Here is a 57,671-nt window from a genome sequence, read left to right on the forward strand (position 1 = left end):
TAGCTGTAAGCTGTAAGCTGTAAGCTGTAAGCTGTAAGCTGTAAGCTGTAAGCTGTAAGCTGTAAGCTGTAAGCAAGAATGTTCCTAATTTATATTAAGCAATGCAACATTTTTTATTTAAGTGTTTTATTCACCACAGAAATTAAGAGAAGCAAGCAATAAAAGGCCCTAGGTTCTAGGGAAGTGACTAGCTGCTAGGTGTACTTTATTTTGTGGGAACAGGCTTTAGCCGTGATAGTGTTTGAGGTTATGTGTTAAAGCCAATCGGCGCTAAAGCGCTTTCCTACGGTTGTGAAAGTATATACAGTCGCGAGGTAAACTCGCTGCTACCAATGCGTAGGCGCGGGTTTACCCCGCGCAATTAGATTATAGTTCTTGCAGTGATTAATTCACAAAGAGGTTAAGAGGCGCTGCGCTTTAGAGAAGTAATAAAGGTTCTAGGGAAGTGACTAGGTGCTAGGTGTATTTATCCCACTGCTCGCAGCCCGTGGTTTTCTCATTTACTCTCATTCACTTCTCTTTGTAAAAATGGTTTTTAACTTAATTTTTTAGGTATGTAATGCACGAATTTTTTCTCGATGTAATCACAGTAATGCAAAGCCAACTGTGGTTTTATTTACTCACTGTTGGCTTAGTTAGCCTATGTGTTGGCAGCTTTTTGAATGTAGTGATTTATCGGCTGCCGCTGATGATGCAACGTGAGTGGCAAACAGAATGCCGTGTTTTACTGGCTGACGATTTACAGCCGTCTAAAACAGCTAATACAGAGGCTGAATTCAATCTAGTAAAGCCCAACTCGACCTGCCCTAAATGCAAAACGGCAATTAAGCCGTGGCAAAATATCCCTGTAATTAGCTGGTTATTATTAAAAGGCCGCTGCGCTAGTTGCAGTAATCCAATATCCGTACGTTACCCTATTGTTGAAATGCTCACTGCTATTTTAAGCTTAATAGTCGCCTACACCTTTGGCGCGACTGAGCAGGCACTACTGTATATTTTAATGACTTGGGTATTAGTCGCGCTGACCTTTATTGATATTGACCACATGCTGCTACCCGATCAACTCACTTTGCCACTCGTTTGGCTAGCACTGATTGCCGCAGTAATGGGTATTACAATTTCACCTACTGATGCGATTATTGGTGCAGCGTGTGGTTACTTAAGTTTGTGGAGCGTATTTTGGCTATTTAAACTGATCACTGGCAAAGAAGGCATGGGCTATGGTGATTTTAAACTATTAGCCGTATTTGGTGCCTTACTAGGTTGGCAGTCATTACTCACCATTATTCTATTATCGAGTGTAGTTGGCGCTGTTATTGGTATCGCACTTTTGAGTATTCAAGGCAAAGATAAAGCCACGCCTATTCCGTTTGGCCCTTACCTCGCCATTGCTGGCTGGGTTACCTTATTATGGGGCTCACAGCTGCAAGCATTCTATTTTAATTGGTTAGGTTATTAGATGGAGAATGTAGTTGATAAACCAATTAAAAATTGGGTTTTAGGACTGACTGGCGGTATTGGCTGCGGTAAAAGTGCGGTGAGTGCTATGTTTGAGGAGCTTGGCGTTACAGTCGTAGATGCTGATATTATCGCCCGCCAAGTTGTTGCGCCAAATAGCAATGGACTAGCAGCCATTAGCGAACATTTTGGTAATGAGATATTAAACCCCGATGGCAGTTTAAATCGCGCTAAGTTACGAGAGGTTATTTTTGCCGATAACGCACAAAAAACTTGGCTTAATAATTTACTGCACCCACTGATCCGTGAAAAAACCCTCTTAGACTTAAACCGTGCAAAAAGCGTGTATGTGGTGCTTGTTGCCCCCCTATTATTTGAAAATGGCCTTGAACAGTATTGTGATCGCACGTTAATAATTGATGTGCCTGTTGCGGTGCAGCTTGAACGGACTATTGCCCGCGATAATATTAACGAGCAACAAGCGCTCAGTATTATTGCCGCGCAAATGTCGCGCGAGGATAAACTCCACCGTGCTGACGATGTGGTTGATAATAATCAACCGTTGGCTTTAGTCGCCATTGTGATACAACAATTGCATGCGCAGTATTTAACACTGGCTGCGAAAAAATAAACTAAATACTTAGATAAACAAAAACTTTCCAGCTTTTTGTTGGCAAATTACCTTAAATCGATAAGACTAATGTTATACCATTCTTTTTTCTGATAAATTGCTGGCAATGAAAGGATCTAACCAAGGTGCGCAATGAATATTAATTCACCATTACTTAGAAAGTTTATTACGCTTGGCCGTATTGACGCAGAAACAGTCAAACTCAAACAACGTGAGTATGCCTCAACAGCAGAGCTGATCGCTAAATGCAGCGGTATTGATGGCCATGAACTTGCCGAGCAATGCATTGATTTATTCCGAGTTCCCTATTTTGACCTGCGTGATTTTAATGTAGAACTGATCCCAAAAGAGTTAGTTAAAGAAAAACTGATCAAAGAACATCACATTCTCCCTCTCGTTAAAAAAGGTCGTAAGCTTTATATTGCCGCCTCTGATCCGACTGATTACGGCGCCTTTGAGAATTTTGAATTTAGTACTGGGCTTTCGTGTGAAGTAGTGGTGGTTGATTATCGTCAGCTCGAAGCAAAAATTGAGCAACTACTTGATGCCTCAGGCAGCTTGCACTTAAGCGATGAAGAATTTAAAGAGTTTAGTGATCTAGATGCCGATGGCCCACGCGAGCAGCAAAACAACGGTGAAGATGAAAAAGACGATGCGCCAATTATTGTCTACATCAATAAAATTTTGATGGATGCGATAAAAAAAGGCGCCTCAGATTTACACTTTGAACCCTATGAACATAAATACCGCGTACGTTTTCGTATTGATGGTATTTTGCATGAAATGGCCAGCCCGCCAAACAGCTTAGCTACGCGTTTATCGGCACGTATAAAAGTTATGGCACGTTTAGATATCGCTGAAAAACGTAAACCACAAGATGGCCGTATCAAGTTAAAAATCACCGAACGTAAAAGCATTGATTTCCGGGTAAGTACCCTGCCGACCTTATGGGGCGAAAAAATCGTAATGCGTATCCTTGATTCATCAAGTGCAATGTTAGGCATTGATGTACTTGGTTATGAACCTGAGCAGAAAAAGCTCTACATGGATGCGCTGCAACAACCACAAGGCATGATCTTAGTTACCGGCCCTACTGGATCTGGTAAAACGGTTTCACTTTACACTGGATTGAATATTCTTAACCAGCCGGAACGCAATATCAGTACCGCGGAAGATCCGGTTGAAATAAACCTCGAAGGGATCAACCAAGTACAAATTAACCCGCGCGCCGAGATGACCTTTGCCAATGCGCTAAAAGCCTTCTTACGTCAAGATCCTGATGTGGTGATGGTGGGTGAGATCCGAGACCTTGAAACTGCAGAAATCTCAATAAAAGCGGCGCAAACGGGTCACTTGGTTATGTCTACCTTGCATACCAACTCAGCACCAGAAACCCTAACGCGTTTACTTAATATGGGCGTGCCTGCGTATAACGTGGCCAGCTCGATTAGCTTGATCATCGCACAGCGTTTAGCCCGTCGTTTATGCCCAAAATGTAAAGCACCTGAAACGTTGCCAAGTGAAGAGTTACAACGCCAAGGCTTTAGCCCAGAACAAATAAGCGAACTCACTTTATTTGCTCCCAAAGGCTGTGACAGCTGCACCGATGGCTATAAAGGCCGGGTAGGTATTTATGAAGTAATGCAAATTACCCCTGAAATTGCGCAAATTATTATGCGTGGTGGTAATTCATTAGAAATAGCCGAGGTGTCATTGAAGGCTGGTTTTAATAATTTACGCTTATCAGGCCTTCGTAAAGCCGCCGCCGGTATGACCTCGCTTGCAGAAATAAACCGCGTTACTAGTTTTTAAGAACTCAGGTTCCTAGGCTTTAGGTTCTAGGAATCGCAAACAATATATATGAGAAGATGTTATGCCAACAGTTGTAAGCTGCCCAACTTGTAAAGCCCAAGTAGAATGGTCAGAGAAAAGTCCGCACCGCCCTTTTTGCTCTAAACGCTGCCAGTTAATTGATCTAGGCGAATGGTCGTTTGAAAACAATAAAATCTCTGCACCAATTACCTCTGCGGATGATTTAAGCCAAGATATGATTGAAGATATTGAAGCTATGCTTGCTAAAAACGACGATGATTTTTTCAAATAGAACAAGCTTTATTCGTACAAAGAATTGATTCACAAAGAGGTTAAGAGGCGCTGCGCTTTAGAGAAGTAATTATAAAAGTAGGGGCTAGGTTCTAGAAACTGACTAAGTGCTAGGTGTATTTATCCCACAGCTCGAAGCCCCTGTTTTTTCTCATTTACTCTCATTCACTTCTCTTTGTGCAAAATTGTTTTAGTGATTAATTCACCACCGAGAACACCGAGTTCACAGAGAAGAAATAAGTAATTTTTTACTTTGGTTTCTCTGTGTAGCGCGCAGCGCCTTTGTGCCCTCGCTGGTAAAATAGGTTTATCATGTAAATGTATAAACAGTCGCGAGGTAAACTCGCTGCTACAAATACGTAGACGCGGGTTTACCCCGCGCACATTGCAGCTAGGCATCTTACCTTTTAAGTTAACCAAGCTGCCAAACTAAAAACACCAACGCAAAGCCAACTAAATAGATCAGCCCGAGCCAGCTCAAACCGCGTATCGTTTTAGAATGTTGAATGCTTGGCTCTGAGCGTACTAAACTAAAATTCAACCATGCAAAAATAGGTGTAGTCACAAATGCGAGTGTCATGGCAAAAGTGAGCATCGGGCCTAAAGCTGATTTAAAAAACAAGATCACCGCCATCCCCGCAAGTGATTGTAAAATTAGCCAAATATTTAAGCTTTGCTTGCTTTGCTTACAACCAAGCAGTTTGTGTGATTCATTTAATGTTCGCGCGTAGCCGTCAAGCACCGTAAGAGTAGTACCAAACATACATAAAAAAGCGATAACCGACACCAGCGGTCGTGCCCATTCGCCAATAGTTAGAGCGTACATATCAATCAGTTGTTTAGCAAACGCCACACCACCTAGCGCAATTTCGCTACTTTGCCCGTACTGTACTAATACACCCAAAGAGAAAAACACCAGCGCTAATACTGCGGTTAACCAGTAACCCAAATTGAAATCAAATAAACCCTGCGCTCTCGTTACCGTTTGCTGGCTTTGCTTTTCTTTTAGCCACAATGAACTTAACGCTGAAATTTCTATCGGTGCAGGCATCCACCCCATTAACGCAACCATAAACCCAAGCATGGCTAGTTCATAAGGAGATGGGCCAACGTAATCAACTGGCGCCATAGGGCCGTTACTAAACGCAATCGCAAGGGCAATAACGGTGGCAAGAGTTAATAACGCCATAATCGCTTTGGCAACGTTATCCAGCGCTTTAAAATGCCCGAGCAATAAAATCACTAAGCACACAGCTAATATTAACCAACATAATAAGGTCACTGAAATAGTGATCGGCAGCGCATAATGCAACAGACTTGCAGTAAGCAATAAAACACCAGCGGTATTCACTACCGCAGCAATAATATTTAAGCCGATAAAGCTGTAAAAAAACCACGGTCCTTTACTTTGATACCCTTCAACAAGACTTTTTTTAGTTGCTAATGTGTATTCAATGCCAAAGCGGAAAAACGGATACTTAAGTACGTTTACCACTACAATAAGCCAAAATAGTTGCCAGCCAAAAATGGCGCCGGCTTGCGTTGATGCGACTAGATGTGAACCGCCAATGGCTGCAGTGGCCATTAAAATACCAGGCCCTAATGCGTTTAAACGGGTTTGCCAAGTTGATACTGCTGCTTGCATATGTGTGCTTACTACTTATTTTTATTAATAAGTAAGTTACAGCGTTTTAGTGTGGATTGAAAGTGAGAAGATTAGTGGAAGATGAAACGGTTTGCTAGATCCTAGTTACCTAGAACCTAGCGCCTTTTATTTCTTAACGTAAATCCATTTCCTGAATAATTTCATGAGCAATCTCAGGTGTGGTGCTCACTGGTTTTTGGTGTAGATTGGCTTTAATTTGGCCTTTGCGATGCTTTAATGCCGCATCGAGTTTCTTAGCCGCGTTTGCTATTGCAGGGTAAAGAACTTCGTTCTCGCCTTTAACAGATAAACGCGCGCCTTCGTATATGGTGCTAATTTCTGCTTGGAGCTTGTGGTGCTCTTTTGAAAGAATGATATCGAGTGCGATCAGAGATGGAAAATGGCTCGCAATTTTTGAAAATTTTTCGTTGATGTGCTCTCTAATAGAGTCAGTAACGTCAACATGGTGACCAGAAAGATTAATTTTCATAGGGTATCCTTTTTTATGTTACCTCATAACTAGTATTGGGGGCTATTTAGATTAACACAAGGCAGAAAAGCATAAATATGAAATTTATTTGTTAGTAAAGCTGATTTAGATCATCCTCAGAGTATTAAATATGCAAAAGCCCGCGCATGGCGGGCTTTCAGCGTGCCACTTGAATTGTATATTAAGTATACGAACAGCAATAATCGGCAAAGTCAGCAACTTTTACTTGGAAAGTTACGTTAGCATCAACGTTAAATGACTCCCCCGCTGACATGGTTTGCCACTCGCTCTCGCCAGGTAACAATACTTGCCACTGGCCGCCGTTAAGCTCCATTAATTCTTTTTTACTGGTTGCGAATTCAAATTCACCCGGCTGCATAAAGCCTAATGTTTTGGTGCTGCCATCTGCAAAAATTACCGTACGGCTTGATACCTTACCGTCAAAATACACGTTCGCTGTTTTAACAACACTTACATTATCAAACTGAGACATCCTCACTCCTGTTTATATTTATAATTTAACTGCGTCCACATTGCCTTAAGCACGCATATCATGCAAGTGTAGTGATGTGAAAAATACTCATGGGCTTCGGGCTAACAGTGTAGGTTGTGCTTTAGCGCGTCAAGTCGCTTACGCTTAACTATTCTAAAACTGACAGCTGAAAGCTTATGACTGACGGCTGACGGCTCAAATTCCCTTCGTTGGGTTTCGCTGCGCTCTACCCAATACCCAACCTACCGGCCAAACACAAAAAGCCCGCGCTGTGTAACCACAGTGCGGGCTTTTAAATTTCAATCGTAAAGATTAAAACAATTCGTTGGCTTTGTTTACGATGTTTTCTACCGTGAAGCCAAAGTGCTCAAACAGCTCATTTGCAGGGGCTGACTCACCAAAGGTGGTCATACCTACTACTGCGCCGTTTAGGCCTACGTATTTATACCAGTAGTCTGCAATGCCTGCCTCTACTGCTACGCGGCGTGAAACTGCAGCTGGTAATACGCTTTCTTTGTATGCAGCGTCTTGCGCATCGAATGCATCTGTTGATGGCATTGATACAACGCGTACTTTTTTACCTTGCTTACGAAGTTCTGCCGCTGAATCTTGCGCTAATTGCACCTCAGAGCCGGTTGCAATTAAGATAAGCTCTGGCTCGCCATCACAGCTAAGTACATAACCGCCTTTTTTCACATCGCTTAATTGCTGCGCTGAGCGAGTTTGTTGCTCAAGGCCTTGGCGCGTAAAGATAAGTGATGTTGGACCGTCTTTACGTTCAATGGCTTGTTGCCACGCAATCGCAGACTCAACTTGGTCACACGGACGCCAGTTAACTAAATTAGGTGTTAAACGCATGCTCGCAATTTGCTCTACTGGTTGGTGAGTTGGGCCATCTTCACCTAAGCCAATTGAATCGTGCGTGTATACAAAAATGCTCGGCACTTTCATTAATGCTGCCATGCGTACTGCGTTGCGTGCATATTCCATAAACATTAAGAAAGTCGCGCCGTAAGGAATAAACCCTTTATGCAGTGCAATACCGTTCATGATGGCTGACATACCAAACTCACGTACACCGTAATAGATGTAGTTACCGCTTGCGTCATTCGCTTCAAGGCCTTTAGAACCCTTCCAAATTGTTAGGTTAGAACCCGCTAAATCCGCAGAGCCGCCCATAAACTCAGGTAACAGTGGACCAAATGCATTTAATGCATCTTGCGACGCTTTACGCGATGCAGGATTGGCTGGGTTTGCATCAAGTTGCTCAATATACGCTTGAGATTTTTCAGCCCAATCAGCTGGTAGCTCTGAGCTTGTGCGGCGTTTAAATTCGGCGGCTAATTCTGGGTGTGCAGCGGCGTATGCGGCAAATTTCTCATCCCAGCTTGCTTCTAGTTGCTTACCTTTTTCTTTGCCATCCCACTGACTGTAAATATCAGCTGGGATTTCAAATGCTTCACCAGTCCAACCTAGGAACTCGCGCGCTGCTTTGATTTCGTCTTCACCTAGTGGTGCACCGTGACAATCGTGGCTACCTGATTTATTCGGTGAGCCATAACCAATCACTGTTTTACAGCAAATCAGGGTTGGTTTATCAGTGATGCTGCGTGCTTCTTCAATAGCTGCGCGAATTGCGTCTGAATCATGGCCATCGACGCCACTTACTACATGCCAGCCGTAGGCTTTAAAGCGTGCTGGAGTATCATCGCTAAACCAGCCTTCCACTTCACCATCGATTGAAATACCGTTGTCATCCCAAAACGCCACTAACTTACCAAGGCCTAATGTACCAGCAAGCGAACACGCTTCGTGAGAAATACCTTCCATTAAGCAGCCATCACCTAAGAACGTATAAGTGTGGTGATCAACAATGTCGTGGCCTTCGCGGTTAAATTGTGCCGCTAATGCTTTTTCAGCAATCGCCATACCGACTGCATTTGTGATCCCTTGACCAAGTGGACCCGTAGTGGTCTCAATCCCAGGTGCATAACCATATTCTGGGTGACCTGGTGTTTTTGAATGCATTTGGCGGAAGTTTTTAATTTCCTCAATTGGCAAATCATAACCACTTAAGTGCAATAGAGAATAAATAAGCATTGAACCGTGGCCGTTTGAGAGTATAAATCGATCTCTGTCTACCCACTCTGGATTTGTTGGATTATGGTTTAGATAATCGCGCCATAGCACTTCTGCGATATCTGCCATGCCCATAGGGGCTCCAGGGTGGCCTGATTTGGCCTGTTGTACTGCGTCCATTGATAAGACGCGAATAGCATTTGCAAGTTCTTTGCGAGACGGCATGAATTCTCCTACCTTTAACTGTATTTGCGCTGGTTGTTGTGTGTTTTTCAAGAACACCCATTCTTACTTATTGTAGGGGCTGTGTGCAATTAAAAACCCTGATTAAATTAGCTATTATGAAAATTTTTTAAGAACAAAAAGTTATTAGTAATTTTATTTAGACGTCTAGGCGTAAAAACACTATGCAACTATGGTTGTTTTAGATAAAATACGCCCCTTAATTTTTTAGCGCTCTTACCGACGTTTGTGAAGCGCAATATTTGTGAGCAGAAAGACAATGGCAAAACATTTATTTACTTCTGAATCTGTTTCTGAAGGTCATCCGGATAAAATTGCGGATCAAATCTCTGACGCGGTACTTGATGCCATCTTAGAGCAAGATTCTCATGCACGTGTTGCGTGTGAAACTTACGTAAAGACGGGTATGGTTATGGTTGGTGGTGAAATCACTACCAGTGCTTGGGTTGATATTGAAGAGATCACTCGTAAAACTGTACGTGAAATTGGCTACACTCATTCTGATATGGGTTTTGATGCTGATTCTTGTGCAATTTTAAACACTATCGGTAAGCAATCACCTGATATCAACCAAGGTGTTGACCGTACTAGCCCTGAAGAACAAGGCGCTGGCGACCAAGGTCTAATGTTTGGTTACGCATGTAACGAAACAGAAGTACTTATGCCTGCACCAATCACTTACTCACACCGTTTAGTACAGCGCCAAGCGCAAGTACGTAAAAGCGGCGAGCTAAACTGGTTACGTCCTGATGCAAAATCACAAGTTACTTTTGCATACGAAAATGGCAAGCCAGTAAGCATTGACGCAGTAGTACTTTCTACTCAACACAGTGAAGACATTTCACAGAAAGATTTAGTAGAAGCTGTGATGGAAACAATCATCAAGCCAGTATTGCCTGCAGAGCTTATCTCTAAAGCAACTAAGTTCTTTATCAACCCAACTGGCCGTTTTGTTATCGGTGGCCCTATGGGTGACTGTGGTCTTACTGGTCGTAAAATCATCGTTGATACTTACGGCGGCATGGCTCGTCACGGTGGCGGTGCATTCTCTGGTAAAGATCCATCAAAAGTTGACCGTAGTGCTGCTTACGCTGCTCGTTACGTTGCTAAAAACGTGGTTGCTGCTGGCCTTGCTGATAAGTGTGAGCTACAAGTATCTTACGCAATTGGTGTTGCAGAGCCTACGTCAATCAGTGTTGAAACCTTTGGTACAAGTAAATTAGAAGAAGCTCGTTTAATCGAACTTATTCGTGAACACTTTGATTTACGCCCATACGGCCTAATCCAAATGCTTGATCTTGAGCGCCCAATTTATCAACCAACAGCGGCTTACGGCCACTTTGGTCGCGATGAATTCCCTTGGGAACGTACAGATAAAGCAGACGCACTTCGCGCAGCCGCTGGCCTTTAATTCCAGCCTTTGTGTGAATGCAGAAAAAGCGCCAATTGGCGCTTTTTTTATGCCTGCTGATTATGTGCTTTAAGTAATTTATTCACAAAGAGATTATGAGGCGCTACGCTTTAGAGAAGTAATTGAAAAAATAGCGGCTAGGTTTTAGGAAGTGGCTAGCTACTAGAAGGTATTCGAAACCAGTGGCGTTTTTTCTCATTTGCTCTCACTCACTTCTCTTTGTGCAAAAAGGTTTTTGACGGTGAGCATTACTTGTAGGCAAGCGACTTACCACCGCGGAGGGTAAAGTTTTTGTCGCGAGGTAAACTCGCTGCTACCTGCCGTAGGCGCGGGTTTAGCCCGCGCAATTAAATAAAGTTGTTAATATCTTCTCTTCTCGGTGTAGCGCGCAGCGCCTCCTGCACTCAGTGGTAAATCGCTTGTCGCCATAAATGGCGACCTACAGGAGTCCTGTGGGTGTTACTTGTAGGCGAGTGGCTTGCCACCGCGAAGGATAAAATGTTTGTCGCGAGGTAAACTCGCTGCTACCTGGCGTAGGCGCGAGTTTAGCCTAAGCAATTTAAACTAGGGGCTAGGGTGTATTCGGAACCCGTCTCACTTAACCCGTAACGCTTTGCCTCACACTAACCTATCAATGTAAGCACTTTCTCATACCCTGCAACGCCCCACACTATCAACAAAACTAATAATGCTAAACTAACTGCTGCTGAGGCAATATCTTTAGCACGCCCAGAAAGCACATGGTATTCAACGCCAACGCGATCTGTTAGTGCTTCAATAGCCGAGTTAAGTAATTCAACAATCAATAAAAATAAAAAGCTAACAACCAGCATCACCCAATGTTGCAATGATTGTGCAAGCCAAAATGATAACGGCAGCAACACAACCCCGAGTGCCAGTTCAGTACGAAAAGCCGACTCTTCCTTATAAGCTGCGTTAAATCCTTTGATAGAGCATTGCGTTGCTTTAAAAATACGGCCAAAGCCGATACCGTTTGGTTTATTAACTAAGTTAATGTTTGGTTTGTTCATGTTTAATATCTTAACTAACAGCTCGTTAGAGCGATTGAATTATTTTGTGCCTTGAGTTAACAAATGCCACGCTTGCGCCATGTATTGATTATACGCTTGCTCTGTTGCAACATCGATTTCTTTAAATGATTGTGTTTGTGTTGGCATTAGCCGTATTTTATCAAGCGGGTTTACGCCATAGTACTCATATAATGCGCTTAAATCACCTCGCCATAACTGCTTGTTATTACGAACAGTTTGAAAGCCAAACACAGTACGCTCAGCTGTCGCTGTTAACAGTGACTGCCCTACACTATAAAATTCCGTATTCGTGGGTGCGATTAGATTCAACAATGTTGGCGCTATATCCATATGACTAGCTACTTGTTGAGAGTTCAGCATGTTCGGTTTAATTCCATTACCATAAATAACTAAAGGAACATGAGTCAACTCATATAAATTAGGGCGTGGATGTAAATAGCGCCGACTGTAGTGGTCACCAGTAATAATAAATAACGCATCCGGGTAGCGCTGCTGCATTTTACGTACAAATGCGCCTAACATTTTATCGCTATACCATAAATGCCCAAGCACATAAGGATCAAGTACTTGTGTTTCTAACTCTTGAATTTCTGCAGGGTAATCAGCAGCAGTTTTAAACGGGTAATCATACTGATTTAGATCTAAATTAAAGGGTCCATGATAACTGCCGCTCATGACCACATTAAAACTTTTTGGCTGTGTTTTCGCTGCAACTAAATCAAATAACTGAGCATCATCAATCCCCCAAACCCCGGCACTACCCTTACCACCAGCATCTGTGGCAGAGTAAACCTTATCAGCGCCTTGAGAGAGGACATATTGGCCAACATTTTGCCAAGACAATAAACCGCCATAAAAAAACTGGCTGGTATAGCCAAGCTGCTCCAACTGATTGAATAATGACAATTTACTAGCTGGTTGTTGTGGCCCTATAAGGCTCATATTGACCCCTGCATAAGGGATCCCAGATAAAATACTCGATAACGAGTTCATAGTGCTACTGGCTGCTGGTAACACGTTATCTAAGTAAACACCTTTATTGGCTAGATTTTTTAGTTCATTGGTTAAGTTTAGTGACGCGTATTTGTGCTGTAAAGGCCATGAATCGTAACTTTCCATCACAATAAAAAATATTTGTGACGGTGGTGCCAACAGCGGCTCACTGCAGCGTTGCTTTAACCCTGACAATCCGTTTGGGTCAATTGTTAGATCATCTTTTAAGTAAGGATTCACGCCGTCTAAACCATGACTTTGTAGCTCGTTATAGTCTTTAATGGCATATACAAAGCTGCGAAATGGATTGATAACTAAATTATTCACAAATGGGTCAAGGGTAACAGCAGACCATTTTCGCGAAGCTGGACGTGATTCAAACGAGCCACGAATAGCGCAGACAAATAACACTACGATCAAAGCAATTAAAAAGGTACGTTTCCACTTACAATCAGTAAAAATACGCTCTAAGAAACCATTGGATTGCTGATCAATTAAATGGCATAACTTAAATGCAACCACTAACAATACTAATAAACTCAGGACACTGCCCCATGGCTGATATTGTTTTATTGCAGTTAAAGCAATTGCTTGCTGATCGTCATGTAGCCCTTCAAACATAAAATAATTAAATTGGCTGCCGTATTCTGTAATGTAGGTAATGCTGGTTATGCAGAGTAAAATTGCAACCGCAAAAAAGAGTTTCGCTGTCAATATACGCACGGCTCTGACCCAGTATCCTAGCCGCAGCGGTTGTAAAATACAATTGAGTAAAAAAGGAATACTAAAACAGACGCCACTGGCGGCGGAGTCAAATGCAAACCCTGTTTTTAACGCATTTAAAACAGTGTCTATATCTAATGAGGCAGTGATCCGGTTATGAAAATAAACCAAAAAGAACACCCGAAAGCTCATAAACAGCAAAACACCTGCAAACCACAGTGTCGCAATACGCCAACTTTCGTTAATAAATAAAAACCATCTGCTTGATTTAAATACCGAGGATGCCAACACCTTTGCTGTCCTTAAAATAGTATGTTCCCAAAAGGGATTGTTACCTATTTCAGTTACGCAAACAATATTGACTTTGTAATATTTTGTAATAAAACTCTTTAATTACAATGTATTAACAGTAGCATCCTATTTTTAAGCACTATCGAGTTATTCATGGTTGTTGACTACAATCTCCCAGCTCAGCTATTTGCTCATTTGGATGATAGCTTTTATTAAGCAGGCGTTGCTTTAACGCAAGCAAAGTATGCATTGCACTTTTGAGTCCAATTTTGTTACTGAGCCAATGCACAATAGCGCCACCTGGGTCCGCGTATACAACATGGCGAATCGTTAATTGTGAGTGCTCTTCATTATCGAGCTCAGTTAACAGCCAGCTGGCTTTAAGCTCTGTGATACGGATCACTCCCTCGCGCTTATCAAGGAAGCCTGGAAAAGCAGCAATCGTTAACTCAGTTTGTGTATCACTAACACGTCGGTAGCATGAGTAGCTGACCATATCCCGGTCTGCAACCGGCCATGGCGAATCAAATTGGGTATAAACGATATTTTCTGAGGGGCTTAAACGTTTTAATACTTGCACATGCGTAACATTTTCAACCCATAATGGAGCGCTCTCAGTATCACTTAGCAAAGCCATAAAATCGTTTGCTGTGACACCTGAGACAGTGATCTCTGCCTGCACTTCAAAAATGCCATTTTCATGTTTTTTGTAGTGTACGCTCGCACCATCGCGTTGCTTCCATAACTGCCAGTGCGCAGTATCACTGAGCACACTGGCACTAAATAGCAACGCTAACCATATTATTAACCGTCTCATACACTCTCCCTATGTCGCAATCGCTGGGTACTGAGCCCGGTTAGGTCACTATTGCCAGTAAGGAGATATTTTATATGACGCTAAACGGCTTTGTTCCATTGCACTAACCAAGAATTCTGATTTTTTTTCTAGCCAGCTTTGAATTTTTGCCAGTTCTTCATCATCTTGTCCTGCGCATAACTGTTTTAAATACTCAAGCGTGCTGAGCTCATACATACCGTGTGAAATATCTAACCACGGAATACGAAACTCACTGCGTTCATCTTTTTCAAATAACGCACCTAAACAATTACCACTGAGTAAACTATTTTCAAGCCGAGTGCGTAAATCTAAATAATCTTTAAATGTCAGTGTTTTTTGCTCTGGCAGTAATTGATGAAGATCTTGCCAGTCTTTTTCAAATAATCGATTAGCAATTTCTGCAACAGGTTGCTCAGCGGCTTGAAATTGCACTTGCCCCCAGCTTTTACGCCATTGTTTATCCACAAGCCATGTTGTCAACGACAATAATAAACGGTTATAACGGGCACTATGAAATAGTCGATTAATATCATCAATACTCGGCTGTAGTTCTTTTAAGTCGTTGATGACTTGAGTCAACTCTGGCGCACTGTTAATTTTTTTATAGTAGGCATGGCGCTTCGAGGTATAGGTTTTAAGTTGGATAGCGTTTTCAACCCAAGCTAATTCACTGAGTAACCATTTGAGTTCTGTACGCAATGTTTCGGTGGTACTTTTGTCAACAATATCATCAAATAACCAAAACGTATGACGAATTAAACTAATACCATCGGTGACACGCTTAAGTGTTTTTAAACTTGGTTTGTCAAAATAACATTGCTCATGCTTTTGTACAAAACGGATACCAAAGCCAATAGCCGCTATAAGTGCTTGCTCTTGGGTAGCATTGTGAGGGAGTGATACAAAACCTATTGATTTACTTGGCTTGAGCGGTTTGTTGTCTGCTAAACGATAACCTCGCGCGGCTTTAGAGTAGAGCCCTAAACGAATATTATTTTGACTAACCAGTTTATCCGCCAAAGTGAATAATTCGTCGCGACTACCTTCAATAAGCTCTATTTCTAGCTCACAAATAGGTTCCATTAACCCAGAAGCTGAGACTTCCCCTTTATCTTGCACCACTTCGATTTTGGCACCGCTTTGGGTTTCAATCAACCAAGTCCGGCGAATAAAGTTAGTACTAAAGATAGGATAAAGATTGGCGGCAATTGCGCTCACTTGCATACCATGCGGCCAAATACTGGCATCGAATGCGGCTATATTGGGCCGACTGCTTTCAAGCGGTAAATTATATTCAGGTCGCTGATGTAACCCTCCAATAACTTCTCCAGCAAGCTTAATTGTTTGCTCGCATTGATTATCCGCGCAACGGGTTCGAAAACCGATATCAAGCGCTCTTAATTCACGGCTTGGCGTATCAAAATAAGCATTTTGCAAACTACGAGAAGGCTTATTTGTAACGGTTTTTGCAAATTGAGTTATTAACGCGGGGATCAGTGGAATAACGGCGTCTGACACCAAAAACTTCAGTTCTATCTCAGTATCCATTAGGCTTGAGGATTACCTTTAAAATAAATAAGAGCTCAAAATAAACAAAGCGGCTCGACATTGCAAATTTTTTAGCTTATTTGAATCAGTAAACCGTAGCAGTGATTACAATATCAACCTTGCTATTAGCGCGCTAAATCCATACTATCTCAAGACTTAACTATGAATAATACGATTGCTGTCCCACAGACAGTTACATTAACAGGGTAGATTGATGTTAAAACATTCTTTATTAGCTTTACTACTAAGTGCGGTTGCGTTTATGAGCCACGCTGAAGAAGCCAATTCAGCTAGCGACGCAAACACCGCTTATATAGTCGATAATCTTTATACATTTATGCATTCAGGCGCGAGTAAAAATTACCGTATTATTGGCTCTGTTGATGCAGGCACTAAATTGACGCAATTATCTGCTGAAGAAAATGACTTTATTAAAGTTGTTGATGATAAAGGCCGTGAAGGCTGGGTAGAAGCTAAGTTTGTTTCTAAAACGGCCGGAATCCACCAGCAATATCGTACTCTTAGTGCTGAGATGGCATCAATGCAAGAGCAACTACGCCAAGCACAAATTGAATTACCGCAGCTACAAGAGCAACGCCAAACATTAACGGATCAAAACAGCGCGTTGTCTGAGCAAATTGCTAAATTAAAAAGTACCTTAGACGCAGAACGTACACAAAAACAACAAGCGGGTGCAAAAGAAAAACGTCAATTATTAACCTATGGTGGCGCGATTGCATTTATTGGCTTGTTTTTAGGTATCATTTTGACCATCGTATTATCACGTCGTAAGCGCTACGACGGCTGGGCATAAACGATAACCAGATATATTTGATACTAAAAAGCACCCTCGGGTGCTTTTTTAGTATGCGGGGTAAACCCGCGCCTACGCATTGGTAGCAGCGAGTTTACCTCGCGACTGTTTATACATTTACACCGATAAACCTATTTTACCACCGAAAGCACAAAGACGCTTCGCGCTACACAGATAAATCTAACTAAAAGCAATCCACTGTCACTAATTTATTCTCGGAGAACTCGCTGCTCTCGTGGTGAATTAATCATTAAAAGTTTTTTGCACAAAGAGAAATGAATGAGAGCAAATGAGAAGAGAAAAATGCCACAAGCTCCGAATACACCCTAGCACCTAGTCACTTCCTAGAACCTAGTCCCTATTTAATTACGCGGGTAAACCCGCGCCTACTTCTGGTTGCTGCGAGGTTAAGTATCTAACCTTAGCCCTGTGTCTTGCTTAATTTTTTCGATCACCATATAGGTGTGGTGCGTACCAACCCCTGGTATATCAACTAAATCCCCTAACACTTGGCGATATTCATCCATGTCGCAAACACGAATTTTTAATAAATAATCGTATCCTCCTGCCACCATGTCACATTCAACCACTTGTTTAATTCTTAAAATATGCTCTCGGAACACTTTAAACACCGCAGTATTTGAAGTCACTAACGACACTTGCACATGCGCGACTAAGCTTTGATTAAGCTTGGCTTCGCTAAGCTTAGCAAAGTAGCCTTCTATATAACCTTCTTGTTCAAGTCGTTTAACCCGATCAAGACAAGGGCTGGGGCTTAAATTAACCTGCTTTGCGAGGTTAACATTAGAAATTCTGCCGTTTTTTTGCAGAACGTCTAAAATTGCTAAATCGATGCGATCTAGCATACGTAATCTATTCGAACTTGTCATAACAGAATTTTATGCGGATAAGTTTAAGGTATGCCCTGTAAATTATCGTAAAACGCTAAATTTAACCAGCATATTCTGCTGGAATTTAATTAGAATGCACGCATTACACAGATGAAAATCAGGCAGTAAAATTTTTTGCTGCAAGACTCCACACACCAGAGGGTTGCTTATGTTATTCGACGGCGATTTGACAACAACGTGTCCAATTCGACAAAAAATCCGTGACTTTTACCGCATCGATGAAAATGCCGTAATTGATCATATTTTACCGCTTGCTGAGGTAGGCGTAAAAGCCCGCAGCCGTGCTTGGGAACGTGCTCGTCAAATAGTTCACAATATTCGTCGTGACCAAGATGGTCAAAGCGGTGTTGATGCACTTTTAAATGAGTTCTCGCTTTCAAGTGAAGAAGGTGTGGTACTTATGTGTTTAGCCGAAGCCCTGCTTCGTGTGCCAGATAAAGCAACTCAAGATACCCTAATTCGCGATAAGTTAGCCAAAGGCGACTGGAGCTCTCACTTAGGTAGCAGTGACTCATTATTTGTTAATGCGTCTTCTTGGGGCTTATTAGTAACCGGTAAAATGGTTAACTACACAGATAAAACCAAAGAGCAGCAATTTGGCGTATTGAAAAAAACCATTGGTCGCTTAGGCGAACCGGTTATTCGTAAGTCAGTAAACTTTGCCATGAAGATCATGGGTAAGCAGTTTGTAATGGGTCGCACCATTGACGAAGCAATCGAACGCGCTGCTGAAAAAGAACAAAAAGGCTATGTATATTCATATGATATGCTAGGCGAAGGCGCTCGCACCATGAAAGATGCTGAGCGTTACTTCAATAGCTACATGAATGCCATTCATGCGATTGGTAAAGCGGCAAATGGCCGTGGCCCAATTAAGAGCCCAGGTATTTCAGTTAAGCTGTCTGCTATTCATCCTCGTTATGAGTTCACGCATAAAGAACGTGTAATGAGCGAAATTGTGCCTAAGCTAAAAGAGCTGGCACTCGCTGCAAAAAGTTATGATATCGGTTTTACTGTTGATGCTGAAGAAGCTGACCGTTTAGATATTTCACTTGATGTAATCGAAGCGGTATTTAGTGATGATGACCTTGCTGGTTGGCATGGTTTTGGTTTAGCGGTTCAAGCGTATCAAAAACGTGCTATTTTCGTCATTGAATGGTTAACAGAGCTTGCTGGGCGTGTTGGCCGTAAAATGATGGTGCGTTTAGTTAAAGGCGCGTACTGGGATACCGAAATCAAAACCACACAACAAGATGGTTTAGAGCACTTCCCGGTATTTACCCGTAAGGCAACCACCGACGTATCTTACAAAGCATGTGCTATCAAAATGCTCGAAGCACGTGATGTACTTTATCCACAGTTTGCAACCCACAATGCCTACACTGCGGCAACAATTTTAGAAGTCGCTAAAGGTGATAACCAAGGTTTTGAATTCCAACGCCTGCACGGTATGGGTGAGTCATTATTTGACCAAATCGTCACTGAAGAAAAAATTCAGTGTCGTGTATATGCCCCAGTTGGTCAACACGAAGATTTATTGGCTTATTTAGTGCGTCGTTTACTTGAAAACGGTGCTAACTCATCGTTTGTTAACGCCATTGTAGATACTACTAAGCCGGTAGAATCATTATTACCTGATCCGGTAGAGACACTGCAAGGATTACGTAATAAGTACAACACGCAAATTAAGATGCCAATTGATTTATACGGCGCAGAGCGTGCTAATTCAAAAGGCATGGATTTAACTGATATCAATGCCATCACTCCATTCAAAGAAAACCTTGATAGCTGGTTTGCAGAGCACCGTATTAGTGAAAGTGATATTCCTGAAGGTTCAATTGCAGTTAAAAACCCTGCAAACCATAAAGAAATCATCGGCCATGTGAAGCTACAAAACAGCGATGAAATGCTTACCTTGCTTGCTAACGCAGAAACCGCGTTTGAATCTTGGTCGCAAACGCCAGTTAAAGAACGTGCTAACTTACTTCGCCGTATTGCTGACATTTTAGAGCGTCATCACGATGAGCTTGTGGCTATCTGTATCAAAGAAGCCGGTAAAGTAGCCCAAGATGGTATTGACGAAGTACGTGAAGCGGTTGATTTTTGTCGTTACTACGCAGCCCGCGCCGAAGAGCTGAGTGAAGATGAGCGTTTTGAAGCCCGTGGTGTGATCTTATGTATCAGCCCATGGAACTTCCCGCTAGCAATCTTCTTAGGCCAAGTTGCTGCGGCAATCGTAACCGGTAATACAGTTATTGCCAAACCAGCTGAACAAACAAGCTACATCGCGCTACGTACGATTGAGCTTATGTTATCAGTTGGCTTACCAGAGCACGTGGTACAGCCGGTTATCGCTCGCGGTAGTGAAGTAGGTAAAACCATTGTTCCTGATGAACGTATTCAAGCGGTTATGTTCACCGGTTCAACAGAAACGGGCACACTAATTTCACAAACATTAGCGGCTCGTAACGATATTCAAGTGCCATTAATCGCCGAAACAGGTGGTCAAAACTGTATGATCGTCGATTCAACTGCGCTACCTGAGCAAGTTGTTGATGATGTGATCAGCTCTGGCTTTCAAAGTGCTGGTCAACGCTGTTCAGCGCTTCGCGTATTATTCTTACAAGAAGACATCGCTGATGGCGTGATTAATATGATTAAAGGCGCATTGCAAGAATTGCACGTTGGCGATCCATCATTGCTATCAACCGATATTGGTCCGGTAATCGATGAAAAAGCACTGAAAAACTTAAACGATCACGTTGAGTACTTAAAAGGCAACGCAACACTGCATTATGAGTGTAAAATTCCTGATAACAGTGAAAATGGTGCTTATTTCTTTGCGCCACGCTTATATGAAATCAGCGATTTATCAGTACTTAAACGCGAAGTATTTGGCCCATGTGTGCACGTTATTCGCTTTAAAGGCTCAGAGCTTGATAACGTGATTGACCAAATCAATAACACTGGCTTTGGTTTAACTATGGGCATTCACTCTCGTATTGAAGAGCGTTGTGAATACCTAGCTAAAATGTCGCGTGCGGGTAACGTCTACGTTAACCGTAACATGATTGGTGCGATTGTTGGTGTGCAACCGTTTGGTGGCCGTGGTTTATCTGGTACTGGCCCTAAAGCCGGTGGCCCTAACTACTTAGCGCGTTTAGTTAAAGAAAAAGCATCGCCAGAAAACGTACAAATGACTAACTTAACGCCTGATGAGCTTGATACTCACCACTACTCTGGTGCTGCTGAGCAAGTTGAAAAGTTAATGGCTAACTCAATGCGCGATGAGAAAATCTGGCGTGCGACACCACTGAACGACCGTGTTTCTGCGGTACGTCAGTTACTGGCTAAAGTGGCAACGGTCGATATTATCGATGAGCTGGCAGACGATTTAGCACTAACGCTTGCCGATGCACGTGCGCAGCTTAATCGCCTAGAAAAACACATGCGTAAGTTTACTACATTGCCAGGGCCTACAGGTGAATCAAATACCCTGCACCTTGAAGCACGCGGTTGTGTAGTATGTTACGCCGATAAGAGCACCTCGTTTAACTTCTGGGCTATTTCGATCATCACCGCACTTGCTGCGGGTAATACCGTGATCACCGTAGCGTCAGAGTTGTTCTATGAAGAAGCTGTCGCGTTTAAAGATAAGTTTATCTCAACGGGCATTGCTGAAGGTGTATTTCAAGTAGCTAAACCAAATCAGTTACAAGCTATTTTGGCACATCCTCATTTAGCAGGTGCGGTAGTTGCGGCACGTTCTTCTCGCTTAGGTTATTTCAGCCAACAGCTAGCACAACGTAAAGGCGCAATTTTGCCAGTGATCAGTGCTGAGTACTACGATACGCTAATCAAGCGTTTATTAACCGAAAAGACCATTAGTATTGATACTACCGCATCAGGTGGTAATACATCACTAATGACTTTAGTTGAAGACGACGAGTAACGTTTAAGTAGATCTAAAAAGGGCGCTAATTAGCGCCCTTTTTGCTACTTATATGGTAAAAAGTTTGCTAGCTTTAAAGGACAGTTATTTAGTATGAAGTAAGTATATTGAAAATAATCCCAATTGCTCAACTTATCCCAGGTATGTTTGTACAAAGCGTTACCAAACAAACGGGTAAAATAAAAATCAAAAACCAAGGTTGGGTCAAAACACAAGCTGGCGTACAGCAGCTTATAAAAGCGGGCATCTTAGAAATTGAGATTGATCCTGATAAAACGATTGTTGCACAAAGCCCGGCCACCACGACAGACGACGTAAAAATTGTGCCGCCGAAACAACGTGATCCATGGCAAACCACACACAGTGTTGAGCAAGAAATGGACAAGGCATTAAAGCTCTACACCGAAGCAAAACAATTACAAACTAAGGCATTCACCGACATAAAAGCCGGAAACAGCATAGATATTACGCCATTTAAAGAGCTTGCCAGTGGTTTTATTGATTCGGTATTTCGCAATCAAGATGCGCTAGCGTGTATCACCCGCATGCGTGAGAAAGACGCCTACCTTCTAGAACACTCGATCAACGTCTCAATCTTAATCAGTATTTTTGCCAAACACTTAGGTTTTGAACGTGCACTTATTGAAGAGCTTGCCACCGGTGCGCTGTTACACGATATTGGTAAAATTCAGATCCCTGACAACATTCTAAATAAGCCAGGCAAACTAACCGATGATGAATATAAAGTCATTCAGGATCATGCGCGTTTTAGTAAAGAGATTTTAGAAAAGTCAGGCCTTAAAGGTATTGCTGTAGATATTGCAGGCTTTCACCATGAACGGCTAGATGGCACAGGTTACCCGTTTGGTAAAAACGCCACTGAAATTAGCCAATATGTGCGTATGGCATCCATTGTTGATGTATACGATGCCCTTACCGCTGAACGTGTCTATAAAGCGGGCATGGAGCCAATAAAAGCCTTTAAAATACTCAAAGACGGTTGCCCTGACAGCTTTGATGGCGAGCTGTTAACTAAGTTTATTCAGTGTATTGGTGTTCATCCGGTGGGGACTTTAGTTAAACTATCCAGTCAAAAAGTAGGCTTAGTCACCAAAAGTAATCCTAGCAGCCCGCTAAAGCCGGTGGTAAAGACCTTTTATAATGCAAAACATGCGCATTACACTGAAGTTAGCGATATTGATTTGGCACATAACCGCACCCAAGATAGTCTCGAAGCGGCTGTGAAGCCTACCGACTTTAACATTGATTTAATTAGATTTTTTAAAAATTCAATCTTACCGTAAAGAGTTTTTATAAAAAACTATTCCCAAATATCACCCTTCGTTCGTTTATAGATTTACAAAGCCAATAATCCGTCAGCTTTGTATATAACAACAACGAAGGGAATACGATGAACAACAACAGAACTTATAATAAACACCTCATTGCGTTGGCAGTAAGCAGTGCATTATTCAGTATTAATACCGTTGCAGCAGAGCAAAGTGCTGAGCAAAACTCTCAACAGAGCGCTGAACAAAATGCTAAACAGAAAAAACTACTCGATCTTGAGCGCATAGTCGTTACAGGCAGTGGTGGCCGCGGACAAACAAAATTAGAATCATCAGTCTCAATCACCACCTTAGATGCAGAACAACTCGCTCGTGAAGCCCCGCTTGGTACTGCTGATTTACTTGAAGCCGTGCCGGGTTTTTGGGTTGAAGACTCAGGTGGTGAAACCAATAACAATGTAGCGCCGCGCGGCCTTAGAGGCGGCGAAGGATTTCGTTATATTGGCGTTGAAGAAGACGGCTTACCTGTGGTGTACGATGGCGTTTGGGTAGATTTTTATCAACGCCAAGATATTACTATCGAACATATGGAAGCCGTACGCGGTGGCACATCCGGTTTACTGACCACTAACGGCCCTGCGGCACTGGTTAACTTTATTACTCGCAAACCTGATGACGTTGAAGAAGCCACTATAAAACTCACAACTGCCGATTATGGTATGTACCGCAGCGAATTTTTTTACGGCACGCCTATCAGTGATAATTGGAAAATGTCGGTAGGTGGTTTTTACCGCCGTTCAGACGGAGTAAGAGATACCGAATTTACAGCCGATCACGGTGGTCAGCTTAGGCTCAATCTTGTGCGCGAGTTTGATAAAGGTCAACTTACCCTCTCTGCTAAACATTTAAATGATCACACCACTTTCTTTGTGCCAATTCCGCTGCAAGATCAAAACAATCCAAAAGGCATTCAGGGGGTTGATCCGCAACACGGCACGTTAATTGGTAATGGTCAGCGCTTACTTAACTATTTGCAAAAAGATGGCAGCTACCTCACTCGCGATCTTAAAGACGGTCAGCACACTAAGTTTAGTACCTTAGGCTACAACCTTGATTGGGAACTCAATGATCGCTGGTTACTTAACACCGCGGGCCGTTACTCAAAGTTTGAAAACGACATGTATATCTTGCTTAACTTTGACAACTCAACCTTAGTCAATGCCAATGACCGACTTGGCCAACAAGATGTACTGGCAATGCTTGATCAGTTTGCTGATGATGGCGCTGTAGCAGCGCAGTATCGTTATGTTGATAGCGGCGAAATGCTTAATGATGTGAGTAATTTAAATGGCAACGGCTTAGTTACGACTAGCTACCCGCTGTATTCTCGCTACGATGCAGAGCAGTTTGTTAATAAGCTTAACTTTACCTACGAAGGCGATAAACATACTTTCACTATGGGTTGGTTATTTGCTTATGTAGATGCCGATTCACTGCCTGTTGATAAATGGGAATCGCAATTTTTAACCGAAGTTAAAGACAATGCCCGATTACTTGATATTGTTGCCGTAGATGATAACCAGCAAGTGGTTGGTCAGCTCACCGATAACGGCTCAACTGGCTATGCACCAGGCTGGGGGCAAGCGACAGCATTTGGTACTAGTACCTCAAACTCATTATTTATTAATGAGCAATATCAAGCCACTGACAACCTTCGCCTAGATGGCGGTATTCGCGTTGAATGGCTAGAGCTTGATAGCACAGCATCTGGCACTGAGTTTGCAAAACCTGTTGATGGCGCTTTTGATGCAAGTGGCAATGATGTAGATAACAACCTAGCTAATAACTACGTTGATACCACCTCAACAAAATATTTATCAAAACAACGTGATGAAACAGAAACCGCATGGACTGTGGGTTTTAATTACACCTTCAGTGACGATGTTTCCATGTTTGGCCGCTACGCTGATGCCTTTGAAATGCCACGCTTAATGAGTTATGGGCAAAACATTCATGCCGGTATTGATGCCGATTTTAATGACAGTGTAAACCTCACCTTTAGCGAACTTGGCGCTCGTTATTCAGGCGACACCTTAGGCACCTCAGTCACTTTATTTCGAACTAAATTTAATGACTTAGTAGAGCGTAACTTTACTGGCAGTAACGGTGAAGTCGCTAACCAAACCATTGACACCATCACCGATGGGGTCGAATTTGAGGCTGTTTGGCAAGCACTTGATTCATTGCAACTGGAATTAACCGGCGTGGTACAAGACCCGAAAATGGAAGGTTTTACTGGTGTGTTCTCACACTGGAATGGCAAGCAAGTTAAACGCACGCCAAAAGTGCAATTACGCCTAACGCCTACTTATTATTTTGACGATGGCGATGTGTATTTAACTGTGCACCATTTAGGTGAACGTTACTCCGATGGTGAAAACAAATTTGAACTACCCGCTTACACCACCGTTGATATGGGTATCAATTATCGCTTCAATGACAGCGTTGCTTTACATGTTAAAGCCACTAACCTCAGTGATGAACTTGGCTTAACCGAGGGTAACCCACGAGCAATTAACGATGTGCAGGCAGGCTACGACTATTACTACGCCAGACCCATTTTAGGGCGCACTATCAGCGCATCTTTAACCCTTAATTTTTAAAGTCCCCTTGCTAATTTGCGCTATGCCCAGTGCTGATTAGTTTAACCAAGCCCGCTATTGCGGGCTTTTCTCAGGAAGTTACAATGCCTCAACGCTATTTTGGTATATACCTACAAAGCAGCCTACTCTCACTGCTATTACTTATTACCCCCTACTTTGCTGTTGCACAGATCACCCCAAAGCCAACCAGCAGCCACTATAGCCAAGGCCATTTTGCTTTGTCTTACGATACTGAAATCCACTATAACCACAATGAAGCCAAAGCGGTCGCGCAGCAGTTTGCTGATTTTCTGCGCCCACCAACAGGCTACCAATTACCCGTAACGCAAGCGAATAACACCGTTAAAAATAGCGTGTTCTTTAAACTTGTTGAGCGCCCTATTAGCGCCGAAGGCTATCAATTAATTGTTGAAAAAGAATTTATAGAAGTTAAAGCAAGTACTGCACAAGGACTCTTTTGGGCGATGCAGTCTCTGCGCCAGTTATTGCCCGAAGCAATAGAATCTCGGATGCCAATCAACCGCCAAAGCTGGCTTATTCCACAAGTTAAAATTCAAGATCAGCCACGCTTTAGTTATCGCGGCATGCATTTAGATGTGAGCCGACACTTCTTCGATGTGGCCTTTATTAAACGTTACATTGACTGGCTCGCTATGCATAAATTTAATGTTTTTCAATGGCATTTAACCGACGACCAAGGCTGGCGTATTGCGATAGATGCTTATCCAAAACTTACCTCCATTGGTGGCACTCGCCCACATACAGTAGTAGGTCATACTTACGATTATAAACCACTGTTTGATAACCAACCGGTATCGGGTTTTTACACTAAAGCCCAAATCAAAGAAGTGCTTGAGTATGCCAAAGCGCGCCATATTGAAGTCATTCCAGAGATTGATATTCCAGGTCACAGCACTGCTATTCTTGCCGCTTACCCTGAACTTTCATGCCACCAACAACCCGTTAGTGTACAAGCCCAATTTGGCATTTTTGAAGATGTGCTATGCCCGCGTGAAGATGTCTTTGAGTTTCTCGCCGTAATTTACCAGGAAGTGGCGGCGCTATTCCCGAGCCAATATATTCATATCGGCGGCGATGAAGTAATAAAAAAACAGTGGCTGGCAAGTGCAGAAGTCAAAAAGTTAATGCAACAGCATAACCTTAAAACCCCCGAGCAAGTACAAAGCTACTTTATTAAACGCGTCGCAAAAATAGTACAAGCGCTTGATAAAAAAGTAATCGGATGGGATGAAATTCTTGAGGGAGGTGTTGCAGATGATGCCTTGATCATGTCATGGCGTGGTACCGAAGGTGGCATTCAAGCGGCGAAAATGGGCCATCAAGTGATCATGAGTCCCTATCAATATATTTATTTTGATGCCTATCAATCACGTAATCTAGACGAACCTAAAGCAATTCATGGCTTAACGGGATTAAAAGACGTCTATCACTATGACCCTCAGCCGAATGATTTAAACGCCGAGCAACAAGCTTACATTATTGGCGCACAAGGCGCTTTATGGACTGAGTACATTAAAACCCCTCGTCACGCCGAGTATATGCTGTTTCCTCGTTTGAGTGCGTTGGCCGAAACCCTCTGGTCTAGTAAAGACAATAAATCTTGGCCTGACTATAGCCAAAACCGCTTACCAGCATTATTTAAACGTTATCAACAAATGCATATCAACACTGCGAATAGCGCCTATAAACCAGCTATTAGTAGCACCATTGATGATACTGGTTTACAAGCAGCAATCACCACAGAGATTGCCGATATCCCCATTTATTACACCTTAGATGGCACAGAGCCGACTCTCGCATCAATACGCTATAACAAGCCAATATTGATAACAAAAGAGACGCAACTACGCGCTAAAAGCTATGCAGCTGCAATTGGTCAATTAGTTGGCGATGCGCGCCTCACTCTTAGCCCGCACTTAGCGCTAACTAAAAAAATCACTCTCAGCCACCCGGCGGCTGAAAGCTCTGCCGCAAAATTACAAGATGGCCAGTTTGCCTATGATCAATTTTACAGCAGTGACGATTATGCGATTTTTTACGACACTGACTTAGAGGCGATAATCGACTTGGCAGAGCCCACGTTGGTGACGCAAGTTAAACTGGGTTACAACAGTGGACGCCATCGCCAGCTCCACCCACCTGTAAAAATTCAGGTTCTAGGCTCAAACGATCAACACACTTGGCAGAGCTTAGCCGAAGACACTAACCCGCAAGGGCCTTTATCCACCATGTCCTTTACTAAATTGAAAGTGCGTTACTTAAAAGTCATTGCGATTAATAGTAAGCAATCTGATGACCCACAAATCCCTAAACTCCCGCTTTACATTGATGAAATTGCCGTAAACTAAAACCGCCCAAAGCCCTCATACTAATTGCGTATTTAGGGCTTTTTTTAGTTTTTCGTTCCCAAACAGCTTCCTAAAAGCGTTTATAACCTTAGAGTCAACTTGCAGTAAGCGCTCTACCGATAATAACAATGCTCAGGAGCCATTATGTTTGTGAAAAAACAAAAACTAACCACCGCACTTTCAGTATTAGCATTACTCACTGCGAGTCAATTTAGTAACGCCCAACCAAATCCAGATAACTTAGCATTAAATTGGCAAGTTATTGATCATGGCATTGGTGAAAATATATTTATGGGTAGCTTAACCATTACTAACAATGGCTTAGAGCCACTCGGTGAAACTGGCTGGGCGTTATACTTTAGCTCAGTGCGGCCACCAGCCAGTGTATTACCAAGTTCAGACTCGAATGGTGAATTGGCTCGCCAACATATTGCGGCACAAAATTTAAGTCTCGACAATGCAGATACAGCAAAAAGCGGGGATTATTTTGTCTTAAAACCCATAGCAGGGTTTACGCCTATTCAACCAGGTGAGTCCCGTGAAATAGAGATCATCGCCCAGTATTGGCAAATGCTAAAAAATGACTCTCCTTCAGGGTTTCATATTAGCTATGATAACCAAACACCTCAGGCGGTATTAGTCGATGTGTATATGGATCCAACTGATCCAAAACAAACCACACAAACAGCAAACGATAATATGCCAGTGCAAAACAGTGCATTGCGATTTAGCGAAAACAGTGCGCCGCTTGCCAGTTTATCGTTACAAAACCAACTTGTCCCTCAGCCGCATTCAGTCGTAACCACTGACAATGAATTTTTAACCTTAATGAGCCAGTTAACCACAATTACTGCGCCAACAGCGCTTACAAAAGAAGCTGCTTACTTGCAAACGGCATTAAGCGATTTACTCAGTGGCAGCTTTGCAATTAATGCCAGCCAACAAAATGGCCCCAACCAAATCACCCTACTGATTGATAGCAACCTCGACACAAATCAAGACGGCCAAGCCGACGGCAGTGGTTATAAACTCGAGATTGATGCTTTTACTGGTATTAAAATTACTGGCAGTGATGCACAAGGGGTGTTTTATGGCATTCAAACATTACGCCAAATGATCCCCACTTCTGTGTATAAAAATGCACAAAACTCTACAACCTTGGCCGACAATGCCGTATTACCCGCAAGCGTTATTCTCGATGCACCACGCTTTGCCTATCGCGGGATGATGCTGGATGTAGCACGCAATTTTCAATCCAAAGAAACGGTATTCAAACTACTCGATTTAATGGCCTTTTATAAATTAAACAAGTTCGAAATTAACCTTGCCAATGATGAAGGCTGGCGACTTGAGATCCCTGGTATTCCTGAACTCACCGACTTTGGTGCCAAGCGTGGTTATGATCTTAATGAAGAAAACATGTTGCATACGTTTATGGGCGCAGCCAATGAATTTGCAGCCGGTGATGGTATAGAAAATAAACCCACAAATCGCACTGAGGCTAACTTAGGCGTTGCGCCGAGTTTTCAAGGTTTTGAAGTTGCTCAGCAAAACTATTTGGGTAAAGGTTGGGGATATTATACCGTTAATGACTTCAAAGAGATTTTACAATATGCCGCCGACCGACATATTGATGTGATCATCGAATATGACTTCCCTGCTCATGCTAGAGCCGCTATTAAAGCAATGGAGTATCGTTATAATAAATATAAAGACAGCAACTTAGCAGAAGCCAATAAATATCGCCTGATCGATCCGCTTGATCAATCCAAATACTATACACCACAATTTTATACTGATAACTTTGTTAATCCGGCGCTTGAGAGCACCTTTACATTTTTAAACCATATTATCAGTGAAACTCGCGCAATTTACGACGCAGTCCCTGATGCAACACTCACTCGTTTACATGGCGGTGGTGATGAACTGCCGCATTTAGGACCAAATGAATGGTGGGCACAATCTCCTGCCGTACAACAAAATCCAAACACAGCGGGCAAAACCGATGCTGAATTGTTTGATTACTTTTTCTTACGCTGGAAACAAATCGTCAATCAACATGGTTTTGATATGGCAACTTGGGGCGATGTGTTATCACATAATGGCACGGGTAACGTAGATTATGGTGCCATCTACCCTATTTTTTGGAACAATGTATGGGGCTGGGGCAATGAACATCAAGCTTATAAGTTTGCTAATCAGGGTTATCAAGTCGTGCTCTCTCATGCCACAAACTTGTATTTGGATTTAGCTTACAATAAACACCCTGATGAAATTGGCTATCATTGGGCGGGCTACACTGACACGAAAAAAACCTTTGAATATCGTCCATTTAATATTTACGCCAATGCCGAAACTGACAAGCTAGGTAATCCTGTGCCTTGGAACCCAAATTGGGTAGTGCTTAATGAAACCGGTAAACAAAATATCCAAGGGATTCAGGCACAGTTATTTGGTGAAAATCAAAAGTCCCCCGAAATTTTAGATTACATGACCTTCCCTAAGTTACTAGGGGCTGCAGAGCGTGCGTGGGTGCAGAGCATGCCAGCCGAAGGAGCCGCTATGGAACAAGCTTGGCAAACCTTCACCAATACCTTAGGGCAATACGCTCTACCACTATTGGACTATTACCAAGTGGTCGATATTAATGCTCAAATGCCAGAACAAATTGGCGTTAATTACCGGATACCACTACCAGGTGGCAATATTGAAAACGGCCAGCTCATAGTGAATACACGCTTTGTTGGCATGAAAACAGAGTATTCAACAGATCAAGGCGCAACGTGGCAAAGTTATCAAGGTCCGGTATCGCTAACAACAACAGCAAGTGTACAACTGAGAACGGTAAGTGATTCTGGCAAAGTAAGCCGCGTCGCAACAGTTAACTAGCTAAGCAAACTACACGTGGGTTGTACTTTTGGTGCAACTCACGTTGCACTATAAATGGAAGAATAGGATGCGTAGCCATGCCACCTTTATTGTCATTTAAACGAAAGAAAGCCGCAAACGAGGCTCCGGTGGCGGTACATGCCGATGCCAAGCGCCGTCAGCAGGTTGAGCAGTTATTTTTACAACAACAGCAAAAGTTGGTGCGCCATATTATGGCGAAAGGCCTTGATCAGCGTGAAGCTGAAGACATAGCGCAAGAGGCATTCGTAAAGCTATTGGGTTTAGAAGATACTCAAGTGAGTAATTATATTGCGGCTTATTTATATAAAATAGCGACCAACTTAACTATTGATAAACTACGTAGAAAAGCCCGCAGTCCGTTTGCGGAGCACACTGACGAAAGTGAACAAATGCCGCAACCTGGCAACAGTGCCAACCCAGAAAAAAATCACCACAACCAAGAGTTACTTAAAGAAATGGAAAAGTCCCTCGCCAGCTTACCAGACAAATGTAGACTGGCCTTTTTATTGTATAAAATCCGTGGTCAAAGTTATGAAGAAATCGCTTTGACCTTACAAATATCTCCCAGTATGGTACGAAAATATGTATTACGTGCAGTTCGTCATTGCTATCAACAGTTACAACATGAGCTTTGATCATGAGTTTTAAGGATATTAGCATGAACCCATCACCTGACGATTTAGCGATTATTGAAGAGCAAGCCGCTGATTGGCTACTGTTATTAGAAGAACAACAGCTGTCTGTTAGTAACAACCAGCACTACCCAGTCGAACTGCAAGATTGGTTGACGCAAAGCGAATTGCACCGTGATATTTTTCAAAAAATGCAGCAACTATGGCAAGTATCCACCCAGCTAGATACTGATTATGTAGAGCAACAACTTGCGCAAATACCACCGGTAAACGATATCAGTAAACGTGCTGAGAAACGCTCTCGGATAGGCTACTTTGCTCTTGCTGCGGCGTTTTTCTTATTAAGCTTTACTGTATTTCTTAATGTTGAACAACCCAGTAATAAGACGGTAACGGTTGCAAATAACAGTGCCGCCATGACCAATGTACAGAATCAGTTTTTTCGCACCACAATTAATGAGTACCGTACTATCACCTTAGCCGATAACAGCCGGGTAGATTTAGGGGCTAATAGTCAATTAGCGGTGCGTTATAGTAACAGCTCGCGAGAGTTAACTTTATACCAAGGTGAAGCGCTCTTTTCGGTCGCTAAAGACAAACAGCGACCCTTTATTGTGCGCCACCAGCAAAGCCAAGTAGAAGCGCTAGGCACTGTGTTTAATGTGCGTGCAAACCCTGATTCTATTCGTGTTGATGTACTTGAAGGCACAGTATCAGTAGCCCAGCAACAAGTTATAAAATTAAGCCAAGGACAAGCCGCACTGGTAACTCAGTCTGGCACTATTACGCGTAGCAGAGCACAAGGAGAAAACCTTACTATGGATTGGCAACAGGGTCGTTTAGTGTATCAAAATGCCCGCTTAGGTGATGTACTCAATGATGTTGCCCGTTACAGTGAGCTGAAAATAACCCTTGGCAGTCAGCAGCTTAGCCAATTTACCTACAATGGTAGTTTGTTAACCTCTGAAATCGACACATGGCTACACAGCCTTGATAAAATTTACCCAATTACTGTGACTCAACAAGGTAAAGAATATACGTTAACAATTAACTAAATTGTAAGTTAGCTAAAAGTGGCATGGCATATGTGAGCTAAAAATGGTACAAAGTTTGGACAATAATAAAAATATTGAATCAAACCATGTTATTAAGCTTATTAACCAAGCAATTACCTTGGTTAATATTATTTAGTAGCTGTGTACATGCTACCGACAACTATCAATTTAATTTACCTGAGGCCACTTTGCAGCAGCGTATCCTCGATGTTGCCGCGCAAAGTGGCTGGCAACTTAGCGCCGCAGATTTAGCAGAGCCTACTCTTCTTTCCCCTTTACAAGGGCGTTTTACGCTTGAACAATTACTGGTTAAAATCTTTGCCAATAGCCAATATCAATTTACCTTAGACTCAACTCAACAGCGTATTTTTGTAACTCCAACAGCAGCAGATAAACAGGGCGAATTTGAGCGCATTATAGTCACTGGCGTCAGTGGTAAAACGCGTAATATTTTAAATTCCTCTATTTCAATCACCCAACTTTCAACACACCAACTAGAGCAACACACCCCGTATTCCAGCGCCGAAATCCTTAAAAACGTTACAGGCTTTTGGGTAGAGGATTCCGGTGGTGAAACCAATAACAATGTTGCACCGCGCGGCCTGCGCGGTGGTGAAGGGTTTCGTTTTATTAGTTTAATGGAAGATGGGCTGCCAATAACCTACGACGGTATTTGGAGTGACTTTTTTTTACGCCCTGATTTAACTCACCAAACCATTGAAGCGGTAAGAGGTGGTAGTAGCGGTATTTTCACCGTCAACGGTCCAGCTGCTATGATTAACTATATTGGTCGTCGCGGCTCAGAGATACCATTTAACTTAGTCAAACTTAGCCAAGCGCTAAATTATGACTATACACGTCTTGATGGCGTATTTAGTGGCCCCATTAATGATCAGCTATTTTATACTTTAGGTGGTTTTTACAGGAGCTCAAATGGCATTCGAGAACCGGGTTTTAACAGTGACTTAGGCGGTCAATTTAGCGCTCGACTAAGCTGGCTAACTGATGATGTAGAACTGGATTTTAGCTACAAACATTTAAACGATAAAACCAACTTTTATGCCCCATTAGTCATGCAAAATCATGGCACTATAAAACAACTACAAAGTCTACCCTATGACTACGGCACACTGCTTAGCGATGATCTAAAATTATTGAATTTTTATACCCCTGAAGGCATGCGCCAACACGATTTAGAAGATGCGCAGCAGAGCTTAATGAACAGCTACACAGTACAATTTAAAGGGCTACTGTCAGAGCAATTGCAACTTAATAATATTACCCGTTACGCAGATTTAAGTAATCGCTTTTATACATTAATGAACTTAGGCAACGAGAGCATCATTGATGCCAGTAGCCGCTTACAATTTGATGACGTAAGCCAGTTCAAAAATAATTTTTCAGATGCCAATTTACAAGAAGAATTACAAGCTAAGTACCAGCGCAGTACAGATAAAACGTTAATTCAAGATCCCAGCCAACTTAATGGCAATGGGCTGATCACATCAAGCTACCCAATGTACTCTGACTATAAGCAACAGCAGTTTATAAATCATTTTAGTGTTAATTACCTAAAAGAGCATTGGTCAATCAGCTTAGGGCATATATACGCCCACAGCGATTTTAGCTCTCTGCCTTTAGATCAATGGCTTGGGCAATTACTTACCGACGTTAAACACCAGCCTGAACGGCTTGATATTGTGCTGGTAGATCAGAAGGATAATGTTGTCGCTAATTTTACCGAGCAAGGCTTTTTATCTTATGCGGGGCCTGTGTATTTAAAAGGCCAAGGGCAGTCACAGTCGCATTCTCTTTATGCAAGCTTAGACTGGCAAATAACCGACAAACTCAGGGTTGATTTTGCTCTACGTAATGAGCAGCTCAAGCTAAGTAGTCGCAGCCAACAAGGGCTGCTATCAACCTCGAGTAATTCAAAAAACTATTACTCACATTACACGCCTGCAAGTTCAATAACTGATTCATTTAGTGAAAATGCACTCAGTATTGGCGCCAACTACCAACTTAGTGAGCAACTAGCGGTGTTTACCCGTTATGCTGACGCCTTTGAAATGCCGCGACTAATAAATTATGGTAATGCTCGCGGTTGGGCTAAAAACGATGAACAACGCGCGCAGCAAAATTTTGGCCAGCCAATAAGCTTAACCTTGACTGAAATAGGTTTGCGTTATCAAGCACCAGATTGGCAGTTTAGTGGGACTGTATTTGATACCAACTTTGATCCCCTGCCCTTTACCGTATATCGCGGTGCAGCGAGCACCCAACAAGCGGTGTTAATTAATACACAAACTCAAGGATTAGAGTTCGAATATAACTACTTCTTTGATAAGGCTTGGCAGTTTGCTGCGATAGGCGTGTGGCAGGATGCTGGGTTTTATGGCATTCCTGCGCAATTACCACAAAGTGAGTTTAATGGTAATCAAATAACTCGTACCCCAGAGTTACAACTGCGGCTAACTCCTGAATATAACGCTGGGCCACTAACGGTTGCCGTCACTTGGTCTTATGTAGGAGAGCGTTATTCTGATATTGCCAATCAGTTTGCTTTACCGGCTTATCAAACCTGGGATTTATTTGCAGAATATGTGTTGACTGAGCAACTCAGTACGCAACTCGAAGTGAAAAACCTCACCAATACATTAGGCTTAACGGAAGGCAATCCAAGGGATGACTTAAGTCATCAAGAACCGTTATTTTATGGACGACCAATTTTTGGCCGTACCATAAAAGTGGCGCTTAGTTATCAGTTTTAATTAGGCCAATCTTGAAGCGCTTTTAAACTAAATTCGTAATCATCAAAACTAAGTACCGTTTGCTCTGGGGTGATCTCCAACACTCTTAAATCACCAATGCTATCACCTTCATATAATTCACGGTTATTGAGTTTCACCCAGCGTTTATCAGGCGATGATGAATAAATATGCGCTTGGTATTTAATGTCTGGGATTATCGCAAGCAAGGCATCTGGCAATAACTCAATAGGCTCGGCATAAGATGAATTTTTGGTACCTTGAGTGATTTGGTGCGGCTTTGTATCTTGCGTGTCTTCAATAGCACGGGCAAACGCATCTTTTAATGCTGTTGGTACTGTTTCCAGTTCTTCATCACTTACTGTTGCAGCTGGTTTTGTCTGCTCGCGAGCAGGCTCCCCCATAGGCTTGCCTAATACCTTGTATTTACTCATATCAATATTGCTAGCACTATTATTAATAGTCGGCTGCATTTGCATGGTATTCGGATTGTATTGCGGCGGCGCTGCATACACTTGCTGATAGCCATTAGGCGTTTGCACTAGCGTAGGCTGACCTTGAGGATACGCAGGCATATTATTTACTGGTACTTGCACCCACTGGTATTGCCCTGCCCCTTGTTGGTATTGCTGAGGTTGGTATTGCTGAGGCTGGGAAAATTGTGGCTGTGATATCGGCTGCGTGCTGGCAACTTGTGCAGGATTCGTTTGTGCTGGGCTCGTTTGCACAGCTGCTGGTTGCTCAGGCTCCAAAGTAACAGCCGCAGCTGTTTTTTCATCCGTAGGCTGTGGCTCAACAGTGCTTGCTAATTGCTCTGGCGAATTTAAATAATTTGTTTGCAACCATTTACCAATTGAAAACCCCGCCATCAAGGTCAGTAAAAAAGCAACCAACAAGCCAAGCGAAATTGCAATAAAACGATAGCGTTGCAGCTCTTGTTGCTGTTTTAGTTGTTCAGCGTTTCTGTCATGAGCAGACGCTTCGTCATGTTGTTCTGATTGTTTTAAGGCATCTAATAAATACGACATATATGACCATTAATTAAAGAATAAACGACAAACCAATACCCATACCGAACACAGTTAAAAATGCCAATGGATAGAGCCAATTAAACGACGATTGCTGCGCAACACTAACAGCACTTAATGCACTGGGCGGTAACGCCTCTTGTGCAGAGCGCATTACTATATCACTATCAATCATGGTTAGCTGCTTAGAAAAAGCGCCCATTAAACAGCGTTCACATAATAAATTTACTAAACGCGGAATACCTGCCGTCACTAAGTGAATTGTTTTTAACGCATCGTTAGAAAACAGCCCGCGATCGCAGCCTGCCACATATAAACGGTGTTTAACGTAGGCAAAGGTTTGCCCCTCTGTTAACGGCAATAAATGATAGCGTGCGGTGATCCGCTGCGCTAACTGGCGTAACTCATTACGTTTCAGTAAGGCTTGTAATTCAGGTTGCCCTACTAACACGATTTGCAATAATTTTTTATGATTGGTTTCGATATTAGTAAGTAATCGCAACTGCTCAAGTACATCAGGCGCAAGTAACTGGGCTTCATCTATAATTAAAATAGTGTGTCCACCGGCGTGATGATTCGCTTCAAGGTGCTTTTTAATTGCATCCGTTAACGTTTTTAACGTGGCATTTTGCTCATCATAAGCAATGCTGAATTCATCGCAAATACTCGCCAATAGTTCTAGCTGCGATAAAGCGGGGTTATGGATCAAAGCAACTTGCGTATTCTCAGGCAATTGCTCTTGCAAGCTACGGGTAAGGGTGGTTTTTCCTGTGCCCACTTCGCCAGTCAGTAATACAAAACCTCCCGCTTCACCTAAACCATAGGTTAGATGAGCCAAAGCCTCTTTATGACGTTCACTTAAAAACAAATACTGTGGGTTTGGCGCGATTGAAAATGGTTTTTCTGACAAGCCAAAGTAGCTTAAATACACCCTGAATTTCCTTGCTGAGTAAATCAGCGCCTATAATGGCAAAAAAATGCGCTAAGTGAAAACCTTGTTAGCGTTTTATTAGTGAAATAACGTAAAATAGTTTGCACAGTTAATATTCAGGGTGAGTTATGCAAGTTTATTTGGTAGGTGGCGCAGTTAGAGACGAACTACTTGGGCGAGTTGTTAAAGAGCGCGACTACGTAGTTGTTGGAGCAACACCAGAACAATTACTCAAACAAGGCTATCAACAAGTCGGAAAAGACTTTCCGGTATTTCTGCACCCTAAAAGCAAAGAAGAATATGCCCTCGCCCGCACCGAACGTAAACAAGGCCAAGGATATACCGGGTTTGTGTGTGAGTTCTCGCCCGATGTCACTTTAGAAGATGACTTACGTCGCCGCGATTTAACGGTTAACGCCATCGCTAAAGCGGATGATGGCAGCTTAATTGACCCTTACGGTGGCAAGCAAGATTTAGATAATCGTATTTTGCGCCATGTATCCGAAGCATTTAGTGAAGATCCACTGCGTATCTTACGCGTTGCCCGATTTGGGGCTCGCTACCATTATTTAGGCTTTACCATTGCCGATGAAACTCAAGCATTATTAACCCAGATGATCGACCGTGGCGAACTAAACACACTCACCGCAGAACGTATTTGGTTAGAGTGTGAAAAGTCCCTAGCGGATGGGGCTTTTGCTGAGTTTTTAAATATTTTAGCGCAATTAGGTGCACTAAGTGTGATCAGCCCTGCTTTAGCTAGTAACTGGAGCAAGGAATTATATCAGCAACTAAAAACCCGTTACGCGTATGCAAAAAGCCAAAATATAACCGATCAAGCATTACTGTTTGCGCAAGCCACCAGCTCGTTAACCGCTGATGACATTAAAGCCATTAGCGAAAGGATTCGCTTACCCAATGATGTACGCGATCTCGCATTACAACTCAATGCCCACCTTGCAACTTTAACGAGTAAAGCAATCAAGGCTGAACAGTTACTTGCCTGTTGTAACCAACTTGATTTGTGGCGTCGGCCAGAGCGATTTGAAGCAGTACTTAAGGCCATTGAGATTAATCAAGCCGCCCCACTTGGCAATCAACAAAAATTATTAACGGCAACCAGCACGGCAAGAGCAATCAACCCGCAGCAATTTATTGCCCAAGGGATAAAAGGCGCGCAAATAAAAACCGCGCTAGAGCAAGCGCGGTTAGAAGTATTCCAGCAATATTTTACTTAAAATACCGTACTTAACTTAAACGACCGTGTTATTTTTCATATCGAACTAAGCGTAAATAAATGAACGACTTTTTATCGTGTAGGCTGTTAAGACCTCTATCAAAGGTATATACCCAAGCTGCGGTTTTATCAGCAATACCGGATGTATTAGTCCAATAGTTTTCACTTGTATTACCCAAAAACACTGTCTCATTAATACTGGGTGTTACACAGCTGTGCTCTAAAATACTGGCAAGCTCTTTATTATTAGGTATTTGCCAATCCTTATAAGAACCAGTGCGGTCGTTTACCGCGGCTCTTAATGCTTCTTGCCAGTTAACTTTGACAATGCTGTTTAAACAGCTATTGGTTGTTAGATCATAGCTTTGTCCATAACTGCAGGTTTGCCACATAAGTCCCGTTACACTGTCGCTCACAGTGCCATCTGTGTGCATTGTAAAACGCGCAGTAGGCGTTGTTTGCGTTACGCCTTCATAACAACTTTGCACAGCCATTACGCTAGGGCTAGCTAGCAATAAGCCAATTAATAATGGTTTCATTGTGATGCTCCTGCGGTTCTGACTAATCGAACAAACGCGGTGTTACTTTTTGGATAAGCCAAATCATTCCCATCGCTCATATCAAAAATATACGCTTGCGATAAACTAGTGCCATCTACTGCAGTTTGTGAGGTCCAATAAATCAGTCCATCTGCGAGTAAGTTACTATTAGGCGTATTAGGAAAGTAATTCTCATCAAGTAATATTGATTGCCCATGCTTGCCATAATTAAGTAGTGTTAATAACTCTGTGTAGCTAGGCACTCGCCAGTTAGTACCGCCACAATAATCAAGAGCATTGACCGCATTAACGTATACTTGCAAATTACAGTTACTATTACTTGGACAAGTACTGTTTGTAGTGCCAAGGCTACTTCCCGTTTGCACACCATCTTCATTGGTTAAATACCAAGTATAATGATTTTGTCCTTCTCGAAGTTGCGTGTTAGGTAAAGTGCCAGTGTTAGGGCTTTTTACTTCCCAAATCAAACCGGTAACATTATCGCGAATACAGCTAAAATTAGCAGCGCTATCTAGTAACTCATCGGCAAACTGGTTAAGTTTTGTAAAATCAAACGCCTGCTCACCTTGGCCGACTTTTTCGATGTGTGAGCCAACACCGCTATCACGCCCTACAGACGCATCTTGACGAGGAAAATCAGGGCTTGTACAAGCTATCTCTTGGGTATTGTTATAACACTTGCTCATACCGGTATCATTGAGCAAACCCAGTGGCTTGGATTTAACCACTATATCAACAGTGTCAGTATCAGTACGGCCTTTACTATCGGTCACGGTTACTTCAAAGGTGTGTGTATTTACAGCCTCTGTAGCAGGTGCTGTGAAAGAAGTAATGCATTGCTGTTGGTTATCAAGCACCGCGGTGCCTGCTGTTTGCTGCCAAAAACATTTAAATGTTTCGGTCACGGTTTCAGATGCTGTGGCATCTAAAGTCACTTTTTCCAGCTCAATGACACTCTGATCATTACCTGCATTAGCAATAATAACTTCACTGGTTTTATTTAAGGTATGAGAATACTCGGTGCTTGCCTCTCCCCCTTCATCGTCTACCACTGTGATTAACCAAGTGATCAAGGTATTTGTATCAAGCAACGGATGCGAAAAACTAATGGTCGCGTTACTGTTACTATCCACGGCAAGAGTTGGGCCTGCAATTTGTTGCCAGTTATAACTATTAATTTGACCATTTTCATCAGGATCTATCGACCCTGCCGCGCTAAGCGTGATTCTATCTTTATAATCAGAAGGGAGCGTTGCAGGGGCAGTTTGAGTAACAATAACTTGCGGAAGCTGATTATTTGATTCTATTGCAATCAGTAAGTCATCACTAACTAATTGACCATCAGTGGTCTGGTAGCTAACACGCAGTAATAATTCACTGTCTGCTTTTATATCAGGGGCCGTTACGGTTTGTAGTGCGCCATCAAGCGGAAAGCCGTCAATAATCGGGCCACTGACTCGCTGCCAAGTAAACGTACCATCGGCAGGAGACCCTTTGGCTTCGATGGTAAATTCACTTTTTTCAATAATTTGCTGATCATTTCCCGCAAATACAGAGGCGGCTACAACTGGGTTATCATTTCCCCCGCCACCGCCACCACATGCGGCTAGTAAAGTTAAAATTGGGGCAATTATCAAGGCTGATTTCATGCACTGCTTCCTCATTAAAATCGAAATTGCATAACGGAAAACGTTATGCCAATAAATTTATGAAGCAATTACAGTGCCAGTACAGTGGAGGAATATTATAAATAGCTGTCTTGATGGATACGGACAAACAGCTTTGTCCCTATTTTACTGTAATCAACCTTATATTCACGACCATCCAGCGCTTGAATAAACAGTAAGCGTTTTTCTTCGCCAAACACATCAACACTACCAATATAGACCATTTCCAAATAACGTTCTTTGGCTTCGCGGCGGTTTTTTGGCAACTCTTCTTTAAATGGCTCCAAACCGTGTTGGGTTACTTTGATTTTTGGGTGTATTTCAGAGTTCACGATCACTAAATCGAGTTTTTTATCTTTGTGGATAATGGTGTTTCTGCCACTTTTAATAAAAGATCTTTCTTGGCTCATCGCTTCATCCTACTAACTAACGCCTATCATCAAGCGTCTTTCTCTCTAATTGAGATTCTATAAATACTACTGGGTTACTGCGCCACGCATTTAAGTTACGGCTAAAGTCCCAAATACTGCTATCTAATACACTTGCAGGTAACAACAAATCGTATCCGGTTAATTGTTGTAAGTGCCGCATCCGGTTAGCAAACATGGCAATCAAACCATTAAAGCTACGCCCATGCGCTGAAGTGTAATGATTATCTTCAATTAGCCATTCTGATGGGCAATTACCATTTTTGCAATGTTTTTGAACTACTTGCATAAATAAATGCCGTTGCTCTATCAATAATTTACCCGCAATTCTCGGCGCCAACTGTGATAAAAATTCATCTGTATTATTGAGTTTAATACCTACGGCATTTAACTCAAGCTGTTCAAGCTGTTGTTCTACTTTAGGAATCCCGCTGTGATGGAAATTTTCTTGCCTAACGCACCAATAACCATATTTATGCTGGTAAGTAAGTTCATGTTCTGTAATAACTAAACTATAAAATGGCTCTTGAGTTTTTAAAAAACCAACAAAAATAGCAGCCAAACATAAACTCACTAAAAAGATTTCTAAAATACTAATTTCACCAGGGCGCAGTAAATTGAATAGCATTATAAATATAAGCCCTATTGCACCCACACTGAGAATTTCTATGCCATTGCGCGCGCCTTGCGCACGTAATTTCAACACGGCGTGCTTACATTTAACCATAACGATAAAAAACTATATAAAAAACGTACATAATTATAGCCCAAATAATCAATTTACGTATTTTCAAACAATGTGAACATTTGCTCGTTAACTTCATAACTTCCTCATTTCTAATTACAAAATAGGAACAAATTGATAAATACTTTAACTTTTACGCCTAACCGACAGATTTATGAGATACGCGACAGCTATTCCACGCTGTTATTTTGTACACTAGAGGCAATTAATTTTCCGGTATTTTAAAAATGTATTCAAAGCAATCTGGCAAAGCGCTATTTCCATTTATTATTACTCTACTTCTTGGGCTGTGTGTTTACCTTTACTTGCCAAGTAGTCAAGGTGAGCAATCCGACTTTACTGCAAGTGCAACCCAAGTTACAGCACATACTGTAGCGAGTGAAGAAAATGCAGTGCTCATTGAGGCTATCGGCAGCGCGCGTGCGAATCAAGCAATTTATATCAAAAGCGCACAAAATGACTATGTAACTGACATTTTTTTCAAAGACGGTGACTTAGTTAGTAAAGGTCAAAAGTTGGTACAGTTACAATCATTACAAGAAGAACTGACAGTCAAAGAGCTGGCAATTAACTTACGCGAAGAAAAACGTCAACTTGAGCGTTTAACTGAGCTTTCTCGCTCACAAGCAACCGCAAAATCATTATTAGAAGAACAACTTTCTCGCGTTGATGCCACCGAAGCGCAGTTAGAAAATGCCAAAACAAAACTCTCTGAAATGACTATCACTGCGCCATTTTCAGGTATTTTAGGAAAGCGCCAGATTTCAATTGGTGCCTATGTAAATAACAGCACTATAATTACCAGCTTAGATGATATCAGCATCATCAAGGTAGATTTCAAAGTACCTGAAAAATACCTCGCGCAATTAAACGTTGGCATGAAAGTTATGACCCAAAACGACGCTTACCCAGAGAAAACATTTACCGGTAAAGTAACCCATGTAAGTGCACGTATTGATGCAATTACCCGCAGTGTTGAGGTAACAGCAAGTTTCGCCAATAAAAGTGGCTTATTACGCCCAGGCATGCTGCTTAATACCGCCCTGCAACTGAGCGCCAATCAAGCCATGATGGTGCCAGAGAAAGCGGTTATTCCACAGCAAGATAAACATTTTGTTTTTCAAATTGAAGACGGCATAGCCACCAAAGTAGAAGTTCATGTTGCGGGCCGCCACAACGGCTGGGTTGCCATTGATGAAGGTATTAGTAATGGTCAACTAATTGTTACAGAAGGAATTATTAAAATTCGTTCTGGTAGCAAAGTGTCTGTGAAGGGGTAAACCGTGAAAATTACTGATACCAGCGTTAAACGCCCCGTTTTTGCGATTGTAATTAATTTATTGCTACTGACCTTTGGTTTAGTTGCATTTTCTATGTTACCACTGCGCGAATATCCTGATATTGAGTCCCCCATTGTCAGTGTGAGCACTGAGTATACCGGTGCGTCAGCCGAGATAATTGAAACTAAAATAACCCAAGTACTGGAAAACCGTATCTCCGGTATTGAGGGCATTAAAAGTATTAATTCATCGAGTCGTAATGGTCGCTCCAATATCACCATTGAGTTTAATATAAGCCGTGATATTGATGCGGCATCAAACGATGTACGTGAGCGTGTTGCTCGTGCTCTTGACAGTTTACCTGAGCAAGTACGCCCGCCTGAAGTGTCAAAATCTAACAGTGATGAAAGTCCAATTGCTTGGTTCTTACTAAACAGTGACACTATGGACTCACTGCAGCTTTCTGATTATGCGCAGCGCTTTATTGTTGACCGCTTAGCCGTTGTTGATGGTGTATCAAATGTACGTGTGGGCGGCGAGCGTAAATATGCCATGAAAATATGGCTCAACCGCCAAGCTATGGCGGCGCGTGGCATTACCAGTAGCGATATAGAAAATACCTTACGTACAGAAAACGTTGAACTACCAGCTGGTGAGATTGAATCTATCGACCGCGACTTTACTGTGCGAACTGCGCGTAGCTATAAAGAGCAACGTGACTTTCAAAACCTGGTGATTAAACGTGGTGATGATGGTTATTTAGTACGCCTTGGTGAAGTGGCTGATGTTCATTTAGAAGCCGCTGATGATGAAAGCCTATTTCGCGGTAACGGCCGTAACATGGTGGGCCTAGGCATCGTTAAGCAAGCGAAAGCCAATACGCTTACCGTGGTTGATAACGCCCGCGCTGAACTTGAAAAAATCAAACGTAACCTGCCAGAAGGCACGACGATTCAAGACAGCTACGATTCATCAATCTTTATTAAAGAATCAATTAATGAAGTGTACAGTACACTCGCCATTTCAATGGCTTTAGTGGTGTTAATTATTTTCTTATTTTTAGGCAATATTCGCGCTACTTTGATCCCCGCGGTAACAGTCCCGGTTGCTTTAGTCGGCAGCTTTATGTTCTTACTAGCAATGGGTTATTCTATTAACTTATTAACCCTACTTGCGTTAGTACTGGCAATTGGTTTGGTCGTTGATGATGCCATTGTAATGCTAGAGAACATTCACCGCCGTATTGAATTGGGCGAACCGGCTTTATTGGCAGCGTATCGTGGTGCCCGTGAAGTTGGCTTTGCAATTGTTGCCACTACATTAGTTCTGATATCTGTATTCGTGCCTTTAGTATTTATGGATGGCCGTATTGGCGCTTTATTTACTGAATTCGCAATGGCCGTGAGTGCCGCAGTGTTTTTCTCGAGTATTACCGCATTAACACTCTCCCCTGCGCTGTGTTCATTAATTCTTAAGCCCTCGTCAAAAGAAGGTAAGTTTAGCCAATGGATGGACCGCATTTTTGATAAGATTGAACAAGGTTATAAGAATACCTTAACTTCAAACATGACTCGCTCAGGCGGCTTAGCAATAACCTTATTGCTCGCTGGTTTTGTTAGTTATGCATTGTTCCAACAAATCCCATCAGAGCTTACTCCTAAAGAAGATCGCGGTACATTTTTCTTAATGATGAGTGGCCCTGAAGGTGCCAGCTATGAAAATAACGCTGAAAATATGGCCAAAATCGAAGAGCGCTTAATGCCATATTCTGAATCAGGCGAACTTAGCCGTGTATTAGTGCGAGTGCCTGGTTGGGGTGGTACGGGTGGTGTTGCCATTGTTGGTATGGCTGATTGGAGTGACCGAAAACGCTCAACGTGGCAAGTAATGGATGAGATCAGTGGCAAGATGGCCGAAGTGACCGATGTACGAACGTTTGCCATTATGCGCAGCGGCATTGGTGGCGGTGGCTCATCTCGCCCTATTGAATTTGTACTACAAGGTAATGATTACGAGCAACTTGCTGATTGGCGCGACCGTATTATTAAACGTGCCGAGGAAAACCCAGGCTTAGTACGAATCGATCACGATTACAAAGAAACTTTCCCGCAATTTTTGATCAGTATCGATAAAAATAAAGCAGCGGATTTAGGCGTGTCGGTGTCTGATGTGGGTCGTACTCTTGAAACTATGCTTGGCCAACGCCGTGTTACCACTTTTATAGATCGAGGCGAAGAATACGATGTGATCCTAAAAGGTACCAAAGCAGATTTTAAAGATCCAACTGATATTTCAAATATCTATCTAAAATCACGCAGTGGTGAATTAGTACCGCTAGATAGCTTGATCAGTCTAAAAGAAGAAGCCACGGCATCTCGATTAAATCGTTATAACCGTATGCGCGCTATAACCCTCAGCGCAAACCTTGCAGATGGCTATACCCTTGAAGAAGCGCTTAACTTTTTAAATCAAATTGCTGCCGAAGAAAATGATATTGATGGTGCGGTTGATTATAAAGGTGAATCACAATTATTCTACGAAGGTGCTTCGGCAATGACCTACGTATTTATTTTGGCGCTTACCGTTACCTTCTTAGTGTTAGCAGCGCAATTTGAAAGCTTTGTACACCCGTTTGTTATTATGCTGACAGTGCCACTGGGATTAATGGGTGCCATGTTTGGCTTGTGGTCTACGGGGCTTACCTTAAATATTTACAGTCAGATCGGGATTGTCATGTTAATCGGCCTCAGCGCTAAAAATGGTATTTTGATTGTTGAATTTACCAATCAACTGCGCGACCAAGGTGTTGAGTTTAGTGAAGCAATATTACAGGCCGCAACCATGCGACTACGCCCGATTATTATGACCTCATTAACCACTGTAATGAGTGCCGTACCGTTAGTGTTAGCCTCAGGCCCTGGTGCAGAAAGCCGTATGGTAATTGGTGTAGTGGTGTTTACCGGCGTTATTGTTGCTACCATACTCACACTATTTGTTGTGCCTGCTGCTTATTATGCGCTCGCTCGCAATACCCAATCACCTGAGTTTTTACAACAAAAGCTTAACCAACAAGAAGCTGAAAAGCCGCTTAAAGAACTATAAGCAAAAGCGTTGCTGCGCCCGCAGCAACGCTTCCTTATACCAACTTAAAATTCATGAAATAAAACCCTGCTATTGCCGTTCTTCTGATAGGCTAGAACATGTTCGCAACTTAACGTTTTCGGGAGTGACTAATGAGCAAAACAATGGCAACAGCAACCTTTGGCGGTGGCTGTTTTTGGTGTATCGATGCCGCATTTAGACGTGTGAGAGGCGTTTTACAAGTAAGCTCTGGTTATACTGGCGGCAACACTATAGAGCCAACCTACAAACAAATATGCACAGGGCTTACAGGCCATGCTGAAGTAGTTAATATCGAGTTTGATAGCAACCAGATAAGCTTTGACATCTTACTCGCAATGTTTTTTACGTTGCACGACGCCACACAACTTAATCGCCAAGGCAATGATGTAGGCACGCAGTACCGCAGCGTTGTTTACTATCACAGCGCAGAGCAACAAGCCCAAACGACTGACTACATTGCTAAGTTACAAAGCCAAATACGCGAAGATATCGTCACCGAAGTAAGTCCTGCAACTACGTATTACCCAGCAGAGCAATATCATCAAGACTATTACAACGCGAACCCTGAGCAGCGTTATTGCAGCTTATTGATTGCACCTAAACTGAAAAAGTTTGAACAAGACTATAAACCGTTTTTAGTAAATTAAGTAAAGCGCTCAATTAGACTATTAGTTATCAATAAAAAAGCCCAACACGCAAAAGTGTCGGGCTTTTTTATTTAAGCTTAAGCGAGATCAGAACTGGTAGCTGGCGCCAACAAAGAAGCGACGATCAGCTGTATTGTAGTAAAACACTTCGCCAGTTGCATAATCCATACTTGAATCAACTGCGTTGTACTGCTTATCAAATAAGTTTTCAACGCGAGCAGAAAATGAAAGCGCACTGTTAAATTGATAATTTGCAGTCAAGTTCCATAACGTATAAGAACTAAGCTCTGTTACTTTACCTTGACGATCACTACGGTACTGCATATCAAAACCTGCATCAAAATCGCCCCACTGTTTCGTAACTGACCAATTTACTGTACGTGGCGAAACATACGTTTGAGCAGTACCTGTTTCTTTGTTCTCAGCATCTAAATAAGTAAAATTAAACTGATTATCAAAGCCTAATATTTCATTAGCAAAGCTAAACTCAACACCTTCATGGCGAGCTTCATTTATATTAGCTGGCTGCCAATCACCAGCTGCATTAGGTGCCCACGCAATTAGATTTTCAATATCATTTCTGAATATCGATATGTCCACCTTTGCTTGAGAAAAATCAAGGCTCAGGCCAAGCTCTTGATTAACCGATTTTTCTGGGACTAAATCTGGGTTACCTGACATTGGATAATACAGGTCATTAAATGTTGGCGCTTTAAAGCCCGTACTTTGACTTACTCTAAATGTTGCATTTTCATGCAAGTGATAGCCAATAGCTGCTGTATAAGTTGTTTCATCGCCAAAATATTGGTCGTCATCATAACGAACTGCTAAATTAGCTAAAAATTGCTCATTATCATAATAACCACCAATGTAGCCGGCGAACACCTCACGGCTATTTTGTGCATAATCACCTGATGTCCCTGAAATATCATCTTTATACCAGTTTAAACCACTGTTGATATCGAATTCCGCATTAACTATATAAAGAGCATTGTAATCAATCTGAGAACGCTTAGTGTCGAATACATCCACAACGGTACCGCCAGTATAATCTACGCGCGCATTTTCTGAACCATCCCTTGATAACGCTATATCGACAGAATGTTGTTGATCTGTGAACGACTTTTCCCACCCAAAAGCTAATTGATAGTTTTCAAATTCATTATTTTCTACGGTACTTGTAACAGGCGAAAACGCACTGTCGTATTGAGCATAGCCTTCGCTGTATTGCCCTTTCGCAGTTAATTCCCCTAACAATTCATCGGCATATTGAATGTTAAAGCCAATGTTTTTGTTTTCATAACCATCTTCATCCGGCGCTACACCTTGCAATACGTCAAAACCATCGGTTTTTTCAAATCCAGCATTAAACGATGCTGTAACGGCATCAACTACCGCTGTACCAGCGACTTGATAATTTTGATAAGCGTCTGACCCAAATGTTGCATTTAGCGTTAATAGCTGCTCTTTACGAGTAATGATATTAATCACACCGGCAAGAGCATCAGAACCATATACAGCTGCACGCGAGCCTTTAACTATCTCAATGCGCTCTATTGAATTAAGAGGAATATTACTAATTGATGTATAACCAAGGGTTGCTGATCCGGTACGAATACCGTCTACTAAAATCAAGGTATGACGCGAACTTGAACCACGAAGCGATACACCAGAGTTTTGCCCAAAGCCACCATTGGAATTTATTTGAAAACCTACTTGTGTTGCTAACAAACTTGGTAAATCACGGACATTACTTGTTTCGATATCACTGCGCTCAATAACAGTAACACTGGCAAGAACATCAGTAATTGATTGCTCAAATTTATTGGCTGTGACGGTAATATGCTCAATTGATTGCTCTGCAGACACAGAAAAAGATAACGCAGCAGCAATTGCTACGCCTAGAGTAGATTTGTTTAACATGACTTCCCCTGACCCGCGCCCACCGCACAAGTGATAGTAAATTGACTTCAAGGCCGGTCTCCGGACTTAACATAGATACTTGCGTATTTTATGTATCACCGTTGCGGGGGCAGTGTTGGATTGTATTTGTATCCTACAAATAGCACCAACTTCCCGATTATCTTGCTGTACCTATCAACAACCTTGAAAAGTAACTACAAGCACCTTAAAAATAGGTGGTTATTGTGATTATTTTAGGGATAAAAGTCAATGGACGGCTATACATCTAAATGTACTAGGTTTTAGGTTCTAGGTTCTAGGTTCTAGGTTCTAGGAATCATCATAAGTTCTAAACTAAAAAGCCAAATTACACTGCTGCAATTTGGCTTTTTCTAGCACTTAGAAACCTAGCTCCTAGCTTTCTAATCTCTAAAGTTTTTGAACTGGAATGGCTGGCCTAAATCGGCGCTACGAACAACTTGCATTGCTTCTTGTAGATCATCGCGCTTTTTGCCCGTAACACGTACTTCTTCACCTTGAATCGCGGCTTGTACTTTTACTTTAGAATCTTTAATGGCTTTAACTACTTTTTTAGCCATGTCTTTTTCGATACCTTGCTTTAGTGCAACATTACGGAAAACATTTTTACCTGCACGAGAAATGTCTTGTAATTCTAAGCTTGATACGTCCATACCGCGTTTTGAAATTTTATTCGCTAAAATATCAAACAACTGCATAACTTGTGAGTCAGCTTCTGCTTTTAACTTTATTGTTTTATCGTTAAGTTCAATCGACGCATCAACACCTCTAAAGTCAAAACGGGTTTCTAATTCACGGTTTGCATTATCTACAGCATTTTTTGCTTCGTTCATTTCTACTTCAGAAACAATATCAAATGAAGGCATAAGTCTCTCCTAACAAGATTTTTTTAAATTAATATGGGGGAGATTATACCCAAACCACCTCAAGATGCGAGTTTCAGTTGGAATTAAAAGCGCTTTAGGCAAGGCATTGATTACAAGTAATAGTGGTTCTATTGTTAAAATCAATAACGCAGTATAAATCGCTTTTAAACCAACCCGTTGGGCGTTTCACAGGCACTTACTCTCATCGTTGTTACTTCTTAAAAGGGACGGCCATTCTTGCAAAGTAACGCCTTGATATTAAGCCCCTGTGAAACGCTGAATTCTGCATCTTGAGGTGGCTTGGGTATATACCTATTTTATAAATCTTTACATTTTTATGCACTTTGTTCAGGTGCTATACGAAATTTGTTTGATATACTGCGGCTCTATTTTTAAACGATTCTAGGACTTATCGTGACTCGGCGTGTTTATCAAACTCTATTTTTAATTAGTATGCTGGTGTTTACCTTCTTATTTGCCCGTGATTTTAGGGGCGTTGGCGTGTCCTCCTTGCCTCATTTAGATAAATTAGTGCATTTTGCAATTTTCTTTATTTTAGCGGCTTTCATGGTCAGAGCATTTAAGCTACCTGTTTTTGTCCATCTTACATTATTAGCATTTTATGGTATTGCCATTGAGTTGATGCAAAGCACAATCCCTTATCGTAGTGCATCTGTTGCTGATGTGGTTGCAGACTTTACCGGCGCAGCTAGTTTCTTTTTATTGTATGGCCTTTATTCACACTTCAAAAAGAATCAAAATGGCTAATATATGTATCGTTGGCGATGGCGCAATAGGTTTATTGTATAGCCACTTCTTAAGTGCGGATAATCAACTCACCATAGTTACTCGAAGTGGCGATGGCAACCAGCGATATTGTTATCAGCAAGGCCAGCAGCAACAAATTATTGCGGCTTCAGTATTAACGACAAAACAGTTGCCAAAACTGACCAATTGCAAGGTTGATACAATTATTTTTGCTGTTAAAGCCTATCAGGTAAGTGATGCATTCGAGCAACTAAAACCTTACTTCTCTGAGCAATGCAATATTGTATTATCCCATAATGGTTTAAGTGATTTAGCTCCCTTACAAAACCAATTGCAAAATGAGCAAGCGTTGTATTTTTTAACTACTCGATTAGCTGGTTTTAAAGTAACTCCCACCACGGTGGTTCATACTGGCAATGGTGAAAGCGTACTTGGTAGTTGTAATGCAGCGGCTGACAATGGCTACCTGCGACTCATGCAGCAACTTGCCGGCTTACCACATATCAACTTTAGCGAGCACATCGCCTTTCTACGTTGGCAAAAGCTGTTAGTGAACATTGCTATTAATCCACTTTCAGCACTGCATAACGTAAAAAATGGCGCACTGACAGCACCAAAATACAGTGGCGTTATTTTAAACACCTTAAACGAAGCGTGTACTGTAGCGAATAAGCTGGGTATAAACCTTCATCTTGCTACAGCACTGCAAAGCGCGTATCAGGTGATGAGTGATACCAAAGATAACTTCTCGTCAATGCACCAAGATGTGCTTCACAATCGAATGACTGAAATTGATGCGATGTGCGGTTATATCTGCCAACAAGGCAAACAACTCGGTATTGACACACCCCATAACCAATCTCTTGCTGAAGCTATCAGGCATAAAAAAAGCGCGATTTAACTCGCGCTTTTTTAAAATACCCAAACCACCTCAAGATGCTTGGGTATAATCACCGCTTTTACGGGCGATATACTTTTACATTGGCAAAGCCACTATCATGCAGAATAAGAGCTTGCAGCTGACTCATTACCCCTTTAGCACAATATAAGTAATAATCTTTGTCTTGTGGCAAATCACCAAACTTAGTCGCTAAACGGAAAAACGGTAAGTGCACAACCTCTATACCTTCAATTTCAAGTGGGTTGGCGTCTTCTTCTTCCGGTGAACGAATATCCACGACCACAGCACCTGCTGGTAAATCAGATACTGACTCAGCCTCTTTAAGCTCCTGTTTTGCTTCAACATCGATGTCGCGCACATCCATAACACGGGCATTTTCAACCACAGTATTGAGCACATCAAAGTCAAACTTTTGCTCTTCAGCTTCTACAACGGCAATTTTAGCTTTTACCGTTGGCTTTTTAGAGATAACACCACAATATTCAGGCATGGTTTCTGCCATTTCAGCAGTACCAATTTTACGTGCGATATTTATAATTTCTTGTTTATCGTGCTGGATGAGCGGGCGTAAAATAAGTGTTTCAGTAACACGGTCAATCACACTTAAGTTTGCTAAAGTTTGGCTTGAAACTTGACCAAGACTTTCACCAGTAACTAATGCTTGTATCCCCATTTTTTCAGCAATTTGGCTTCCTGCGCGCATCATCATGCGCTTTAAGATCACACCCATTTGACTGTTTTCAACATTTTCTAAGATTTCAGCAACAACTGGTTCAAAGTCAACGCTGATAAATTTAACTTTATGGGTTGAGCTAAACTGTTTCCAGATATAGTAACTGGCTTGTTTAACGCCGATTTCGTGGGCCGCACCACCTAGATTAAAGAACAAAAAGTGGGTACGAGCGCCTTTACGGATCATTTGATAACTAGCAACGCCTGAGTCAAAACCACCTGACATTAACGACAATACATCTTCTTGGGTTGGTAATGGGAAACCAGCCATGCCATGATGAGTGTGCGTTACGATATACGCTTTATCATCCTTAATTTCGAGACGAATAGTTACTTCAGGGTTTTTCAATCTGACGCTGGCACCATCTACGTGCTGATTTAAACCACCACCGACATAACGCTCTACATCTGTTGATGTGAAATCATGCTTGCCTTGGCGTTTACAACGCACGCAGAAGGTTTTGCCCACTACAGTTGGGCCAACCATATCTAACGCTTTTTCGTATATATCGTGAAGGTTTTCGTAACTGGTTTCGGTTACTTCAATAAATTGCACAATACCAGGGATGCGTTGCAAGCCATCGATAAAATCAAGGCGCATTTGTGCGTCATCTGATTTTGTCACAACCGATATATTATCCCAGTTATTTTGTACTTGTACTTTTTCGTCAAGCTTACGTAATACAATTTTAATGTTGTTTTCTAACAACTTAGTAAAACGTTTACGCACAGAACGGCTTTTAATGGCTATTTCAGGATGGAGTTTGACGATAAATTTAAGCATAGTTTACTCGTTAGACAATATTTAGGATTCACGCACCCACGTGTTGGGCGCGCGATTATAGCAAAAAATCTAACGTCTAGGAAATAAACAAAAGCTCTATGCTTAGCTGGCTGGTTCAGCCTGTGCAGCGAGCGCACTATATTTTTCGCGTAATAAGTTAATTTGCGGAATACTTTGCTCTGTACCAAAGGCTTTGAAAAGCGCTAATACTTTTAAAATACCGTTATAAATATCTTGCTGCATGAGTTCACCACTTAAACGCCTTGCTTTGATATAAGGTGTCCAAAAACTGACGGTAATTTTTAACATATGCGCAAGTTCAATGGCATCTTCATCGTCGATGGTGATCATGCCACCTTCGCGCAGGCCAATTACCAGCTCGCGTACTTGGCTTAATAAAGCGGCTTGAAATTCAATGTAGTCTTTTTTCAGTACTTCATCGCGAGATAAAATATCCCCCAAATTGTCATAGAAAAAATGAAACCGCCACATCAATTCAAACAAAGCATCAAGGTATCCAGTTAAGTGCGTGAATGCTTCATCATGCTTTGCCATTGGCACAAATTGTGTGTGTAAATGCTGGCTGTATAATGCGAAAATATGCCGAATGATGTCTTCTTTATTTTTAAAGTGATAATAAAGATTACCGGGGCTGATCCCCATATGAGAAGCGATATGGTTAGTCGTTATTGCACGCTCACCATGTTGATTAAATAGCATAATGCTAGTTTTAATTATTTTATCCTTGGTACTCATATCCTGCTACTCTAGTTGTTTTTATTTAAGTAAATGCTCAGAATTCACTCAGTATTAGTAGCCGCGCAGTATATACAAATCTAAGCCAATAAAATACTAACTTGAAAATTTCTAACCCATAATTCTTAGTTATTACTTCTTAATGAAATAAACTCATTTACCTATAACATCACACAGTCTCAATTTGCGGGCTGATCTGGGCAACAAAGACTGCTAATATAGCAGCCAAAATAACACTAAGCCGATATTTTATGAAAGTCACCGCAATTTACCCAGGTACCTTTGATCCATTAACTAATGGCCACACAGATTTGATCCAGCGGGCAGCAAAAATGTTCGATACTGTGATTGTTGCAATTGCCCACAATCCTAGTAAAAAACCGTGCTTCAGCTTAGATGAACGCGTTGCACTTGCCAATAGTTTACTCACTCACATAGATAACGTTAGTGTGATTGGCTTTTCAGGCTTACTGGCTGATTTAGCGCGAGATCATAATGCAAATGTGTTGATCCGCGGAATTAGAGCTGTGTCTGATTTTGATTATGAATTTCAGCTAGCTAACATGAATCGTCGCCTAAACCCTGATTTAGAAAGTGTGTTTTTAACACCAGCTGAAAAAAATTCATTTATTTCTTCAACATTAGTGAAAGAAGTTGCTCGTCATAAAGGCGATGTCAGTGAGTTTGTGCACCCTATTGTAGTAAAAGCATTACAGGAAAAATTACACGGATGAAGTTAAATGTCTATTTAAGTGCTTTAGTTGTGGTCGCAGGACCTGCGTTTGCAAGCCCTTGGATTGAAAGCGATGATCCACTACTGCGAGCATCAATTGAAATGTTGTTTAACCAAGGCGTAATTAAACAGCCTGTTAATAGCTATCCCTTGATGTGGCAAGGTATTTCCAGAGATTTAAATGCAATTGAAGCCAGTTCATTACCTGCGCAAAGTCAGTTTGCTTATCAACATGTAAAGCATGCATTAGCAAATGCAAAACAAAGCACCAGCTCCGGTATTAGAATTAATTACAATGGCGCACCTGAGCTGCAGCAAAGCTTTGGCAAACGCGATCAGCAAAAAAGCGGCATAAATAGCTATGGCGCAATCACAGGTAATCGGGTTAGCGCCAAAGTAAGTGTTAATTACGCAGACGAGGCACTTGATGATGAATACACAAATTATCATGGCAGCTATTTAGCGGTATTAATGGGTAATTGGTCTGTCAGTGCCGAGCAAGTAAGCCATTGGTGGGGGCCAAGCAACGATAATGCATTACTGCTTTCAAATAATGCATCGCCAATGAAAGGTCTGCGAGTCAACCGTGCTAACACACAATACGTAGGGCCAAGCTGGCTATCATTTATTGGAAACTGGCAATTAACCGGCATTTACGCAAAACAAAAACCACATTTAAATATCAGTGAAAAAGGTAATTATTGGGCAGTGCGGTTTGCCAGCACTCCACTTGCGGGGCTTGAGATTGCATTTAGCTCAGCGGGCTCGGACTATTTAACCAGCACAGAAATAGACCCCAATTCGCTTGAACTGAGAACAACTAAGCAACGCTTAACCAGTTTAGATGCTAAGTACTCAACCAGCATCGCCAATCAACCGATTGCTTTTTATACTGAGCTAATGGGTAAAAATGACAGTGGTATTGCGCCCAGTGATCCTTTTTATACAGTGGGTGTAGAAAGTTTTTTTGGTGATCAAAAACAGTTATTAAAGACCTATTTTGAATATTCAAATACCCAACAAGATTGTACAGCCCAACTTAGCTGTAATGAGGCTAATGAAAGCTTCACTAACTATGCCCAAGCCTATAATCATAAAGATCGCTTAATTGGCTCTGCAACGCCGCTGCAAAGTAAATCAGCCGTATTAGGTGCTCATTATCATACTATGAACGGTTACGCCGGTTATGCCAAATTACGCTGGTCGCAAAGTGAAATTCTAGACCTAACTCAAGCACCCGAGACTTTCGAACGTTTACAATTAGAGCTTGGCTATCAGCAGGCTATATTTAGTGGTTTATGGAAGATCAGTGGCTCTGTGTATAAAGACGAATTTGCTAACGAGTCTGAAAGTAATAGCGCATTAAAAACCAGTTGGGAATATCGGTTTTAAGCTTTTGGCGAGGCTTCTGGTTTTAGTAAGCCTCGCAATCGATTATAACCACGTACCAAGCCAAGTAAATCCTTATTGCACAGCAGTGCAATAATCATCATCACATCCATCACGTTAACCGTGACAGAGTAAAAATACCAAAACCACCAAGGTTCAAAACGGTAAATAAAGTTGATATCTATATGCATAGCAATAAATAACAGCATATTGACTGTTAAGCCTATGCTTAGGTATAGCTTAGCAGGGCAATTGTGAAAAGATTGGTTTTTAGCTATTAGCAAAATCACAACTAAGATAAATAAATCACACAGAGCCCAAATTAAGTAGCTCTTATAGCTATACATCATATCAACCCCAAGTGATAAATTGAGTAAAGGGTCAGATACAAGGTAAGATAAGAAAATAGCCAAAGACATCCACATAACGGTAGCATTGCTTCCTGGCGCAGAAGACTTTTTAACAACGTTGTATAGAAACGCCATCATAAAGCCCCACATAATTAGAGAAGCCAAATAAGCACTATAATACTGCTCAATCAGCTCCATTTATTTACTCGCTCCTACATAAATGAACATCACTTTCTCACTTAACATTGTGCTTTCTTAACAAAAGAACATCCTTCCCTGTAATCAGTACAAATATCATAAATAAATCAATTATATTGACCCCATACGAATAAACAGTCCACAGCCACCATGGCTCAAGGTTATGCAAAATATAAATATCATAATGAGTTACAAGCATCAGAAGAGAATTAAGTGTCAAGCCAAGTAAAATATAATATAGCGCGATGAATCGCTGTCTTTTACAATATATAAACCATACAAATATTACAGCGATGGTGAGTAAGTCATAGATAAGCCAATTTAGATAATTTGAGTAGGATAAACGATAAAAATCACTAACCATGTAGGAAATGGCCATCAGAAAAGATAGCTGAACAACTGCTTTGTCAGGATTATTAAGTCTAGAAACAAGGTTGAATAGGAAGGCCATTAAAAACCCCCACTCGATAAACACACCGATATACGGGCCGATCGTGTCGTTAATAAACATAAACGCTAAACAAGATGCTTTTGCTGTTGTCCTTTAAATAACGCTTTAATTCCATTTTTAAGCTTAATCAACCCTAAAATGTCACGATCGACAATTAAAGCCACTATCATTGTAAAATCAACAATGTTTACACCAAAAGAGTAGATATCCCATAATAGCCAAGGGTCTTTGTTATATTTAATATAAATATCATAATAAATTAATAAGAATAAAATTGAATTTAAAATTAGGCCAATTGCTACATAATAGTATGCTGGAGGCTTATGCATAGGTTTATTAAAAAGAACAAAGCATAAAATGATAACGAACGTTGCAATATCCCATAATGCCCAGTGTAAATAAGTTTCGGTTGTAGAAAACCAGGAGAAAAAAGAGTCGCTTGAAAAGTATGAAGCAAACATAATAAAAGATGTGAAAAGCAAGCAGGCACTTTTCTTTGGTGTAGCAAAATATAGAAATATATTAAAGAAAAATGCCATCATAAAACCCCATATAACAAGGGCTCCGAGCGATAAACCAAAATGCTCTGTTAAATACATTAATTATCCAAATTATTTTGGGCGTTTATCCGGATCTATAATAATCCCACCACCACGTTGTACTTCAGCTTCACCTTTCGCTGCTAGCAAAGCTTCGCTAGATATAGACACTGTATCAGATTGTAGGGTTTTATTACTAGCGCTTTGTTCAAGTGCAGGCTTTGATTGTTGCATAGAGTTGTATGCTTGCATTTGC

At 41.8% G+C, this 57,671-nt stretch carries 44 protein-coding genes and 1 riboswitch (1 of these 45 running past the window's edge); of the genes, 22 read left to right on the top strand and 22 right to left on the bottom strand.

The features are described 5' to 3' along the window. Positions 1-559: 559 nt before the first annotated feature. The 4 genes from V7783_RS12110 to yacG all read left to right on the top strand — a co-directional run bounded on the left by V7783_RS12110 (position 560) and on the right by yacG (position 4,193). Positions 560-1,459 (top strand): prepilin peptidase, encoded by a 900-nt coding sequence (locus V7783_RS12110; RefSeq protein WP_335678925.1) that lies wholly within the window; start codon positions 560-562, stop codon positions 1,457-1,459. Continuing rightward, positions 1,460-2,089, top strand: coding sequence for a dephospho-CoA kinase (gene coaE, locus V7783_RS12115; RefSeq protein WP_335678926.1), 630 nt, complete (start codon positions 1,460-1,462; stop codon positions 2,087-2,089). It abuts the gene before it with no gap. Between the two features lie 132 nt (positions 2,090-2,221). Continuing rightward, a complete protein-coding gene (gene pilB, locus V7783_RS12120) occupies positions 2,222-3,901 on the top strand; it encodes a type IV-A pilus assembly ATPase PilB (protein WP_283710120.1) in 1,680 nt (559 codons plus the stop codon). Positions 3,902-3,962: 61 nt separating this feature from the next. After that, on the top strand, positions 3,963-4,193 hold the full coding sequence (gene yacG, locus V7783_RS12125; protein WP_064667149.1) for a DNA gyrase inhibitor YacG: 231 nt from the start codon (positions 3,963-3,965) through the stop codon (positions 4,191-4,193). 411 nt (positions 4,194-4,604) lie between these two features. Here yacG and V7783_RS12130 read toward each other — a convergent pair whose 3' ends face one another. From V7783_RS12130 to tkt, 4 genes are all read right to left on the bottom strand, one after another. Next, positions 4,605-5,777, bottom strand: a complete 1,173-nt coding sequence (locus V7783_RS12130; RefSeq protein ID WP_442961372.1) for an NRAMP family divalent metal transporter — start codon at positions 5,775-5,777, stop codon at positions 4,605-4,607. 193 nt (positions 5,778-5,970) lie between these two features. Next, the gene (gene hpf / locus V7783_RS12135) at positions 5,971-6,327 is read right to left on the bottom strand and encodes a ribosome hibernation-promoting factor, HPF/YfiA family (RefSeq protein ID WP_016708282.1); all 357 of its coding nucleotides are present in this window, start codon (positions 6,325-6,327) and stop codon (positions 5,971-5,973) included. A gap of 181 nt (positions 6,328-6,508) precedes the next feature. Next, a complete protein-coding gene (gene ppnP / locus V7783_RS12140; RefSeq protein WP_016708283.1) occupies positions 6,509-6,820 on the bottom strand; it encodes a pyrimidine/purine nucleoside phosphorylase in 312 nt (103 codons plus the stop codon). 312 nt (positions 6,821-7,132) lie between these two features. After that, on the bottom strand, positions 7,133-9,124 hold the full coding sequence (gene tkt / locus V7783_RS12145; protein WP_335678928.1) for a transketolase: 1,992 nt from the start codon (positions 9,122-9,124) through the stop codon (positions 7,133-7,135). A 277-nt stretch (positions 9,125-9,401) separates the two neighbouring features. On the opposite strand from tkt, the gene metK reads away from it, so the two are divergent. After that, the gene (gene metK / locus V7783_RS12150; RefSeq protein WP_301562586.1) at positions 9,402-10,553 is read left to right on the top strand and encodes a methionine adenosyltransferase; all 1,152 of its coding nucleotides are present in this window, start codon (positions 9,402-9,404) and stop codon (positions 10,551-10,553) included. A 623-nt stretch (positions 10,554-11,176) separates the two neighbouring features. Here the strand turns inward: metK and V7783_RS12155 are convergent. From V7783_RS12155 to V7783_RS12170, 4 genes are all read right to left on the bottom strand, one after another. Beyond that, positions 11,177-11,584 (bottom strand): diacylglycerol kinase, encoded by a 408-nt coding sequence (locus V7783_RS12155; protein WP_442961370.1) that lies wholly within the window; start codon positions 11,582-11,584, stop codon positions 11,177-11,179. Positions 11,585-11,623: 39 nt separating this feature from the next. Beyond that, the gene (locus V7783_RS12160; protein WP_335678929.1) at positions 11,624-13,612 is read right to left on the bottom strand and encodes an LTA synthase family protein; all 1,989 of its coding nucleotides are present in this window, start codon (positions 13,610-13,612) and stop codon (positions 11,624-11,626) included. Positions 13,613-13,763: 151 nt separating this feature from the next. Beyond that, positions 13,764-14,429, bottom strand: coding sequence for an START domain-containing protein (locus tag V7783_RS12165; RefSeq protein ID WP_335678930.1), 666 nt, complete (start codon positions 14,427-14,429; stop codon positions 13,764-13,766). 48 nt (positions 14,430-14,477) lie between these two features. After that, positions 14,478-15,998 carry a CYTH and CHAD domain-containing protein gene (locus V7783_RS12170; RefSeq protein ID WP_335678931.1) on the bottom strand — a complete coding sequence of 507 codons (1,521 nt, stop codon included), beginning with the start codon at positions 15,996-15,998 and terminating at the stop codon, positions 14,478-14,480. Between the two features lie 214 nt (positions 15,999-16,212). On the opposite strand from V7783_RS12170, the gene V7783_RS12175 reads away from it, so the two are divergent. Further along, on the top strand, positions 16,213-16,812 hold the full coding sequence (locus tag V7783_RS12175) for a TIGR04211 family SH3 domain-containing protein (protein WP_335678932.1): 600 nt from the start codon (positions 16,213-16,215) through the stop codon (positions 16,810-16,812). Between the two features lie 407 nt (positions 16,813-17,219). Here the strand turns inward: V7783_RS12175 and V7783_RS12180 are convergent, their stop codons facing one another. Further along, the gene (locus V7783_RS12180) at positions 17,220-17,702 is read right to left on the bottom strand and encodes a winged helix-turn-helix transcriptional regulator (RefSeq protein ID WP_335678933.1); all 483 of its coding nucleotides are present in this window, start codon (positions 17,700-17,702) and stop codon (positions 17,220-17,222) included. A 169-nt stretch (positions 17,703-17,871) separates the two neighbouring features. On the opposite strand from V7783_RS12180, the gene putA reads away from it, so the two are divergent. The 8 genes from putA (at position 17,872) to V7783_RS12220 (ending at position 35,364) form a co-directional block, all read left to right on the top strand. After that, positions 17,872-21,675 (top strand): bifunctional proline dehydrogenase/L-glutamate gamma-semialdehyde dehydrogenase PutA, encoded by a 3,804-nt coding sequence (gene putA, locus V7783_RS12185; protein WP_335678934.1) that lies wholly within the window; start codon positions 17,872-17,874, stop codon positions 21,673-21,675. Between the two features lie 107 nt (positions 21,676-21,782). Continuing rightward, positions 21,783-22,979, top strand: a complete 1,197-nt coding sequence (locus tag V7783_RS12190) for an HD-GYP domain-containing protein (RefSeq protein ID WP_335678935.1) — start codon at positions 21,783-21,785, stop codon at positions 22,977-22,979. 107 nt (positions 22,980-23,086) lie between these two features. Beyond that, entirely contained in the window at positions 23,087-25,627 is a 2,541-nt protein-coding gene (locus tag V7783_RS12195) for a TonB-dependent receptor (protein WP_335678936.1), read from the top strand. Positions 25,628-25,710: 83 nt separating this feature from the next. Continuing rightward, complete coding sequence (locus V7783_RS12200; RefSeq protein ID WP_335678937.1) at positions 25,711-27,996, top strand: beta-N-acetylhexosaminidase; 2,286 nt, start codon at positions 25,711-25,713, stop codon at positions 27,994-27,996. A 144-nt stretch (positions 27,997-28,140) separates the two neighbouring features. Continuing rightward, positions 28,141-30,885, top strand: a complete 2,745-nt coding sequence (locus tag V7783_RS12205) for a family 20 glycosylhydrolase (RefSeq protein WP_335678938.1) — start codon at positions 28,141-28,143, stop codon at positions 30,883-30,885. A gap of 77 nt (positions 30,886-30,962) precedes the next feature. Beyond that, a complete protein-coding gene (locus tag V7783_RS12210; protein WP_335678939.1) occupies positions 30,963-31,541 on the top strand; it encodes an RNA polymerase sigma factor in 579 nt (192 codons plus the stop codon). A gap of 23 nt (positions 31,542-31,564) precedes the next feature. Beyond that, the gene (locus tag V7783_RS12215) at positions 31,565-32,593 is read left to right on the top strand and encodes a FecR family protein (RefSeq protein WP_335678940.1); all 1,029 of its coding nucleotides are present in this window, start codon (positions 31,565-31,567) and stop codon (positions 32,591-32,593) included. Positions 32,594-32,679: 86 nt separating this feature from the next. Continuing rightward, positions 32,680-35,364 (top strand): TonB-dependent receptor, encoded by a 2,685-nt coding sequence (locus V7783_RS12220; RefSeq protein WP_335678941.1) that lies wholly within the window; start codon positions 32,680-32,682, stop codon positions 35,362-35,364. Here the strand turns inward: V7783_RS12220 and V7783_RS12225 are convergent. Continuing rightward, positions 35,361-36,389, bottom strand: a complete 1,029-nt coding sequence (locus V7783_RS12225) for a general secretion pathway protein GspB (protein WP_335678942.1) — start codon at positions 36,387-36,389, stop codon at positions 35,361-35,363. The two genes, V7783_RS12220 and V7783_RS12225, sit on opposite strands and share 4 nt — an antisense overlap. 13 nt (positions 36,390-36,402) lie before the next feature. Further along, positions 36,403-37,320 carry an ExeA family protein gene (locus V7783_RS12230; protein ID WP_335678943.1) on the bottom strand — a complete coding sequence of 306 codons (918 nt, stop codon included), beginning with the start codon at positions 37,318-37,320 and terminating at the stop codon, positions 36,403-36,405. Positions 37,321-37,448: 128 nt separating this feature from the next. On the opposite strand from V7783_RS12230, the gene V7783_RS12235 reads away from it, so the two are divergent. Further along, positions 37,449-38,558: a tRNA nucleotidyltransferase gene (locus V7783_RS12235; RefSeq protein ID WP_335678944.1), complete on the top strand. Its 1,110-nt coding sequence runs from the start codon at positions 37,449-37,451 to the stop codon at positions 38,556-38,558. Between the two features lie 28 nt (positions 38,559-38,586). Here the strand turns inward: V7783_RS12235 and V7783_RS12240 are convergent, their stop codons facing one another. From V7783_RS12240 to V7783_RS12255, 4 genes are all read right to left on the bottom strand, one after another. After that, positions 38,587-39,096 (bottom strand): Lcl C-terminal domain-containing protein, encoded by a 510-nt coding sequence (locus tag V7783_RS12240; RefSeq protein WP_335678945.1) that lies wholly within the window; start codon positions 39,094-39,096, stop codon positions 38,587-38,589. Then, a complete protein-coding gene (locus tag V7783_RS12245; RefSeq protein ID WP_335678946.1) occupies positions 39,093-40,766 on the bottom strand; it encodes an Lcl C-terminal domain-containing protein in 1,674 nt (557 codons plus the stop codon). The genes V7783_RS12240 and V7783_RS12245 overlap by 4 nt, the downstream gene beginning before the upstream one ends. Before the next feature lie 95 nt (positions 40,767-40,861). Beyond that, a complete protein-coding gene (locus V7783_RS12250; RefSeq protein ID WP_335678947.1) occupies positions 40,862-41,194 on the bottom strand; it encodes a hypothetical protein in 333 nt (110 codons plus the stop codon). A 16-nt stretch (positions 41,195-41,210) separates the two neighbouring features. Further along, positions 41,211-41,939, bottom strand: a complete 729-nt coding sequence (locus V7783_RS12255; protein ID WP_335678948.1) for a DUF2982 domain-containing protein — start codon at positions 41,937-41,939, stop codon at positions 41,211-41,213. Between the two features lie 245 nt (positions 41,940-42,184). On the opposite strand from V7783_RS12255, the gene V7783_RS12260 reads away from it, so the two are divergent. The 3 genes from V7783_RS12260 (at position 42,185) to msrA (ending at position 47,007) form a co-directional block, all read left to right on the top strand. Further along, positions 42,185-43,237 (top strand): efflux RND transporter periplasmic adaptor subunit, encoded by a 1,053-nt coding sequence (locus V7783_RS12260; protein ID WP_335678949.1) that lies wholly within the window; start codon positions 42,185-42,187, stop codon positions 43,235-43,237. Between the two features lie 3 nt (positions 43,238-43,240). Beyond that, positions 43,241-46,339, top strand: coding sequence for an efflux RND transporter permease subunit (locus V7783_RS12265; RefSeq protein ID WP_335678950.1), 3,099 nt, complete (start codon positions 43,241-43,243; stop codon positions 46,337-46,339). A gap of 131 nt (positions 46,340-46,470) precedes the next feature. Beyond that, entirely contained in the window at positions 46,471-47,007 is a 537-nt protein-coding gene (gene msrA, locus V7783_RS12270) for a peptide-methionine (S)-S-oxide reductase MsrA (protein WP_335678951.1), read from the top strand. 87 nt (positions 47,008-47,094) lie between these two features. Here msrA and V7783_RS12275 read toward each other — a convergent pair whose 3' ends face one another. Together V7783_RS12275 and V7783_RS12280 are read right to left on the bottom strand one after the other, a co-directional pair. Continuing rightward, positions 47,095-48,930, bottom strand: a complete 1,836-nt coding sequence (locus tag V7783_RS12275) for a TonB-dependent receptor domain-containing protein (protein WP_335678952.1) — start codon at positions 48,928-48,930, stop codon at positions 47,095-47,097. Between the two features lie 34 nt (positions 48,931-48,964). Beyond that, positions 48,965-49,131: riboswitch (cobalamin riboswitch) on the bottom strand. A 200-nt stretch (positions 49,132-49,331) separates the two neighbouring features. Continuing rightward, positions 49,332-49,814 (bottom strand): YajQ family cyclic di-GMP-binding protein, encoded by a 483-nt coding sequence (locus V7783_RS12280; RefSeq protein ID WP_304185135.1) that lies wholly within the window; start codon positions 49,812-49,814, stop codon positions 49,332-49,334. Positions 49,815-50,228: 414 nt separating this feature from the next. On the opposite strand from V7783_RS12280, the gene V7783_RS12285 reads away from it, so the two are divergent. Beyond that, a complete protein-coding gene (locus tag V7783_RS12285) occupies positions 50,229-50,582 on the top strand; it encodes a VanZ family protein (RefSeq protein WP_335678953.1) in 354 nt (117 codons plus the stop codon). Then, positions 50,575-51,483, top strand: a complete 909-nt coding sequence (locus V7783_RS12290; RefSeq protein WP_335678954.1) for a ketopantoate reductase family protein — start codon at positions 50,575-50,577, stop codon at positions 51,481-51,483. The genes V7783_RS12285 and V7783_RS12290 overlap by 8 nt, the downstream gene beginning before the upstream one ends. 58 nt (positions 51,484-51,541) lie before the next feature. On the opposite strand, the gene thiI is transcribed toward V7783_RS12290, so the two are convergent. Both thiI and V7783_RS12300 read right to left on the bottom strand, forming a co-directional pair. Further along, positions 51,542-52,999 (bottom strand): tRNA uracil 4-sulfurtransferase ThiI, encoded by a 1,458-nt coding sequence (gene thiI / locus V7783_RS12295; RefSeq protein ID WP_335678955.1) that lies wholly within the window; start codon positions 52,997-52,999, stop codon positions 51,542-51,544. 102 nt (positions 53,000-53,101) lie between these two features. After that, a complete protein-coding gene (locus V7783_RS12300) occupies positions 53,102-53,755 on the bottom strand; it encodes a TetR/AcrR family transcriptional regulator (protein ID WP_335678956.1) in 654 nt (217 codons plus the stop codon). Positions 53,756-54,006: 251 nt separating this feature from the next. Between V7783_RS12300 and coaD the strand changes: the two genes are divergently transcribed. Together coaD and V7783_RS12310 are read left to right on the top strand one after the other, a co-directional pair. After that, complete coding sequence (gene coaD / locus V7783_RS12305; RefSeq protein WP_064667971.1) at positions 54,007-54,489, top strand: pantetheine-phosphate adenylyltransferase; 483 nt, start codon at positions 54,007-54,009, stop codon at positions 54,487-54,489. Beyond that, the gene (locus tag V7783_RS12310; protein WP_335678957.1) at positions 54,486-55,880 is read left to right on the top strand and encodes a capsule assembly Wzi family protein; all 1,395 of its coding nucleotides are present in this window, start codon (positions 54,486-54,488) and stop codon (positions 55,878-55,880) included. The genes coaD and V7783_RS12310 overlap by 4 nt, the downstream gene beginning before the upstream one ends. Here V7783_RS12310 and V7783_RS12315 read toward each other — a convergent pair. From V7783_RS12315 to V7783_RS12325, 3 genes are all read right to left on the bottom strand, one after another. After that, positions 55,877-56,425, bottom strand: a complete 549-nt coding sequence (locus V7783_RS12315; RefSeq protein WP_335678958.1) for a hypothetical protein — start codon at positions 56,423-56,425, stop codon at positions 55,877-55,879. The two genes, V7783_RS12310 and V7783_RS12315, sit on opposite strands and share 4 nt — an antisense overlap. A 516-nt stretch (positions 56,426-56,941) precedes the next feature. Further along, entirely contained in the window at positions 56,942-57,475 is a 534-nt protein-coding gene (locus V7783_RS12320; protein WP_335678959.1) for a hypothetical protein, read from the bottom strand. A gap of 12 nt (positions 57,476-57,487) precedes the next feature. Continuing rightward, positions 57,488-57,671: the 3' portion of a hypothetical protein gene (locus V7783_RS12325; RefSeq protein WP_335678960.1), read on the bottom strand. 26 nt of this gene lie beyond the right edge of the window; the window shows 184 of its 210 coding nt (coding positions 27-210); the start codon falls outside the window, past its right edge; the stop codon is at positions 57,488-57,490.

It is taken from the genome of Pseudoalteromonas sp., assembly GCF_036960685.1.
Lineage (GTDB): Bacteria > Pseudomonadota > Gammaproteobacteria > Enterobacterales > Alteromonadaceae > Pseudoalteromonas.

Bases quoted from the DNA above. Each gene is read 5' to 3' on its own strand.
- V7783_RS12110 (WP_335678925.1), top strand. From the start codon at position 560: ATGCACGAATTTTTTCTCGATGTAATCACAGTAATGCAAAGCCAACTG.
- coaE (WP_335678926.1), top strand. From the start codon at position 1,460: ATGGAGAATGTAGTTGATAAACCAATTAAAAATTGGGTTTTAGGACTG.
- pilB (WP_283710120.1), top strand. From the start codon at position 2,222: ATGAATATTAATTCACCATTACTTAGAAAGTTTATTACGCTTGGCCGT.
- yacG (WP_064667149.1), top strand. From the start codon at position 3,963: ATGCCAACAGTTGTAAGCTGCCCAACTTGTAAAGCCCAAGTAGAATGG.
- V7783_RS12130 (WP_442961372.1), bottom strand. From the start codon at position 5,777: ATGGCCACTGCAGCCATTGGCGGTTCACATCTAGTCGCATCAACGCAA.
- hpf (WP_016708282.1), bottom strand. From the start codon at position 6,327: ATGAAAATTAATCTTTCTGGTCACCATGTTGACGTTACTGACTCTATT.
- ppnP (WP_016708283.1), bottom strand. From the start codon at position 6,820: ATGTCTCAGTTTGATAATGTAAGTGTTGTTAAAACAGCGAACGTGTAT.
- tkt (WP_335678928.1), bottom strand. From the start codon at position 9,124: ATGCCGTCTCGCAAAGAACTTGCAAATGCTATTCGCGTCTTATCAATG.
- metK (WP_301562586.1), top strand. From the start codon at position 9,402: ATGGCAAAACATTTATTTACTTCTGAATCTGTTTCTGAAGGTCATCCG.
- V7783_RS12155 (WP_442961370.1), bottom strand. From the start codon at position 11,584: ATGAACAAACCAAACATTAACTTAGTTAATAAACCAAACGGTATCGGC.
- V7783_RS12165 (WP_335678930.1), bottom strand. From the start codon at position 14,429: ATGAGACGGTTAATAATATGGTTAGCGTTGCTATTTAGTGCCAGTGTG.
- V7783_RS12170 (WP_335678931.1), bottom strand. From the start codon at position 15,998: ATGGATACTGAGATAGAACTGAAGTTTTTGGTGTCAGACGCCGTTATT.
- V7783_RS12175 (WP_335678932.1), top strand. From the start codon at position 16,213: ATGTTAAAACATTCTTTATTAGCTTTACTACTAAGTGCGGTTGCGTTT.
- V7783_RS12180 (WP_335678933.1), bottom strand. From the start codon at position 17,702: ATGACAAGTTCGAATAGATTACGTATGCTAGATCGCATCGATTTAGCA.
- putA (WP_335678934.1), top strand. From the start codon at position 17,872: ATGTTATTCGACGGCGATTTGACAACAACGTGTCCAATTCGACAAAAA.
- V7783_RS12195 (WP_335678936.1), top strand. From the start codon at position 23,087: ATGAACAACAACAGAACTTATAATAAACACCTCATTGCGTTGGCAGTA.
- V7783_RS12200 (WP_335678937.1), top strand. From the start codon at position 25,711: ATGCCTCAACGCTATTTTGGTATATACCTACAAAGCAGCCTACTCTCA.
- V7783_RS12205 (WP_335678938.1), top strand. From the start codon at position 28,141: ATGTTTGTGAAAAAACAAAAACTAACCACCGCACTTTCAGTATTAGCA.
- V7783_RS12210 (WP_335678939.1), top strand. From the start codon at position 30,963: ATGCCACCTTTATTGTCATTTAAACGAAAGAAAGCCGCAAACGAGGCT.
- V7783_RS12215 (WP_335678940.1), top strand. From the start codon at position 31,565: ATGAACCCATCACCTGACGATTTAGCGATTATTGAAGAGCAAGCCGCT.
- V7783_RS12220 (WP_335678941.1), top strand. From the start codon at position 32,680: ATGTTATTAAGCTTATTAACCAAGCAATTACCTTGGTTAATATTATTT.
- V7783_RS12225 (WP_335678942.1), bottom strand. From the start codon at position 36,389: ATGTCGTATTTATTAGATGCCTTAAAACAATCAGAACAACATGACGAA.
- V7783_RS12235 (WP_335678944.1), top strand. From the start codon at position 37,449: ATGCAAGTTTATTTGGTAGGTGGCGCAGTTAGAGACGAACTACTTGGG.
- V7783_RS12240 (WP_335678945.1), bottom strand. From the start codon at position 39,096: ATGAAACCATTATTAATTGGCTTATTGCTAGCTAGCCCTAGCGTAATG.
- V7783_RS12245 (WP_335678946.1), bottom strand. From the start codon at position 40,766: ATGAAATCAGCCTTGATAATTGCCCCAATTTTAACTTTACTAGCCGCA.
- V7783_RS12250 (WP_335678947.1), bottom strand. From the start codon at position 41,194: ATGAGCCAAGAAAGATCTTTTATTAAAAGTGGCAGAAACACCATTATC.
- V7783_RS12255 (WP_335678948.1), bottom strand. From the start codon at position 41,939: ATGGTTAAATGTAAGCACGCCGTGTTGAAATTACGTGCGCAAGGCGCG.
- V7783_RS12260 (WP_335678949.1), top strand. From the start codon at position 42,185: ATGTATTCAAAGCAATCTGGCAAAGCGCTATTTCCATTTATTATTACT.
- msrA (WP_335678951.1), top strand. From the start codon at position 46,471: ATGAGCAAAACAATGGCAACAGCAACCTTTGGCGGTGGCTGTTTTTGG.
- V7783_RS12275 (WP_335678952.1), bottom strand. From the start codon at position 48,930: ATGTTAAACAAATCTACTCTAGGCGTAGCAATTGCTGCTGCGTTATCT.
- V7783_RS12280 (WP_304185135.1), bottom strand. From the start codon at position 49,814: ATGCCTTCATTTGATATTGTTTCTGAAGTAGAAATGAACGAAGCAAAA.
- V7783_RS12290 (WP_335678954.1), top strand. From the start codon at position 50,575: ATGGCTAATATATGTATCGTTGGCGATGGCGCAATAGGTTTATTGTAT.
- thiI (WP_335678955.1), bottom strand. From the start codon at position 52,999: ATGCTTAAATTTATCGTCAAACTCCATCCTGAAATAGCCATTAAAAGC.
- V7783_RS12300 (WP_335678956.1), bottom strand. From the start codon at position 53,755: ATGAGTACCAAGGATAAAATAATTAAAACTAGCATTATGCTATTTAAT.
- coaD (WP_064667971.1), top strand. From the start codon at position 54,007: ATGAAAGTCACCGCAATTTACCCAGGTACCTTTGATCCATTAACTAAT.
- V7783_RS12310 (WP_335678957.1), top strand. From the start codon at position 54,486: ATGAAGTTAAATGTCTATTTAAGTGCTTTAGTTGTGGTCGCAGGACCT.
- V7783_RS12315 (WP_335678958.1), bottom strand. From the start codon at position 56,425: ATGGAGCTGATTGAGCAGTATTATAGTGCTTATTTGGCTTCTCTAATT.
- V7783_RS12320 (WP_335678959.1), bottom strand. From the start codon at position 57,475: ATGTATTTAACAGAGCATTTTGGTTTATCGCTCGGAGCCCTTGTTATA.